57 protein-coding genes (1 of these 57 running past the window's edge) are annotated in these 57671 nt (G+C 56.6%); 35 read left to right on the top strand and 22 right to left on the bottom strand.

Going from position 1 to position 57671, the window contains the following annotated elements; genetic code table 11:
• The coding region (locus BUB60_RS16770; protein WP_143162394.1) for an integrase core domain-containing protein at positions 1-300 on the top strand (300 nt) is incomplete at its 5' end.
• Positions 301-1333: 1033 nt separating this feature from the next.
• Here the strand turns inward: BUB60_RS16770 and BUB60_RS16775 are convergent.
• From BUB60_RS16775 to BUB60_RS16795, 5 genes are all read right to left on the bottom strand, one after another.
• Positions 1334-2374, bottom strand: a complete 1041-nt coding sequence (locus BUB60_RS16775; RefSeq protein ID WP_073081640.1) for a stalk domain-containing protein — start codon at positions 2372-2374, stop codon at positions 1334-1336.
• A gap of 165 nt (positions 2375-2539) precedes the next feature.
• Positions 2540-4279, bottom strand: coding sequence for a S41 family peptidase (locus BUB60_RS16780; RefSeq protein WP_073081643.1), 1740 nt, complete (start codon positions 4277-4279; stop codon positions 2540-2542).
• Positions 4280-4523: 244 nt separating this feature from the next.
• The gene (locus BUB60_RS16785) at positions 4524-5069 is read right to left on the bottom strand and encodes an NADH peroxidase (RefSeq protein ID WP_073081646.1); all 546 of its coding nucleotides are present in this window, start codon (positions 5067-5069) and stop codon (positions 4524-4526) included.
• 43 nt (positions 5070-5112) lie between these two features.
• Positions 5113-5523 (bottom strand): Fur family transcriptional regulator, encoded by a 411-nt coding sequence (locus BUB60_RS16790; RefSeq protein ID WP_073081649.1) that lies wholly within the window; start codon positions 5521-5523, stop codon positions 5113-5115.
• Positions 5524-5790: 267 nt separating this feature from the next.
• Positions 5791-6054: a phage holin family protein gene (locus BUB60_RS16795; protein ID WP_073081653.1), complete on the bottom strand. Its 264-nt coding sequence runs from the start codon at positions 6052-6054 to the stop codon at positions 5791-5793.
• A 261-nt stretch (positions 6055-6315) separates the two neighbouring features.
• Here BUB60_RS16795 and BUB60_RS16800 point away from each other — a divergent pair, with 261 nt between their 5' ends.
• Together BUB60_RS16800 and BUB60_RS16805 are read left to right on the top strand one after the other, a co-directional pair.
• Positions 6316-8361, top strand: coding sequence for a diguanylate cyclase (locus BUB60_RS16800; protein ID WP_084726574.1), 2046 nt, complete (start codon positions 6316-6318; stop codon positions 8359-8361).
• A gap of 85 nt (positions 8362-8446) precedes the next feature.
• Entirely contained in the window at positions 8447-9721 is a 1275-nt protein-coding gene (locus BUB60_RS16805) for an MFS transporter (protein ID WP_159435450.1), read from the top strand.
• 61 nt (positions 9722-9782) lie between these two features.
• Here BUB60_RS16805 and BUB60_RS16810 read toward each other — a convergent pair whose 3' ends face one another.
• Complete coding sequence (locus tag BUB60_RS16810; protein ID WP_073081678.1) at positions 9783-11351, bottom strand: WG repeat-containing protein; 1569 nt, start codon at positions 11349-11351, stop codon at positions 9783-9785.
• 11 nt (positions 11352-11362) lie between these two features.
• Positions 11363-12319 carry a PstS family phosphate ABC transporter substrate-binding protein gene (locus BUB60_RS16815; RefSeq protein ID WP_073081681.1) on the bottom strand — a complete coding sequence of 319 codons (957 nt, stop codon included), beginning with the start codon at positions 12317-12319 and terminating at the stop codon, positions 11363-11365.
• A gap of 127 nt (positions 12320-12446) precedes the next feature.
• Here BUB60_RS16815 and BUB60_RS16820 point away from each other — a divergent pair, with 127 nt between their 5' ends.
• A complete protein-coding gene (locus tag BUB60_RS16820) occupies positions 12447-13271 on the top strand; it encodes a VanW family protein (RefSeq protein WP_073081684.1) in 825 nt (274 codons plus the stop codon).
• Between the two features lie 50 nt (positions 13272-13321).
• On the opposite strand, the gene BUB60_RS16825 is transcribed toward BUB60_RS16820, so the two are convergent.
• Complete coding sequence (locus tag BUB60_RS16825; RefSeq protein WP_073081687.1) at positions 13322-14887, bottom strand: WG repeat-containing protein; 1566 nt, start codon at positions 14885-14887, stop codon at positions 13322-13324.
• A 218-nt stretch (positions 14888-15105) separates the two neighbouring features.
• Positions 15106-16713, bottom strand: a complete 1608-nt coding sequence (locus BUB60_RS16830; protein ID WP_073081690.1) for an MDR family MFS transporter — start codon at positions 16711-16713, stop codon at positions 15106-15108.
• Between the two features lie 214 nt (positions 16714-16927).
• Here BUB60_RS16830 and BUB60_RS16835 point away from each other — a divergent pair, with 214 nt between their 5' ends.
• The 14 genes from BUB60_RS16835 (at position 16928) to BUB60_RS16900 (ending at position 27989) form a co-directional block, all read left to right on the top strand.
• Positions 16928-17497: a TetR/AcrR family transcriptional regulator gene (locus BUB60_RS16835; RefSeq protein ID WP_073081693.1), complete on the top strand. Its 570-nt coding sequence runs from the start codon at positions 16928-16930 to the stop codon at positions 17495-17497.
• 13 nt (positions 17498-17510) lie between these two features.
• Complete coding sequence (locus BUB60_RS16840; RefSeq protein WP_073081696.1) at positions 17511-17708, top strand: hypothetical protein; 198 nt, start codon at positions 17511-17513, stop codon at positions 17706-17708.
• A gap of 26 nt (positions 17709-17734) precedes the next feature.
• Complete coding sequence (locus BUB60_RS16845) at positions 17735-18535, top strand: 2-oxo acid dehydrogenase subunit E2 (protein WP_073081700.1); 801 nt, start codon at positions 17735-17737, stop codon at positions 18533-18535.
• Positions 18536-18623: 88 nt separating this feature from the next.
• Positions 18624-19358, top strand: coding sequence for an MBL fold metallo-hydrolase (locus tag BUB60_RS16850; RefSeq protein WP_073081703.1), 735 nt, complete (start codon positions 18624-18626; stop codon positions 19356-19358).
• A gap of 169 nt (positions 19359-19527) precedes the next feature.
• The gene (locus tag BUB60_RS16855) at positions 19528-20889 is read left to right on the top strand and encodes a B12-binding domain-containing radical SAM protein (RefSeq protein ID WP_073081706.1); all 1362 of its coding nucleotides are present in this window, start codon (positions 19528-19530) and stop codon (positions 20887-20889) included.
• A gap of 107 nt (positions 20890-20996) precedes the next feature.
• Entirely contained in the window at positions 20997-21569 is a 573-nt protein-coding gene (locus tag BUB60_RS16860) for a TetR/AcrR family transcriptional regulator (RefSeq protein WP_073081709.1), read from the top strand.
• A gap of 64 nt (positions 21570-21633) precedes the next feature.
• On the top strand, positions 21634-22848 hold the full coding sequence (locus BUB60_RS16865; RefSeq protein WP_073081712.1) for an aldo/keto reductase: 1215 nt from the start codon (positions 21634-21636) through the stop codon (positions 22846-22848).
• Between the two features lie 157 nt (positions 22849-23005).
• Complete coding sequence (locus tag BUB60_RS16870; RefSeq protein WP_073081715.1) at positions 23006-23737, top strand: MBL fold metallo-hydrolase; 732 nt, start codon at positions 23006-23008, stop codon at positions 23735-23737.
• Between the two features lie 10 nt (positions 23738-23747).
• Positions 23748-24965 (top strand): aldo/keto reductase, encoded by a 1218-nt coding sequence (locus tag BUB60_RS16875; RefSeq protein WP_073081718.1) that lies wholly within the window; start codon positions 23748-23750, stop codon positions 24963-24965.
• Positions 24966-25034: 69 nt separating this feature from the next.
• Positions 25035-25943 carry a DMT family transporter gene (locus BUB60_RS16880; RefSeq protein WP_073081721.1) on the top strand — a complete coding sequence of 303 codons (909 nt, stop codon included), beginning with the start codon at positions 25035-25037 and terminating at the stop codon, positions 25941-25943.
• A gap of 128 nt (positions 25944-26071) precedes the next feature.
• A complete protein-coding gene (locus BUB60_RS16885) occupies positions 26072-26902 on the top strand; it encodes a sulfite exporter TauE/SafE family protein (protein ID WP_242941233.1) in 831 nt (276 codons plus the stop codon).
• Positions 26902-27258 carry a DUF1634 domain-containing protein gene (locus BUB60_RS16890; RefSeq protein ID WP_073081727.1) on the top strand — a complete coding sequence of 119 codons (357 nt, stop codon included), beginning with the start codon at positions 26902-26904 and terminating at the stop codon, positions 27256-27258. The genes BUB60_RS16885 and BUB60_RS16890 overlap by 1 nt, the downstream gene beginning before the upstream one ends.
• An 88-nt stretch (positions 27259-27346) precedes the next feature.
• Positions 27347-27712, top strand: coding sequence for a type II toxin-antitoxin system RelE/ParE family toxin (locus BUB60_RS16895; protein WP_073081731.1), 366 nt, complete (start codon positions 27347-27349; stop codon positions 27710-27712).
• Positions 27705-27989 carry a helix-turn-helix domain-containing protein gene (locus BUB60_RS16900; protein WP_073081734.1) on the top strand — a complete coding sequence of 95 codons (285 nt, stop codon included), beginning with the start codon at positions 27705-27707 and terminating at the stop codon, positions 27987-27989. The genes BUB60_RS16895 and BUB60_RS16900 overlap by 8 nt, the downstream gene beginning before the upstream one ends.
• Positions 27990-28099: 110 nt before the next feature.
• Here BUB60_RS16900 and BUB60_RS16905 read toward each other — a convergent pair whose 3' ends face one another.
• The 4 genes from BUB60_RS16905 to BUB60_RS16920 all read right to left on the bottom strand — a co-directional run bounded on the left by BUB60_RS16905 (position 28100) and on the right by BUB60_RS16920 (position 30831).
• The gene (locus BUB60_RS16905) at positions 28100-29233 is read right to left on the bottom strand and encodes a sensor histidine kinase (RefSeq protein WP_073081737.1); all 1134 of its coding nucleotides are present in this window, start codon (positions 29231-29233) and stop codon (positions 28100-28102) included.
• Positions 29230-29910, bottom strand: coding sequence for a response regulator transcription factor (locus tag BUB60_RS16910; RefSeq protein ID WP_073081740.1), 681 nt, complete (start codon positions 29908-29910; stop codon positions 29230-29232). Before BUB60_RS16910 ends, BUB60_RS16905 begins: the two co-directional genes overlap by 4 nt.
• A gap of 55 nt (positions 29911-29965) precedes the next feature.
• A complete protein-coding gene (locus tag BUB60_RS16915) occupies positions 29966-30337 on the bottom strand; it encodes a hypothetical protein (RefSeq protein WP_073081743.1) in 372 nt (123 codons plus the stop codon).
• Positions 30338-30570: 233 nt separating this feature from the next.
• On the bottom strand, positions 30571-30831 hold the full coding sequence (locus BUB60_RS16920) for a hypothetical protein (RefSeq protein WP_073081746.1): 261 nt from the start codon (positions 30829-30831) through the stop codon (positions 30571-30573).
• A gap of 160 nt (positions 30832-30991) precedes the next feature.
• On the opposite strand from BUB60_RS16920, the gene BUB60_RS16925 reads away from it, so the two are divergent.
• The 5 genes from BUB60_RS16925 to BUB60_RS20680 all read left to right on the top strand — a co-directional run bounded on the left by BUB60_RS16925 (position 30992) and on the right by BUB60_RS20680 (position 34742).
• Complete coding sequence (locus tag BUB60_RS16925; protein ID WP_073081754.1) at positions 30992-31687, top strand: DUF554 domain-containing protein; 696 nt, start codon at positions 30992-30994, stop codon at positions 31685-31687.
• A gap of 94 nt (positions 31688-31781) precedes the next feature.
• A complete protein-coding gene (locus BUB60_RS16930) occupies positions 31782-32591 on the top strand; it encodes an alpha/beta fold hydrolase (RefSeq protein ID WP_073081757.1) in 810 nt (269 codons plus the stop codon).
• 117 nt (positions 32592-32708) lie between these two features.
• Positions 32709-33215, top strand: a complete 507-nt coding sequence (locus tag BUB60_RS16935) for a nitroreductase family protein (RefSeq protein ID WP_073081760.1) — start codon at positions 32709-32711, stop codon at positions 33213-33215.
• A 218-nt stretch (positions 33216-33433) separates the two neighbouring features.
• A complete protein-coding gene (locus tag BUB60_RS16940; RefSeq protein ID WP_073081763.1) occupies positions 33434-34069 on the top strand; it encodes a TetR/AcrR family transcriptional regulator in 636 nt (211 codons plus the stop codon).
• A 1-nt stretch (position 34070) separates the two neighbouring features.
• The gene (locus tag BUB60_RS20680) at positions 34071-34742 is read left to right on the top strand and encodes an FMN-binding protein (protein WP_242941234.1); all 672 of its coding nucleotides are present in this window, start codon (positions 34071-34073) and stop codon (positions 34740-34742) included.
• Positions 34743-34816: 74 nt separating this feature from the next.
• Here BUB60_RS20680 and BUB60_RS16950 read toward each other — a convergent pair whose 3' ends face one another.
• On the bottom strand, positions 34817-35374 hold the full coding sequence (locus tag BUB60_RS16950) for a flavodoxin family protein (protein WP_073081766.1): 558 nt from the start codon (positions 35372-35374) through the stop codon (positions 34817-34819).
• A gap of 173 nt (positions 35375-35547) precedes the next feature.
• Here BUB60_RS16950 and BUB60_RS16955 point away from each other — a divergent pair, with 173 nt between their 5' ends.
• The 4 genes from BUB60_RS16955 to BUB60_RS16970 all read left to right on the top strand — a co-directional run bounded on the left by BUB60_RS16955 (position 35548) and on the right by BUB60_RS16970 (position 38941).
• Positions 35548-36621 carry an NAD(P)-dependent alcohol dehydrogenase gene (locus tag BUB60_RS16955; RefSeq protein WP_073081769.1) on the top strand — a complete coding sequence of 358 codons (1074 nt, stop codon included), beginning with the start codon at positions 35548-35550 and terminating at the stop codon, positions 36619-36621.
• Between the two features lie 34 nt (positions 36622-36655).
• Positions 36656-37852 (top strand): EAL and HDOD domain-containing protein, encoded by a 1197-nt coding sequence (locus BUB60_RS16960; protein ID WP_073081772.1) that lies wholly within the window; start codon positions 36656-36658, stop codon positions 37850-37852.
• 111 nt (positions 37853-37963) lie between these two features.
• On the top strand, positions 37964-38431 hold the full coding sequence (locus BUB60_RS16965; protein WP_073081775.1) for a GtrA family protein: 468 nt from the start codon (positions 37964-37966) through the stop codon (positions 38429-38431).
• 27 nt (positions 38432-38458) lie between these two features.
• Positions 38459-38941, top strand: coding sequence for a GNAT family N-acetyltransferase (locus BUB60_RS16970; RefSeq protein WP_073081778.1), 483 nt, complete (start codon positions 38459-38461; stop codon positions 38939-38941).
• 341 nt (positions 38942-39282) lie between these two features.
• Here BUB60_RS16970 and BUB60_RS16975 read toward each other — a convergent pair whose 3' ends face one another.
• From BUB60_RS16975 to BUB60_RS17005, 7 genes are all read right to left on the bottom strand, one after another.
• A complete protein-coding gene (locus BUB60_RS16975; protein WP_073081781.1) occupies positions 39283-39873 on the bottom strand; it encodes an ATP-dependent Clp protease proteolytic subunit in 591 nt (196 codons plus the stop codon).
• A gap of 13 nt (positions 39874-39886) precedes the next feature.
• Positions 39887-40276 carry a helix-turn-helix domain-containing protein gene (locus tag BUB60_RS16980; protein WP_073081785.1) on the bottom strand — a complete coding sequence of 130 codons (390 nt, stop codon included), beginning with the start codon at positions 40274-40276 and terminating at the stop codon, positions 39887-39889.
• A 95-nt stretch (positions 40277-40371) separates the two neighbouring features.
• Positions 40372-41166, bottom strand: coding sequence for an amidohydrolase family protein (locus BUB60_RS16985; RefSeq protein WP_073081788.1), 795 nt, complete (start codon positions 41164-41166; stop codon positions 40372-40374).
• On the bottom strand, positions 41156-42376 hold the full coding sequence (locus tag BUB60_RS16990) for an alginate O-acetyltransferase AlgX-related protein (RefSeq protein WP_084726578.1): 1221 nt from the start codon (positions 42374-42376) through the stop codon (positions 41156-41158). The genes BUB60_RS16985 and BUB60_RS16990 overlap by 11 nt, the downstream gene beginning before the upstream one ends.
• Before the next feature lie 15 nt (positions 42377-42391).
• Complete coding sequence (locus tag BUB60_RS16995; protein ID WP_073081791.1) at positions 42392-43813, bottom strand: MBOAT family O-acyltransferase; 1422 nt, start codon at positions 43811-43813, stop codon at positions 42392-42394.
• A gap of 155 nt (positions 43814-43968) precedes the next feature.
• On the bottom strand, positions 43969-45615 hold the full coding sequence (locus BUB60_RS17000; protein WP_073081794.1) for a hypothetical protein: 1647 nt from the start codon (positions 45613-45615) through the stop codon (positions 43969-43971).
• Between the two features lie 145 nt (positions 45616-45760).
• Positions 45761-46342 (bottom strand): TetR/AcrR family transcriptional regulator, encoded by a 582-nt coding sequence (locus tag BUB60_RS17005; RefSeq protein ID WP_073081797.1) that lies wholly within the window; start codon positions 46340-46342, stop codon positions 45761-45763.
• A gap of 223 nt (positions 46343-46565) precedes the next feature.
• Here BUB60_RS17005 and BUB60_RS17010 point away from each other — a divergent pair, with 223 nt between their 5' ends.
• Together BUB60_RS17010 and BUB60_RS17015 are read left to right on the top strand one after the other, a co-directional pair.
• Positions 46566-47054 carry a chemotaxis protein CheW gene (locus BUB60_RS17010; protein ID WP_479725502.1) on the top strand — a complete coding sequence of 163 codons (489 nt, stop codon included), beginning with the start codon at positions 46566-46568 and terminating at the stop codon, positions 47052-47054.
• A gap of 28 nt (positions 47055-47082) precedes the next feature.
• Positions 47083-48882 carry a methyl-accepting chemotaxis protein gene (locus BUB60_RS17015; RefSeq protein ID WP_073081800.1) on the top strand — a complete coding sequence of 600 codons (1800 nt, stop codon included), beginning with the start codon at positions 47083-47085 and terminating at the stop codon, positions 48880-48882.
• Between the two features lie 528 nt (positions 48883-49410).
• On the opposite strand, the gene BUB60_RS17020 is transcribed toward BUB60_RS17015, so the two are convergent.
• Positions 49411-49602 carry a hypothetical protein gene (locus tag BUB60_RS17020; RefSeq protein WP_073081803.1) on the bottom strand — a complete coding sequence of 64 codons (192 nt, stop codon included), beginning with the start codon at positions 49600-49602 and terminating at the stop codon, positions 49411-49413.
• A 176-nt stretch (positions 49603-49778) separates the two neighbouring features.
• On the opposite strand from BUB60_RS17020, the gene BUB60_RS17025 reads away from it, so the two are divergent.
• The 6 genes from BUB60_RS17025 to BUB60_RS17050 form a co-directional block, all read left to right on the top strand.
• Positions 49779-51233, top strand: a complete 1455-nt coding sequence (locus BUB60_RS17025; protein WP_073081807.1) for a phytoene desaturase family protein — start codon at positions 49779-49781, stop codon at positions 51231-51233.
• A gap of 247 nt (positions 51234-51480) precedes the next feature.
• Complete coding sequence (locus tag BUB60_RS17030) at positions 51481-52128, top strand: polysaccharide deacetylase family protein (protein WP_073081810.1); 648 nt, start codon at positions 51481-51483, stop codon at positions 52126-52128.
• Between the two features lie 157 nt (positions 52129-52285).
• The gene (locus BUB60_RS17035) at positions 52286-53452 is read left to right on the top strand and encodes a transglutaminase-like domain-containing protein (protein ID WP_073081813.1); all 1167 of its coding nucleotides are present in this window, start codon (positions 52286-52288) and stop codon (positions 53450-53452) included.
• Between the two features lie 294 nt (positions 53453-53746).
• Positions 53747-55135, top strand: a complete 1389-nt coding sequence (locus tag BUB60_RS17040) for a PhoH family protein (RefSeq protein ID WP_073081816.1) — start codon at positions 53747-53749, stop codon at positions 55133-55135.
• Between the two features lie 195 nt (positions 55136-55330).
• Positions 55331-56950 (top strand): PucR family transcriptional regulator, encoded by a 1620-nt coding sequence (locus BUB60_RS17045; RefSeq protein ID WP_073081819.1) that lies wholly within the window; start codon positions 55331-55333, stop codon positions 56948-56950.
• Between the two features lie 378 nt (positions 56951-57328).
• Positions 57329-57671: the 5' portion of a substrate-binding domain-containing protein gene (locus tag BUB60_RS17050; RefSeq protein WP_073081822.1), read on the top strand. It continues 833 nt past the right edge of the window; the window shows 343 of its 1176 coding nt (coding positions 1-343); the start codon lies at positions 57329-57331; the stop codon falls past the right edge of the window.

The raw sequence follows: 57671 nt of genomic DNA on the forward strand, positions 1-57671 counted from the left end.
CGTGGCTGTCAGTATACGAGCAAGGATTACAAACGGCTGCTGAGTAGCAATAGCATCTTAGGAAGCATGAGCCGCAAAGGCAATCCATACGATAATGCTCCGATGGAATCCTTTTTTCAGACACTGAAGACAGAATACCTTTACAAAATTGCCTTCAGTACGATCGAGCAGGCCGAACGGTGTCTAAAGCAATGGATCGATGTCTATTACAATTGCCGAAGGCTTCATTCAGCTTTGGGTTACAAATCGCCGCTATTCTACGAAATCTCAAGATATCACCCGTTTAACTTGTCCGCATGAGCCAGTACGGCGCAAATCGCCCCTACAGGGGCTGATGCACAGAGGCGCGGCACAGGAGACAATCCTCAGTCGGCCGACAGCGCCTTTGCCAAAGGAGCCTTACGGGGACGGCGGGCGATTGATAATCGCCCCTACATAAGCCATAAGGATATGCCGTGGGGACGGCCATTGGCCGTCCGGGGTTGTTGGCGCGGCGGCGGCCTGTGGGGAAGGACCGACGGGGCGATGTGGGCATCGCCCCCTACGAGAGATTCGACGGGAAAACAGGCTTGTATTTGATGAAAAAGGGCTTCTATTGGATGGTTTGGGGCTGATTTTGAACGAAAATGCCTTGTAAAGCTTTGATAAGGGGCTGGAGTGACGCGGTATTTTCCTTGATATGTTACGAGAGTATTAAGCGTTTGGGGCTTGAAAAGTGGTCAAAGCGTTGCGGTTGCTGGATAATTGATTTTTGAGAATCTCGATTTGTGCTATATTTATATTTTTAAAAACGCCGAATGGAGGCGTTTGTCGTTTTATGTCGAATGAGTATGCGGGTGGGTAGACGGCTTTCTTATAACGAAAAAAGCACGCTCAGTATGTTATACTGAGCGTGTCGGCGAGGATCACAGCGCCGCCGAGAAGACGGGCCAGTTATGAAAAAGTCGCCGGGGCGCGGCACAGGAATCCCTCATCCGGCGCTGCGCGCCACCTTCCCCAAGGGGAAGGCTTGGCTTCCCGCCTTCGCGGGAATGACACCGTGGGTCCGAATCCGTCTTCCCCGGCTCCCTCAGACGAGGGAGCTGTCGCCCGCAGGCGACTGAAGGAGGGAACGCCTCCCGGCGCGGCACGGTACAAGAGGGCAGGCATAGAACCCTGCCTTTACAGAATACCCTCATGTTCTATGTCGGGGAGATTCACGAATCGTCCCGCCGCGATCAACGCATGCCGCGGGGGCGAACGCAGCTCGGCCTCCATGGCGCGAAAAACAAAACACCGGCGCGATGCTTAAAACATCGCGCCGGAATTTTAATACATGTGGTGGAGAACTGCGTTATTCCGTATAACCGACTGTCGTATCGATGCCGACCGTGCCGGTCGCGCCGTCCCAGGTCACGCCGATATTAAAGGCCTTGGCCAGGTCGCGCAGCTTGAAATAGTTGTTTTCGCCTATCGTATAGGCCGTTAAAGCTATTTCCGTACCATCCTGGATGATTTTCGATGCGTTCGGAACGGCATCCTTGACCTTGCCGTCTCCGGCGGCCAGTTCACCGCCGACCAGCGTATAAGCGGTTCTGGACGTTAAGCGGATGGCGTTATTCTCGCCGTCCCAGGTGACCTCAAACTGCTTTTCCGAGCCGTTGACGGCCTTGGCGAAATCGCGCAGCTTGATGTAATTGTTCTCATTGATGACGTAAGCGTCAAACGAGACCTGTGTGCCGTCGACTATAATTTTGGAAGCGGCGGGCGTTGCCGTCACGGCCTTGGGCGTCGTCGGATTTTCATTGGCGTTGCCGCCGACGTTGATAAAGACCTGGGCTGCGCCCAACAGGTTGTCATACTGGAATTCCACGTAATAAGTACCGGGCTCGGTCAGAGTGACGGTGCAGCCCGCCAGGTAGCTGTAAACGTAGTCGTCGGGGGTCACGCTGCCGGCGTCAATGGTCTTATCATTGCCGTTGATATCCTCGATCTCCACCTGGCCGGAGGTATATTTAATGGACTCGTCGAAATCAAAGGCAAAGATATTCCCGTCCTGATGCAGCTTGTAAACGTCAAAGAAAGCTGCGTCGTCCAGCGTTTTGATTGTCACCGGCGCGGCGGCGTTATAAGCGGCGTCGATGGTCTCGGCCGTCGTCCATAACTCGTCCCCGTCGTCGCCCTTCACCGTTACCTTTGTGCCCTTATCGAGCTCAAGCGTGGAGGTGACATTATTAATTTCCAGCTGCGGTTTGGCCGGCGACAGTTCCTCGATAGGATAGCCGTTGACCTGCACGGTTTTCGTGTCCGCGGCAAAGGCCTGTGCACATAACAGCGACATGGTCATGACGATGGAAAGAGTCAGTGCTGTGAAGATTTTCAGTTTTTTTCTCATTAATTCTTCTCCCTTTTTTTATTTATATTTATAAATAGCACCATAGTTTATATCGGCCCTTTGCCGGAAAAATTTATGGTGATATAAAAAATAAATCGGAATTAAAAATGAGGAACATTGCCATTATAGCCCTCTTGGTTTTTTACCGCAAGCTTAAATGCGGATTTACTTTGCCTGATGCAGCGCTTCCGCCATGGCTTCCCCCTGCGCGCGTGTGGGCGGAACGGTGAAGTCCGCGTTCAGCGGCAGAAGACCCCATTTCCATGCGCTTCTTATAGCCTCCTCATCCCAGGCGCCGGCCAAAAGCGCTTCCGGCGGCGTGCTGCCCGTCATATCCTCCGGCGCCGGATTAATGGCTTGAACGGTCCTCACGAGAAATACTGCCGCCTCCTGCCAGGTCATGATACGCGCGCCGCTAAACGCATCGCTGCCGGTGCCAGCGGCGACAGCGCTGTCTTTGGCCCAGCTGAGAGCGGGCAAATACCACTCAATGCCGAACAGATCGGAAAAAGGCAGCTGCTCCGGCGTTTGCTTCGGGCTTCCGGCGGCGTCGTAGAGCATTGCGATAAAGCGGCTCCGGGTCAGGGGGGCGGACGCCCGGTTTTCGGGTTTTATACCGGCCGGGTCGGCCAGCAGCTTTTCGACGCAGGTATCCCGCCCGTCCATATAGTCTTTCAGCGTTTGCGGAATGACCACGTCCGGTATCAGGGGCTCCACGCCTTTGCCCGCGGCCGCGTCAAATATGCCGCTCAGCGCAATGTATTTTGAGGACACCTGGGCTTTGAGCCCGGAGTTCGGCAGCTGGAAGACATTCACGGCGCCGAAGTGATCGACGCTGCCGCTTGTGGCCTCGCCCGCCAGGACGCAGCCCATCTCCTGCAGTTCCACCGCGTTGATGATCCCGGAGGAAAACGTGCCCTCTCCGACCAGTGCCGTCACCTGCAGGCCCGTTGTGTCCAGCTCCTCCCGCAGCAGCATCAAAAGGGGGACGATCACGCCGTCGGAGCCGCCGCCGTTGTTCCGCAGGTCGACCAGAACACGCTGGTAACGGCCGGCGTCCAGCGCCGCTTGTATCCGGGCGCAAAAGGTCTCCATCGGCAGCTCCGGGTCCTCGGCGCACTTGTTGTACTGAATATAATAGGCATTGCCGTCCAATGCCATGGCGGAGTAATATGTGCTGTTTTGCGCCGTTTTCGGCGTGCTTTTGCGCGCGTCGGACAGCTTGGCCACGGACAGCTGATTCAGGCCGGCACTGTCCGTCGCGTTCAGTGCCAGGTCCTTTTCCTGCCCCGCGCTGTCGCGCAGCGTCAGGATCAGCGGCGCGTCGCCGCTGACGACGCCTGTGTAGCGGTAGAGCTCCTCCGCGTTGCAGGACTGCCGGAAATCCCGCCGCAGCTTGACCTGATTGTCGGCGCTGGAGATAATTGAAAAACGCTGTAAAACCTGCGCCATCGGCAGGCCGTTTATGGCTGTCACCTGTGCTCCAATGAGGTCCTGCCGGGCGGTTTCCGCGGCGCTCAGAATCCACTGCCCGTCGAACCAGTTGAGCGCGAAGGGATAAAAACGGCTTTCCTCCGCGATGCTGCTGATCGAGAGCTGTGTGTGTGAATCCTCTATGAGGGCGACAAGGCTCTGCAGATCAAGAATATACGCCGCGTTGCTATCGGTATCCAGGCGCGACTCGATCTCCGCCTTCCGGGTCAGAAAGGCGCTTTCCGGCGTATTGGCGTAAATATCGGGGTGGCGTTCTTTAAGATTTGTGTAAAGATAGTCCAGGTCCGCCTGCCGGGCTTCGGTTCGGGCGCCGGTCTCGCTCCCGGCGAATTCCGCCCCGGCGCTCAGCGCCAGAGCCGACGCCAGGAAAAAGACGCCTGTGAGGTACAAAAGCTTTTTGAATTTGCCCATAAAAGCATTCCTTCAATGTATTATTGTATTAGATTAATAATACAATAATACAATCGCGGAGGAAATTCAAGTATTTATATGAACTAAAGGAAGTCCGTGCCAGCGCCTCCGGCGAGATTTCAAAAAGTAAAATCGAGGAACGTCAAGCTGCGGCGTTCCTCGATTTTACAATATATATTAACTTTGTACAAAGCGTTCAACACAGAGGTTTCCCGATATCAGACAACGGGATTGTTTGCCCTGATTACTCGCCGAAATATCTCTTGAGGAGTCCCGCGAACGCCCGGCCGTGCCGCGCCTCATCGCGCGCCATTTCGTGGACGGTATCGTGGATGGCGTCCAGGTTGAGTTCCTTGGCGCGCTTGGCAAGATCAGTTTTGCCGCCGGTGGCGCCGTTTTCCGCTTCCAGACGCATCTGGAGGTTCTTTTTTGTGCTGTCCGTGACGACCTCGCCCAGAAGCTCGGCGAATTTCGCCGCGTGCTCGGCCTCGTCATAGGCGGCCTTTTCCCAGAAGGCGCCGATCTCGGGATAGCCCTCGCGGATGGCGACCCGCGCCATGGCCAGGTACATGCCGACCTCGGAGCACTCGCCGTTAAAGTTCATGCGCAGATCATTGATGATATCCTCGGGCGCGCCCTTGGCAACGCCGACGACATGCTCGGCTGCCCAGGTCATGTCTTCGGACTGCTCTACAAATTTCGAGGCGGGCGCCTTGCAGACAGGGCACTGCTCCGGAGGGGCGTCGCCGACATGGACATAACCACACACGCTGCAAACATACTTTTTCATAATTTTATACCTCCATTAAATTAAACTGAATTGATTAAGCGTTTTATTTTGAAAAAGCCTTTTGAGACTTGTTGCTGCAGTTCAGGCATCTGCCGTAAAACGTCAGCTGGCGGAACAGAACGTCCACATTGTTTTCCGCCTCGACCTTTTCCGTGAACGACGGATCGAGCGCGGCGTCGACATCGAGAACGTCGCCGCAGTCCAGACAGATAAAATGCGTATGCTCTTCGACATTGCCGTCAAACCGCTCCTGCCCGTTGACCACACCGACCGATATGATCAGTCCCTCGTCTTTAAAAACAGAAATATTTCTATAAACAGTGCCAAGACTGAGATCGGGGATCTCTTTTCTCAGCTCCTCATAAACCCATACGGCTGACGGATGCGTCGTCGTACTGCAGATTTTTTCGAGGATGGCTTCTCTTTTCCGGCTGTGTTTTTTAATTGAATTCATTGATCGACCTCCCTAAAACAATAATGATAATTATTATTGATGTTAATATAGCACACATTATTTTGTTTGTAAAGAGGTTCTCAAAATTTTTTTTGGCGGGGCCTTCGGAGGTAATTTTAACACCGCGCCGGCATTTTATCCGCCGGCAGGTAAAGACCGGGGCGGGATAAAATATAAAGCCGGGCGCGCCCCTGCTGCTGCGGCGGGAGCGCGCCCGGCTTAACTGGAGAGGGCCGGCGCTTGGACTTATGGCGTTTATACGGGCGCTCAGCGGGGCGTCTTGAGCTGCTTTGCCACCTGGTTGATACCCGTTGCCGCAAGGCCGCTGACGATGCCGATGGCAATGGCGTTCAGATAATCGGAGGCGGGGTAGGAGGGCATGATCATCATGGCGAGTACGCCGATACCCCCGCCGAGCACGCCGCTGATGATCGGCAGCCATTTTCTGTTGATCGGCGTGGTTTTTAATATTTCCATAACAAGGTAGCATATGACGGTAATGGCGGCGACGGACGTAAAGCCGAAATCCATAGTTATTCCCCTTCCACATAATACTTGTACTATGTCTATATGACGGCCGCCGACGCGTCAGAACCGATTGAAAGGAAAAACAATACAAGCTCCGGACCGCCGTCGTATTTTCATCGAACGGCCGGAAATCTCGCAATTATCTGTTGAAAAAAAGAGACCATTGTAATAGTATTACTATATTGTGACAGGATGACTATAAAAAGGTAAAAAATTGAAATATTATAAATGTATGGATAAATTTCGGGCATTGGGGGGCGGATAATGAATTGTTCTGCAATGAAAAAACTGCTGACGAATGATTTTCGCTTTAAGCCTGATCATCCCGAATACAGGCGGGTTTATCTCGTTAATGTCATATTGCTCCTGTATATCGCGTTGTCCGGCATTTTCGCCGTGCTGAACGCCATAAGGGGGACGTATTTCGTGGCCGCCACCGAGGCCGCCGCCGCCGTTTTATGCCTTGTGACCCGGTATGCTTTTCATAAGACAAACCGCGTGGATGTCTGCGCCTGGGCGCTGATCGCCATCATGGCCGGCATGGCGGCCGCCGTCTTTGCCGGCGCGGGCGACGTGTATTACATATTCACCTGGATCTGCGTTTTCCCGCCGGTGGCGTTTTTTTTGCTTGGCAGCAAAAAGGGACTGGCGGTTTCTCTTATCATTCTTGCGGCAATGGCGGCTTTTCTGGCGTTCAGCTATAAAAGCTGGGGTGCCTCTGAATTCGGCGCCGTCTCCATTGTAAATCTCTCTGTCACGTTTGTCTCGCTGGTTCTGCTGATCGCCTATTTTGAAGTGAGCAGGCAGGAGGCGGCGGCTGTCGTGCAGCAAAAAAACAGCGAGCTGGAGGCCGCGAACCGCGCGCTCACCGAGAGCAGGGAGCAGCTCCGCCTGATTCTGGACTCGGCCGCCGAGGCCGTCTTCGGCGTGGACATGAACATCCGCTGCACCTTTTGCAATACGAGCTGTCTGGAAATGCTCGGCCTGAAGAGCCCGGAGGACCTGCTCGGCAAGGATGTCTATGCGCTGATCCACTCCCGGCGCAAGGACGGCGAGCCCCTGCCGCGGACGGAGTGCAACATCATCAGGACGTGCATGGAGGGCATCGCCATCCACGCCGACGACGAGGTGTTCTGGCGCCCCTCCGGGACGAGCCTGGACGTGGAATACAATTCATATCCGCAGTACAAGGACGGCGAGCTCATCGGCGCGGTCGTGACGTTTATGGACAACACGCTCAAGAAGGTGCACGAGCAGCAGATCGAATATTACAGCTCCCACGATTCCCTGACGGGGCTCCTAAACAGGAGCTGCTTCGAGACGATGCTGCGGAAAATCGACGGCAGGCAGAATCTGCCGATTTCCGTTATCATGGGAGACCTCAACGGGCTGAAGCTGACAAACGACGTTTTCGGCCACGCCGCCGGGGACGATCTGCTTGTAAAAACGGCCGACATTCTCAGAAAGATCTGCCGGTCGGAGGACCGGATCGCCCGGTTGGGCGGCGACGAGTTTGTTATCCTGCTGCCGAAGACGCAGCTCCAGGACGCGCAGGTCATCATGTCCAGAATCCGGGAGGTGCTCGCCAGGGAGCAAGTCAACGAGATCCGGTGCAGCATGTCGCTGGGCTGCGACACGAAGTCGGACGGCAGACAAAAGCTCGCCCAGACAATGAAAAACGCCGAGAACGAAATGTATAAGGAAAAAGCGCGCAGCCGCAATAAGGTCAATGCCGATATGCTCAACGCCGTCATCATGGCGCTGTACGGCAAAAGCCCGCGGGAAGAGCGGCATTCGGCCAATGTGAGCGAGCTGTGCAAAGCCATCGGCGAGGCTCTCGGCCTGCCGGACACGGAGGTCGCGCAGCTCAGAAGCGCCGGGTTTATGCACGACATCGGCAAAATCGGCATCGACACGGACGCCGCCGGCAAACACGCCGGGGATGACCTTGAGGAAGAGGCGTCGGAATACAGGCAGCACCCCGTCATCGGCTACAGGATACTGAATTTGTTCGACAATACGCTGAGCCTGGCCGAAAGTGTCTACAGCCATCATGAGCGCTGGGACGGCACGGGGTTCCCCCGGGAGCTCAAGGGCAGCGAAATTCCGCTGGCCGCGCGCATCATCGCCGTGGCGGGGCGGTATGACACGCTGCTCAACGACCGCGGCGGGGAAGTCCCCGACCACGAGGCGGCGCTGCTGGAGCTCCAAAAGGAGGCCGGTACCCGGCTCGACCCCCATATCGTCGATGTTTTTGTCCGGATGATGGGCGGAAAAGGGCAAGAACTCGAAAATGCCGCCGGCATATAGGCCCGGCGCCGATTTTGTGAAAAGGAGAACCTGGATTCGCCTGTTCTGCGGATAAAGCGATATGTGCGGCCGCCAGGAAAAGAAGATGGAAAACCCGATCAGCGTACAAAAGCCCGAGCGGCTCTGGACGAAAGACTATATTATCGTCATGCTGGCGTCCTTCGGCACTGCGTTCTGCAACTACATATTCTTTACGGCGCTGCCGCTGTATGCCCAAAAGGTGAGCGGCTCGGAATTTTACAGCGGCCTGATGCTGACTGTCTATTCCTTTGCCGCGCTCCTGGCAAGGCCGTTTTCGGGCATCTTTTCGGATAAATTCGGCAGGGTCAGGCTGCTGATCATCGGAGCTTTCATCTGCGCTGTTGCCTGTGCCCTCTACGGCATCACGACGGCCATCATCCTGCTGCTGGCCATACGCGTTATCAACGGCTTCGGCTTCGGCATGCATTCCACGTGCGCCGGCGCCGTGGCCGCCGACGTCATCCCGAAATCGCGCATGTCGGAGGGCATCGGGTATTTCGGCCTGTATGCCACGTTTGCCGCGGCCTTTGCGCCGTTCATTGCCCTGACGGTCGTGGGCAAGGGCGAAATCAGGGACTTTCAGCAGCTGTTCTTTATCGCCGCCGCGCTCTGCCTCGCCAGTATGATTTTCGATTGCTGCATCACCTACGAGCGCAAACGGAAGAAGGCCCTGCGCGAGACTGCGCTTCAAGGCGGACAGAGCAAAACCGCCGCCGGGCCGGCGGCGGAAGAAGCGGCGGCAAAGCCGGCGGCGCCTCTGCCGAAAACGTTTCTCGGCTTTGAGTACGCGGTGTTCCAGCCCATGGCTGTCCTGATCCTCCTGTTTTTCGCCCAGAGCAGCATCAACACGTTTCTGACGCTGTTTGCCGAGGCGCGCGCGCTGGGCAATATCGGGCTTTACTTTACCATCAACGCCGTGGGCCTGTTTGCCTCGCGCGTCCTGTTCGGCAGGCTGACGGACAGGCTCGGCCCGGACATCGTCGTCATTCCCGGCATCATCGGCATCGTGGTGTGCCTGGCGGCGATCCCGTTTGTCCATACGCCGCTTCTGCTCTATATCATCGCCGCGCCGATGGGGCTGGCCAGCGGGGCCGTCTATCCGGCCATCAATTCCATGATATTTCTCCGGTGCTCGCCCCAGAGAAGAGGCACGGCGTCGGCGGCGTATTTCGCGGCCATCGATATCGGCTTTATGATCGGCGGCCTTGTATTCGGCGCCGTCGCCGACACGCTGGGCTACAGCGTCGTTTACTGGGCGGCCGCCGTGCTGACGGCACTGGCGCTGGGGCTGTACCTGAAGGCCGTGGCGGTGAAGAAGCCCGCGAGGGCGAACATTTAAAATGATAACAGGTATTCCCGTTTTGCCGGCTGCTGTAACTATACACAGGGCGCTTTCCTTATCAGTCCGGCAGGTACCGCAGCAGCGAGATTTTGAAGAGGCAATTTCCGTTCAGGTCCATGTAGCCGAAGCTCTGCTCGTCTCTGACCTCCAGCAGGTCGCACTGCTCGCTGCAGTAGGCGGCGCCCTTGCCGAAGAATATCGTTTGGCCGTCCTTCGTCATAACGGCGTACGTCTGATTGGAGCCGTCGGGGGCGTAGCTGGTGAGGATAATATAGACGTCGCCTGTTTTTTTGCTGGTGACGATGGTGGGGCTGACGTTTTGGGTGAGGGGGACAACCTCCTTGCCCTCCAGCGTCATGATCCCCTCCGACCAGACGTCTTTGCCGCTGTCATAGCAGCCGACCAGCCCGCCCGACACGAAGTTGATGTTTTTTACGCCGCCGAGCAGATGCTTTTCGCTGCCGTTCAAAAGCACGGCGCCGATGTCCGTTGTGTAATAAAACCAGCCGTCGTACAGCGGTGTGAGGGTATGGCCGTCCGCTGCCAGCTCTTTGAAATCGTCGCCGTAGTACCGGGAATTGCTGCTGCTGTCGTACACGCCGTAGGTTTTGGCGTCGTACTGGGTGATCATGTTCTTGTTTTGAAACAGAATTTTCCCGGCGTCATCGATGACGGCGTAGCTGTCGTCCTGCAGCTGAACGATGTTCCGCCCGTTGACAAAGGCGGCGGCATAGGTATATTGCGGCTTTATCACAAGCTGAAAGCTCCTGTCGATAAAGCCGATAAGGCCGTCCTGCGTGACGCGCGCGCGGCCGCCGATAAAGGCCCCGCCGTCGGCGTAGTCCGTATAAGTCTCTTTGCCGGTCAGCGCGTCGATATATACCGTTCTGCCGTCGGACAGCGGGAGCCCGATGAGCCCTTCGCCATAACCGTCGCTGAACATGTAAGAGGTTTTCGACGAGAGATATTTATAGCAGCCCAGCGACTTTGTATTGTACAAAAGCTTCCCGCTGTAATCTAAGATATCAAAGTCGTTCGTTTCGGCATCGCGCATGCCCATGAACACCTTGTCGGTGAAGTAAATACGGATGTAATCGAAGGGCGTCACCCAGCTGCCGTCAAGGGCGCAGGCGGCGTGGCGCTCGCTGTTCCAGGGATTCTCCCTGTCGATATCGTCGGCCACTTTTTCGAGATCGTAAGCCGGGGCAAAAGCACCCGCATATTTGCCAATATCGAAATACTGGCCCGTATAGACGTTTGTGTAAACAGGGTCGGTGACGATCTCGGCGTTTTCGGTGACAAGGCCGTACATATTGATGGCTCTGTAAGCGCCGCCGTCCCTGTACATCGTTTCGCCGAGATACGGCAAAAGCTGTCCGTAGTTTCCGGAGGGCTGCAGCCCGGGGAGCGGGCCGTCGGAGAGGCGCGTATATTTCTCTTCCGGCGGCTTGTACGGCGTCAGTCCCGAATAGTCGGTTTTAACGCCGGAGTGCCAGTCGGTGACGGCGGGGGAGGGCGGGCTCTGGGTATTCCGGCCGTCGGACGCCGGCAGCTGGGCACACGCGGCGAGCGTCAGCGCCGGGAGCAGGACAAGGGCGGCGATGCGCTGCCGGATACATTGTTTCATCAAAGCGGCTCCTATCCCTGGACCGGCACGTAGCCTTCGGTTTTAATCAGGTTCTGTCCCTCGGGGGACAGCAGCCAGTTATACATGACGCGGGCCGGGCTGTTCTCCGGCTCTTTGGCGGAGATAACCGCGTAATACGGGTTTAAAAACGGATACGATTTGTCGGCGATCGTCCCATCGTCGGGCTTCACGCGGTCGATCGAGAGAATCTTGAGCCCGTCGGCCATCTTCATGTCGTCGGCGTAATAATATACCGTGTAGCCGATGGCGGCCGACGAGCCGTCAAAGCTCCTGACGGCGGAAATGAGCCCCTCCATCTCGGCGATCGTATAGCCCTGCGGCGCCTCCGCCATCTTGAGGTCCTTCATGACGAGCTTTTCCATCAGAGACTGGCTGCCGGATTCGGCGTTTCTCTGAAAGGCCTCGATTGGCAGATCCGCGCCGCCCACCTGCTTCCAGTTGGTGATCTCGCCGGTGTAGATCTTTTGGACCTGCTCCGTCGTCAGGCTGTCGACGGGATTGGAGGCGTTGACGACGAACACCAGCGCGTCGGTGGCGATCGGCGCCATGTCATAGGTGAAGCCCGCCTGTTTCATCTCTTCAAACACGGAGGTGTTCGGCTCGGCGGCGATGAGAATGTCGGAGCCGCCGTCCATGAGGTTCCGAAACGACTGCGTCGTTTTGCTGAACTGCGCCAGCTCCGCAACATTATCCCGCGACTCGCCCAGCAGGACGCTGGCGACCGCCTGCCCCAGCGGTATCGTCGAGGTGGAGCCGTCCATCCGGGGGAAGTTTTCCCGCGTGAAGACAAATTCCTCCTCGGACGGGGAAGGCGATATGGATGGCGACGGGCTACCCCCGGCGGATGTATCCGCCGGACTCGGGCCGGCCCCGCCCGGCACCGTGCCGCAGGCGGAGACGGCGAGCAGAAGTGCCGCAAGAACTGCCGGGATGATAATCTTTTTCATTTTGTACCTCCGAAACGCAAAATTTGTCTGGATTGAGTGCTTGAGTCCTCCTGCCGGGGATAGGAGCCCCGTGCTGGACTTCTTTTTGAGAAATGGTATGATAAGGGAAAAAACAATGGAGGCTCCTATGGTGACGAAACCGGTATCAGAGCCGATACGGCGGTCATCGCTGAGATATAAAGCCGCCGTCATTTATCACAGTGCCCGCAGGTACGCCGTGTGGCTGGCGCGCCGGCGGCAGTTTGCGGGGGAAATTGAGAAAAGCCTGCTGCCCTGCGTCTGTTTTCACCACGAGACGCTTCTGCTCCGGCAGCTTAAGGACGTGGATATGCGCCTGCAGCGCAATAAAATCACAAATCTCCGGCTGGCCGCGGCGAAGCTCGACGGCGTCGTCGTGCACCCGGGTGAAACCTTCAGCTATTGGAAGCTCATCGGTAAGCCGACGTATAAAAAAGGCTATCTGGACGGCGTCATACTCAATTATGGCAGGGTGATGCCCGGCTGCGGCGGCGGGCTCTGCCAGCTGTCCAATCTCATCTATTGGATGACGCTGCACACGCCGCTGGTTGTAACGGAGCGCCACCGCCATGGGTATGACGTCTTTCCGGATTCCGGCCGCACGCAGCCCTTCGGCAGCGGCGCGACCTGCTTTTATCCCTACGGCGATTTGATGGTGCGCAATGAAACGCCGTACGATTTTCAGCTTTCCGTCCATGTGGGGCCCGAAAACCTCGTCGGGGAGTGGCGGTCCGAGCAGCCGCCTGAATATCAATATGAAGTTGTCGAAAAAAACCACTCTTTCAGCAGCGAATACTGGGGCGGCTTCAGCCGGCATAACCAGCTGTACCGCCGGACGTACGATCTTGCGGGCCATTTTATCCGGGAGGATTTTATCACCGAAAACCACGCCCTCATGATGTACCCGCCGTTTATCGACGCCCCGACGGGATGACAAGGTCCGCCTGCTCCCGGTGAAACGGGATAGAGGCGCGGCCCCTGATTTCAGTCCGGCAGGCTGTTTAAAAGGGATAGACGAAAGACAATGTTGCCGTCAAAGTCCGCGTAGGCGAAAAACCGGTTGTCGTAAACGCAGAGGAGGCCCGACAGCGCGTTATATTCGGCGTTGCCGCCGCCGGAAAAGAGCTTTGTGCCGTCCGCGGCGTAAACGCCGTAGGAGGGGCGCTCATAGTCGGAGCTCGCGAGTATAACAGCCGTTTTGCCGGAGGGACCGGTAACGACATCTTTGATGATATCGTCATAGCCTGTTTCGGCGAGCGTTTTGCCGTCCAGCGTCATGAGACAGGCTTTTTCGTCCGCCGGGAACTGGCAGACGATGAAATTCCCCCGGGCCGACGTGACAAGGCAATCCCCCGGCAGCTCGTACGTTTTGTCTTTGAAATACAGCGTCGTTTTGCCGTCCGCCCGGACGCAGACACCGCCGCCGGGGATGTAGCTCAAAGCCGTCTCATCCGCCGCGCCGAGCTCCTTGAGATTGTTGTCCAGCACGTGAATTTTCCCGGCACTGTCCGCGTAGGCGATACGGCCCGATTCGTCCGTATCGTAGAAGCCTATAGACCAGGCGGTCAGGAGCGTGTGCCCCTTTTTGTCGATCAGCTTGCCCTGGCCCCCGGACAAGTCCACATACGCTCTGCCGTTGTGAAAGGCACCCGCGTATTGAGCGGCCATCGGCGCGATGACAAATTTGAAGCTCTTGTCGATATACCCCCACCGGCCGTCTTTTTTGACGGCGGCCAGGCCGTCGGAAAAGAGCTTGGCATACTCAAAGCCGGTGTCGTGATACGCGCCGGTCAGCTCGTTGAGGTAACCGCCTCTGACCGCGCAATAGCCCTCGCCGTAGAACGTCTCGTCAACACGATAATAAAACAGCGGGTCGAGCTTATCGGCGCAGGGGAGGTCCTTCAGGTTATAGAGGATGTGCCCGCCGTAATCCATCACGTCGACATCGTTTGTTTTCCAGTCGCGCACGAGCATCATAACCTTGTCAAGGCAATACACGTTTGTATAGTCAAAGGGCGTGACCCAGCTGCCGTCCGGCGCGCAGACGGCGTGCATTGCCCAGGCGCCGCCGAACCACTGGCCTTTGTCCGGGGGGACGTAGGGGTATTTCGCCAGGACGTAAAGCGGCTTTGAATATGTCTCATCCCAGGATGCGCCGTAATACGTGGCCTGGTACGCCTCGGAATAGACGTCGTCCGTCACCATTGTGCCGTCTGCCGTCACGAGCCCCTTATAGGACAAGTCAAACCCGGTAAATGTGGCGTCGTAAAATACCTCCCCCACATACGGCAGCAGCAGGCCGTAATCCTTAGAAGGGACGAGCTCGGGCATCAGGCCCTCCTTCAGGCGTGTATAAACGTCCTTGTCCGGGGCGTAGGGCGCGAGCGCGGACCAGTCCGTTTTGACCTTCAGGCCGGAGCCGGGAGAGAGAACCGGCGCCGGAGAAGCGGAAGGCCCGCCAGAACCCGGGGGAGGAGAGGCATGGACGCCGCAGGAGGATAAAAGCGGCAGAAGCGCCGCCAGAAGCACGGCAATGGCGCGTTTTCTCATATCGAAGCCTCCCATTATCCATATGACGCTCAGAAAAAGAAAAAGTTTCCAACCAGATCGTACCTAAAAATACCAGCACTGTAAACCACAAACGCGGAACAAATATTAAACATTTGATGACAACATCGCATAAAACGCCGAAAAAGTAACAAAGCCATGCTATCGAAAAAGCCCTTTGAGCTTTCTCGGCAGCATGGCTTTGCCGATGTATAAGCTTTTCAGTTTTCCGGTGCTCCGGGGGCTGGCCCGGGGGACGCATCCCCGGAGGGACGGCCGGCGTGTATGATCTTCATCGGGGCGGACTTGAAGAAGACGGAGAGCACGATACCGGCAACGGCGACGATGGTGCAGAAGAGGAAGACGTCGTGGATGCCGCCCAGCAGGACGTTTTTGGCCCCGTCGACGGCGGCGCCCACGGCGCCGGCCTGCTCGGGCGGCGTCTGGCTCACAAGCTGGCCCAGCGCCTCCTTGTTGGTGATCATCTGCGGGTCCTTCAGCGCGGACTGGATGCCGGCCGGCACGCCGGTCAGGTCCAGCGACATAAAGCCCCTGGCGATGGACGACGTCATGATCGTGCCGAAGATCGCCGAGCCGATGGTGGAGCCGATCGTCCGGAAGAACTGCGTGGCGCCGGTGGCGGCGGCCAGCTGCTCGATGGGCGCCGCGTTCTGGACGTTGATATTGGCGATCGGCATGGTCAGGCCGATGCCGCCGCCCAGAATGACCATATTGATGATGACGGTCATATACGTCGTCGCCACGGTCATCCGGGACAGGAGCAGCAGGCCGGCGGCGGAGGCCGCGAAGGCCAGGACGGTGAAAAACCGGAAAAGATTGCTCTTGTTCGTCGCCAGGATGCCGATGAAATTGCTCGTCACCATGAGCGCGATGGTCATCGGCACCGTCACGGCGCCGGACGTGGTGGCGGACGTGCCGAGGATGCCCTGGACAAAATAGGGGATATACATGATGGCCGCGTACATGACGGCGTTGGAAAGAAAGGCCACCAGGAGCGTTACCCAGATGGCGCGGTCTTTAAAAAACGTCATGGGGATGATGGGGTTTTCCGACCGGGACTCCACCACCACGAACAGCACGAGCATGACGGCGGATAAGGCGAACATGCCGATGATCTGGACGGAGCCCCACGCGTACGTCGTCCCGGCAAAGCTGAAAGCCAAAAGCATGGGGACAAGCGTCAGCACGATGAACAGCGCGCCGGGATAGTCGACCTTGCTGCTCTCATTCTGGGCCTTGAAATTCGGCATGAACAGGACGATCAGGACAAGGGCGGCGACGCCGATGGGGATGTTGATGTAAAATATCCAGCGCCAGCTCATGTAGTCCGTGATGAGCCCGCCGATCAGCGGCCCGATGATGCTGGAAAGGCCGAAGACGGAGGTGACGATGCCCATGTACTTGCCGCGCTGCTGCGGCGGGAAAAGATCGGCCACGACGGTGAAAACGCTCGTTGTGAGGATGCCGCCGCCCAGGCCCTGGACGCCCCGGAACAAAATCAGCCAGAGCATGCTCTGGGACAGCCCGCAGAACACCGAGCCGACAAGGAAGGTGAAGATGCCGATCAGGAAAATCGGCTTGCGCCCGAAGATATCCGCAAGCCCGCCGGAGATGGGGATGACGACGGTGGAGCACAGCATGTAGATCGTAAACGGCCAGGCATAGTGCTCCATGCCGTGCAGCTCGTTGATGATCGTCTTCATCGCCGTGCCGACGATGGTGGAATCCAGCGCCGCCAGCAGCAGGCTCGCCATCAGGGAGACGATGATGAGCACAAGGCGCGTTCCATGGATGTTTTCTGTTTTCAAACCTTCTTCTCCTTAAAACGATTGTTATTTATTGATGAGATTATATCATTGGCCGTACAAGACGGACATTCGGTAAAATTGCCTATCTTGCACCGAAAATTCCGTGCGTTATTATCGACATTTGCCAATTGACGTTGTCGGTGCAGTTAATTATAATTTAATCATGATTAAATCAAAGGTAAACCGAGATTAAATTGTAAAGCGAGGCGCTGCAATGGATGAAAACACACCGGATGCCAAAGAGCGCATCATGAATACGGTCGTCGGGCTCATGCTGGAGGGAAAGGACCTCACCAGGATCACAAACAGGGAGATCGCATCCCTGGCGGGCGTGAACAGCGCGCTGATCAATTACTATTATCAGTCGAAGGAAAATCTTTTGAACCTGGCTGTCGGGGCCTGCATGTCGCAGATGGCGGATCAGCTTTTGGAAGACACGCCGGGCGGCGCGGCGCCGCGGCAGCGGCTGAGGAATATGATGCGCGGCATCTCCCGCTTCGCGGTGGAGCACCGCTTCCTGTCGGAGATATCCATCAGTGCCGAGTTGAAGGGCGGCAACGAAAACACTGTCCGGACCATCCTGCCGATCCTGAAGGAGATATTTAAAGAAAAATCCGAGAATGAGCTGAGGCTTCTGGCGCTGCAGCTCATCGTCCCGCTGCAGGTGATCCTTTTACACCCGACGGCGTATAAGAAAAGCCTCAATGGGGATGTGTCGGACCTGGACGTCGGATTCCGGCTCCTGGATATTTTTATTGATAATATCATCGGGCAAGCCCGGTAAAGGAGGACTCACAATGAAAGCATTCAGAATCATCATGCGCGTCATTTCCATCACGCTGCTGGCGTCTGCAATGATCTGCGGGCTGTACCTGCGCGGGCAGGGCACGCCGGTCGACCCCGGCTCCCTGCAGTTTCATATGACGATCGGTATCGCGGCGGTCATTTTCACCGTCGTAACGCTCTTTCTGCCAGGGAAAAAGACAAAGCAGTAATTTCAGGTTCTCAAGGAGGGGGAGAAATGGGTTTTTCAGAAGGGCTCCGGGAAAGCGCGTTCCCGGCCAGCCGGCTTTCCACAATAGATATCTGCGCGCTGGGGCTGAAAAAGCACCATATCGCCGCCCTTTTGGAGGTCGACGTGACACAGGCCCGGGCACTGTTTCGCCGGTACAGGGCGCAAAACGGCGAGAGCCTGTCCTTTACGGCCTGGGTCGCCCATTGTGCCGCGGCGGCGGCGGGGGAATTCCCGCAGATCGCCGCGTACCGCAGCGGCCGCCGGAAAATAGCGGTCTCCGGCACCATCGACGTGGCGGTCGCCGCCGAAAAGCGGGCCGGCGGGCATGACGTGCCGCTGCCGTTTGTCATACGGAACTGCGGCGGCAAAAGCGTCGGTGAAATCCACCGGGAGGTCCGGCAGGCGCAGGAGGAGCGGGCGGACGAGAAAACAGTCGTCCTGGGCAGCGGCGGGCTGCGGCGCGCCGCTGCGCTGTTTTATAAAATGCCGGCCTTTTTGCGGCGCTTCATCTGGAAGACGTTCCTGCTCCGGCCAGGGACGGCCGTCAGGACGATGGGGTCCGTGATGGTGACGTCCCTGGGGATGTGCGGGGACTGCGACGGATGGTTTATCCCCATCGGCATCCATCCGCTGGTCCTCGCCATTGGCAGCATCACCAAAAAGCCGGGTGTCGTCGACGACCGGATCGCGGTCCGGGAATATCTGAAGCTGACGGCCCTTGTGGACCACGACGTCATCGACGGCGCCCCCGCCGCCCGGTACATGACCCGTTTTGCCGCGCTGCTGCAGTCCGGCGACGGGCTGTAGACCGCCGGAGGCGTCTTCCAAATAACCGCTTGTCTCCGGCAGCGCGGCGGAATATAATGGAGGAAACCTCAACGAAAGGAAAGACGTCATGAACTATACGACCATGCTGCCCCTGGAGACTCAGTTCGGCGACTTCAAGGCTTATTTCAACGCGGCGGCCGTCCGCGGCGACGGCGGACTCGTGCTTGTCGACACCGGCCTGCCCGGTTTCCTGCAGAAAATTGAGGAGACGATGGCGAAAGAGGGGCTGCAGCTCTCCGAAGTTACAAAGATCATCATCACCCACCACGACGGCGACCATATCGGGTCTTTAAAAGCGGTGCTCGATAAATATCCGGGCATCGAGGTCCTGTCGACGGCGGAGCAGGCGCCCTATATCGAGGGGAAGCAAAGGCCGCTCCGGTTGCAGCTGGCCGAGAAAAAATACGCCTCCTGCACCTCGGAGGAGGAGAAAAGGGCCCTGGCCGAGGAGATACAGCGCCTGTCTGTCCTGGAGACGATCGGCAAGGTGACTGTCGTGGCGGACGGGCAGGTCCTGCCGGAGCGCGGCATCAAGATCATCGAGGTCAGCGGCCATATGCCCGGCCACCTCTGCGTATACGTGCCGGCGGACAAGGCGCTCATCACCGGCGACGCGCTCACCGCCCGGGAGGGCAGGCTCAACCCGCCGGACCCGAAATTCACCCTCGATATGCCCACGGCGATGAAGTCTCTGGAAAAGCTCCTTGACTACGATATCGAAAACGTCGTCTGCTACCACGGCGGCCTCGTGACCGGCAATATCGGGGAAAGGCTCCGGGAGATCATCAAAACGGGGAAATAAGATACAGCAGAAATATTGAAACAGGCGGGCGTTATCCGGCGGGATGCGCCCGTCTTCTTATTATTATTCGCAAATTAATTATCGTAAAACAATAAAAAATTATTGCTTTACAACATTGACGGCGGTATAATCGATCCGTGGAGCTCAGAAAAAAGCGCCGAGGTGGATCATGAAAAAGAAAATCCTGCTGATACAGCCCGAAAACGCGGAGATCAACCGCTTCAGAAGGAAGCAGTTCAATAATTTCGTCCAGATCACCATGCCGTATCTGGCGGCGTTTATCGACGAGGCGCTTTACGAGATTACGCTGGTGGACGAATACAACGAGAAGATTCCCTTCGACCGGTTTTTCGATCTTGTGGCGATCACCGTCAACACGCCCAACGCTTACCATTGCTACAAAATCAGCCGCATCTTCCGGGAGCGGGGCGCGCGCGTGGCGCTGGGCGGGCCGCACGTGACGCTGATGCCCGACGAGGCGCGGGCATATTGCGACCATATCCTTGTGGGCGAGGGCGAGGAGACGTGGCCCCGCTTCCTGCGGGATTTTTATAATGGCCGCGCGGGGGGCGTTTACGCGCCGGTGTCCCCGCCCGCTTTGAAGGACCTGCCGCCGCCGCGCTGGGAGCTGCTCCGCCGCCGCTTTTCCGTTATGAAAAGCGCGGTCTTCTCAACGCGCGGCTGCCCGTATCATTGCCGCTACTGCAATCTGAAGCAGATCTACGGCGACGGTTTTCGCACGCGCCCGGACGACGAGGTCCTCCGCGAGATCGGAGGACTGAAAGCAAAGCATTTCGTGTTCTGGGACGACAATTTTTTCGCCGATAAGCGGCATGCCCTGGCGCTGATGTCGGGCCTTAAAAAGCTCAAAAAACGCTGGGCCGCGCAGGTGACGCTGGCCGACTGCGACGACGACGGCCTGCTGGAGGCCGCGCGGGACGCCGGCTGCCTGTATCTGTTTGTGGGGCTGGAGTCCTTTTCCGACGCGTCGCTTAACGACGCGGGCAAGGGGGTGAACCGTGTCGGCGACTACGGGCGCATCATCGGTATGATCCATCGCCACCGCATCCTGGTCCAGGCGGGCGTTGTCTTCGGCTTTGACAGCGACGGCCCGGACGTTTTCGAGAAAACGCTCCGGGCGTGTGAGACGCTCGGCATCGACGGGGCCACCGTCAGCATCCTGACGCCGCTGCCGAAAACGCCGGTCTACGCCCAGCTGAAGGCCGAGGGCCGCCTGCTGACAGGGGACTGGAGCATGTACAACGGGAAGACACACGTGGCCTTTCAGCCCAAAAACATGACGGCCCGGCAGCTGTACGAGGGGTATACGGACTTCCGGCGGCGTTTTTATTCCCTGCCGTCCTTTTTAAAGCGATACCGCGTGTCAAAAACCCGGCTGCCGTACAGCTTCTTGATGAATCTCGGGTACCGACTGGCCATCCGCGGGAGCGCCTATGAAGAAGCGCCGGCCGGAAAGTCAACCGTGCCGGAACCCCGCTGTCAGCAGCGCACACAAAAAGCGGAGCGCTAGAACATGGCGCTCCGCTTTAGCCTTTGGGCAAAAGTTGTGCTTGACAGTTGGCGAGAAAAGCGGTAATGTTTCACCAGAATGAACATTCACTCTGAGGAGGGGGCGCCATGACGGAAAAGGCAAACGACAAGATCGCGGCGATTTTTGAAGCTACACTGGCGCTCATCTCCGAGCAGGGACTTCACGCCACGCCCATGTCGCAGATTGCCGCCCGGGCAAAAATCGGGATGGGCACGATTTATCATTATTTTCCCAGCAAGGAGGAGCTGATCAACGCGCTCTTTCTTGAATACAAGGTACGGCTGCTCCGCTTTATCACGGCCAATTACGCGCCCGGCGCGCCGGTGCGGGAATCCTTTAAAACGCTCCTGAGGAACATGCTTGCCTATTACGCCGAAAACCCGGCGGAGCTCAATTTCCTGGAGCAGTGCGAGAACTCGCCGATCATCACCGAGGACACGAAACGGGAGGGGATGCGTTCCGCTGGTGTCCTCTCTGAGCTGTTCTGCCGTGCTAAATCGGAGAACCTCATTAAGGACATTTCGTTTGATATTCTCGGCGCGTTGCTCTCCGGCGCCATCATCGCGCTGGCAAAGCTGTGCCTTTCCGGCGCGGTGGGCCTGGACTCCCCGGAGCTCGACTTGTCGCTGGAGGCAATGTGGGATATGCTGAAACGCTGAAATATTTTATTTTTGAGTTAAATAGAATGAACATTCACTCTAATAATGAAAGCAGGGGTCATCAATGCTATATCGCGAAATGGGCAAAACGGGGGACAGGGTCTCGATTCTCGGGTACGGCTGCATGCGCTTTCCGAAGGACGGCAATAAGATCGACGAGGCCAGAGCGGGAAAGCAAGTCATTTCCGCCATCGAGCGCGGTGTAAACTACTTCGACACGGCCTATCTCTACCGGGGGAGTGAGGCGACCCTGGGCAATATCCTGTCGGGGGGCTACAGGGACAAGGTCATGATCGCCACGAAAATGCCGCCCATGAACATCAATTCCCGCAGGGACATGGACAAAGTGCTCGAAATGCAGCTGGAGCGGCTGAAGACGGACCGTATCGATTATTATCTCGTTCATATGCTGGGGACCATGGAGGGCTGGCAGCGGCTCAAGCAGCTGGGCATTGAGGATTTTTTCGATAAGGCCCGGCAGTCGGGGAAAATCCGCAGGGTCGCATTTTCATTTCACGGCGGGCGGGAGCAGTTTATCAAAATCGTGGACGATTACCCCTGGGACATGGCGCAGATCCAGTATAACTATGTGGACGAGCACAATCAGGCCGGTAGGGAAGGGCTGGAGCATGCCGCCGCCAAGGGCATCGGCATCTCCGTCATGGAGCCGCTCCGGGGCGGTTTCCTCGTCAATAAGCTGCCCAGACAGGTGCAGGCCGTGTGGGACGGCGCTGAGGCCAAACGCACGCCGGCGGAATGGGCGCTCCGCTGGGTCTGGAACCACCCCGGCGTCTCGCTGCTGCTGTCCGGCATGAATGAGGAGGCTCAGCTCGACGAAAACATCCGTCTGGCCGGGGAAGTCCTGCCGAATTCCCTGACCGGGGACGATATGAAGGTCTACGAGACGGTGCGGGATATTCTGACGAAAACCGTCAAGGTCGGATGCACCGGCTGCAGCTACTGCATGCCGTGTCCCGCAGGGGTCAACATCCCGTACTGCTTTTCCGCCTATAACGACAGGTATATCTACGATGACAGAAAACAGAGGATGTTCTACATGGGCGTCACGGCAGGGGTCGACGGGGGCGGCAGGGCGTACGCTTCGCTGTGCAAAAATTGCGGTGCCTGCGAAAAGAAGTGCCCCCAGAGCCTCCCGATCCGCAGCCTGCTAAAGGACGTATCGAAGGAGATGGAGCCCTTTTATTTCAGGCCACTGTCCGGCCTGATCCAGGGCTACCTGAAGGCGCGGGGCGGTCCGGGCAAAAAAGCAAACGGATAAAAATTCAGGCTTGGAGACAAGGACATCCGGCGGCTTCAGTCAGCTGAAGGCGCCGGATTCTTGCACCATGGGACGCGCATATACGGAGTTTTAACTTGAAATGACGGAAAATCGGGCTATAATTGAAGCATCACAGCATAATGGGGTGGTATCCGGGATGGTGCGCCTGGGAGATCGGATCACCGGCTGGCTCAGTAAAGCCATCGACAGAAAATATACGCTGCATGCGCTGGAAACAGGGAGGATCACCGATAAGATCTATGTTTTCAAGACAGACACGGCGAACTTCTACGTTTTCCGCAGCGGGGAAAATTTCATCTGCTTCGATACGGGCTACAGGCCGTTTTTGAGCCGGGAAGAGCTCAAGAGCCTGAATATCGACCCGGAAAGGGTCACGCATGTCTTTTTGACCCATGCCGATATCGACCACGTCTGGGGTCTCCGCCTGTTCAAGAGGGCCGCGGTGTATCTGTCCGAGGACGAGGAACCGCTGATTCGGGGCATACGCCCGCTGAAAAGCGCCATCCGCAGCCCGAGGCTCCGCCGGCCGTACCTGCTCCTCCGGGACAACGACGTCGTCACCGTGGGGCCGACCAGCGTCCGGGCCATCGCGACGCCGGGCCACACGCCGGGCTCCATGGCGTATCTCGTGGACGGGACGTATCTCTTCCTGGGCGACACCTGTAAGCTGAAGGACGGCCAGGCCTACGCCGGCAAGCACTATACCATGGATTACGAAACGCAGAAGGAATCCATCCGTAAGCTGGCAGGGCTTAAAAACGTGGACTACGTTTTCACCGCCCACAGCGGCTATACCCAGGATTTCAACGCGGCTTTCGACTATTGGAAAGAGGCCGGAAAAACGGGCGGGGCGCCCGGCTTATTTTAAGGAGATCGTGATGTTATACCGCGAAATGGGCAAAACCGGGGACAAGGTTTCCATATTGGGCTACGGCTGTATGCGTTTTCCCAAAACCGGGTCCAGGGTCGACGAGGGGCGGGCGGAGCGGCAGCTCCTGTCGGCCATCGACCGGGGCGTCAACTACGTGGACACGGCGTACCTCTATTTCGGCAACGAGGCATTGGTGGGGAAAATTCTGTCCAACGGCTACAGGGACAAGGTCTTTATCGCCACAAAGCTGCCGCCGGTGCAGGTCAATTCCCAAAGAGACATGGAAAAGCTGCTGGACACGCAGCTGACGCGGCTCAAAACCGATCATATCGACTATTACCTGATGCACAACCTCATGTCGTTTCAGGCCTGGGAGCGGCTCAAGCAGCTGGGCGCCCTGGATTTTCTGGAAAAAGCGAAGGCGGCGGGCAAAATCCGGCGCGCAGCCTTTTCCTCCCACGGCCCGAAGGAGCAGTTTATAAAGCTCGTGGACGATTACTCCTGGGACATGGCGCAAATCCAGTTCAACTATCTCGACGAGAATAACCAGGCGGGCAGGGAAGGCTTGGAGTACGCCGCGTCGAAGGGCCTTGGCGTTACCATCATGGAACCGCTCCGGGGCGGCTATCTTGTAAATAAGCTGCCGGCCGAGGTGACGGACATCTTTGACCGGGCGCCGGTAAAGCGCTCCCCGGCCGAATGGGGCCTCCGCTGGGTCTGGAACCATCCGGAGGTGTCGCTGCTGCTGTCGGGGATGAACGACGAGGCGCAGATCACGGAAAATCTCCGCATCGCCGGAAAGATAACGCCGGAATCCCTGACGGAGGCGGAGCTGCGGATGTTCGTGGACGTCAAGGAGACCATCGCCAAAAAGGCCAAGGTGCCGTGCACCGGCTGCGCCTACTGCATGCCGTGCCCCGCCGGAGTGGATATCCCGGGCTGCTTTTCGATCTATAACGACAAGCTCCTCCACAAGGGCCTCAACAGGGAGACCTCCTACATTATCCGCACGTCGGGCTTTGACGGCGGCGCGAAATCCTACGCGTCTCTCTGCAAGGGATGCGGTGCCTGTGAGAAAAAGTGCCCCCAGAGCCTGCCGATCCGCCAGTATCTGAGCGACGTGACCCGGGAATTCGAAAGGTTTTATTTCAAGCCCGCCGTGGGCGCGATCCAGGGCTACATGAAGCTGAGGGGCGGGAGAAAAAATCAGCGGCCCGAAAATTAAGCATCCGCCTAAAATATTACTGCCCCTGAGGCACTATTTGCCCGCCGGGGAATAAGCACTGAGGTATCCATGAAGTTTAAAAACAGCTTTCACCCTTACGCCATTATCACCATCGTGTTCTGGTCCTGCGCCTATGTGCTCTCACGCCTGGCGCTGGCGCACTTTTCAGCTTACGCGCTGGGCCTTTTGCGGTATATCATCGCGACTGTTGTCATGCTCGCCGTGATCCTCTTCAATAAAATGAAACGGCCCGCGCCGAGGGACCTCTTATGGTTCCTGGCGGCGGGCGCGTGCGGTTTTACCCTTTATATGATCGCGTTCAACACCGGCTGCGAGACGGTGAACTCCTCCACCTCCAGCGTCATCATCGCCATCGTGCCCGTGGTGACGTCGGTCATGGCGCGCGTTATCTATCGCGAGCGGCTGACGGTTGTCCAGTGGCTGTCGACCGGCGTCTCTTTCGCCGGGGTCGTCGTGCTGACGGCGCTGAGCGGGGGACTGGCGGTGAATGCGGGCATCCTGTGGCTGCTGGCCGCCGTGGTGTTTCTGAGCCTTTTCAATATTCTGCAGCGGAAGCTCACAAAAACGTATTCCCCGCTGCAGACGTCGGCCTTCAGCATCTTCGCGGGGACACTCCTTTTGGGCGTGTTCCTGCCGTCCTCCATCGCGCAGGCGGCCACGGCCCCGGCCATCCAATGGGTGTATCTCATTATTCTCGGCGTGGGGTCCAGCGCGATTGCCTATCTGGCGTGGGCAATGGCGCTGGCCCGGGCGGAAAAGACGTCTTCCGTGACGAATTATATGTTCGTCACGCCCTTTCTCGCCTCCGTCATGGGCGTCGTGATCGGCGGGGAGGAGGTGCGCCTGCCGACGGTTATCGGCGGCCTGGTCATCATTGCCGGCCTCGTGCTCTTCAACCTGGGCGGGCGGTGGCAGAAGCGCCGGAGCGCCGCGCCCGCCGCTGAACACGCCGAATAAGCCCGCCGGCTCAGCGAAGGGCGATGATATACATAATATCCCTCCCTCGAAATATCATTACAGGATAGCATATCGTCGAAGAATAATAGAGCCGGGACAATAATTTTTTCTTGTTAAGGAGCGAGGTTTTGGAAACTGCACTGATCATCTTACTCATCGCCATAGTGGCCGGTTTTCTCGGCTCACTGCTGGGGCTGGGAGGCGGCATCATCGTCACGCCGGCGCTGACGCTGCTTTTCGGCATCGACATCAGGTACGCCATCGGCGCGAGCATCATCTCCGTCATCGCCACCTCCAGCGGCGCCGCCATCGCGTACCTGAAGGACAACCTGACCAACATCCGCATCGGGATGTTTCTGGAGATCGGGACGACGCTGGGCGCGATCACCGGCGCGTTTTTGGGCGGCATTCTGAATCCGAAATACCTATACGTGATTTTCGGGCTCCTGATGCTGTATTCCGGCGTCATGATGCTGCTAAAGCTCCGGAGCGGCCAGAAAAAGGACGTCGTCACACACCCGTGGGCCGAAAGGCTGCGGCTCAACAGCTCTTATTTCGATAAGAACACCAACGAGACGGTGCCCTATCAGGTCACCGGCGTTTTCGGCGGGCTGGGCATGATGTACGTGGCCGGGACGGTGTCGGGCCTGCTGGGCATCGGCAGCGGCGCTTTAAAGGTTATGGGCATGGACCTGTTCATGAAGCTGCCGTTAAAGGTCTCCAGCGCCACCAGCAACTTTATGATCGGCGTGACGGCGGCGGCCAGCGCCGGCGTCTACTTCTTCCGGGGCGATATCGACCCGAGGATTGCCGCGCCCGTCGCGCTCGGCGTGCTTTTGGGCGCCACCGTCGGGACGCGGGTGATGCAGCGGGCCAGCAGCCGCCTCCTGCGGCTCATTTTCGTGCCGGTCCTGGCGTTTGTGTCGATCCAGATGATCGTTAAGGGGGTAATGCTCTGATGAAAAAAGACATTGAGCGCACCGAGCTGACGATTGCCAAGCTTTTAAAGGCCGGCGTCCTTTTGAGCGCCGCCATTATCCTCATCGGCCTCGTCCTGTACCTGGCCACCGGTACCGGGGGTTACGGGGGCGACGCGTTCCCCACAGACCCGCTGGTTATCCTGCAGGGCCTCGCCGCCTTTAAGCCCTACGCCATCATCCTGCTGGGCCTCTTTATTCTCATCCTGACGCCGATCCTCCGCGTCGGCGTCTCGGTCATCGTCTTCATCCGGGAAAAGGACAGCCTGTACGTGGCGATCACCACGTTTGTGTTCCTGGTCCTGATCGTGAGCCTGCTCCTCGGAAAGGTGGAATAAACCGAGGCTATCGGACTTATTGACAAATGTTATCGTATGTGATAACATATTGTTATAACAGACATATAATATTTAGGGAGGCGGTGGGGTGGATTGGGAAATAGAATTCTACCAAAAGGAAAACGGCGAAATCCCTGTTGAAGATTTTTTATTGTCACTGACTCCAAAGCTTCGCGCAAAAGCATACAGCGATATATTGCTGCTTAAGAAGCTTGGCATCAATATCCGTGAACCCTTTTCGTCCGCAATCAAGGGTGAACGCTATAAAGGATTATTTGAACTACGGGTGAAGTTCTCATCTGATATTACGAGGATATTTTACTTTCTATATGAAAAAGATACCTTTATACTGCTGCATGGCTTTGTAAAGAAAACAAATAAAACGCCTGAACAAGAGCTTGAAAAAGCATTGAGCTATAAAATAGATTATGAAAGAAGGTGTCAAGATGAGTAAAGCAGGAGTAAAATTTGAAGATATTAAAGCAAGATTGATGAAAGACGAGGAATTTAAGACAGAATATGAAAAATTAAAACCGCGGTATGAGTTGATCGCCCAAATCATTGATGCTCGGAATCAGTTAAATATTACTCAGGAAGAGCTTGCATTACGCGTCGGGACACAAAAATCCAATATATCCCGTTTTGAAAGCGGCGCTTACAACCCTTCACTGGATTTTGTCACTAAAATAGTCCGCAGCCTTGGTAAGGAAATCCATATTACGATTAACTGAACGCAACACAAAAGCAGTATCTATCGTGATACTGCTTTTGTGTTGCGTAGGTTAGGGCGGAATCCATATCCGCCCCTTTTTTGTATCGTGCCGCGCGGACGGCGGTGCTGTCATTTTGCGGGGCAGGTAATGGTGAAGGCTGCGCCCTGTCCCGGGGCGCTGTCCGCCCTGATGTCCCAGCCGTGCTTTTCGATGATGGTTTTGACGATCGACAGCCCAAGGCCGGCGCCGCCCGTTTTGCGGGACCGGGATTTGTTCACGCGGTAAAAGGGCTCGAAGATGTTTTGGAGCTCGTCTTCCGGGATACCGCTGCCCGTGTCGGCGATGACGATCTGACGCGCCCCGCCGGCTGCCCGGGCGGTTATTGTGATTTTCCCGCCGTCGGCGTTGTATTTCGCCGCGTTTTCAACGAGGTTGAAGCAGGCCCTGTATAAAAGCTCGGGATTGCCGCGCACCGAGATGCCGTTACAGGAAATATCGGTTTCGATGCGCTTTGCGTCCAGCACTGAGGCCAGCTCGGCGCGGACGGCCTCGAACATCTCGCTGAGAGCAATGTCCGACAGGTAAAAATCCTCGTCCTCGTAGCACAGCGCCATCAGATCGTCGACGACACCTATCAGCCTGGCGACATTCCGCTCCGTTGTCGCCAGGATTTTTTCATAGTCGGCGACCGACGGGGCCTCGTCCAGCCGGAGCACCTGGATGCCCGCGTTAATGGTCGCCAGCGGCGTTTTCAGTTCGTGGGCCACATTGGCGGAAAAGCGCTTCTGCATTAAGAAGGATTTTTCAAGCCTGTCCAGCATGATGTTGAAGGAGCGGCCCAGCGTGCCCACCTCGTCGTGCCCTTTATCGTCGGGGATGCGCCGCTTTAAATTGTCGCCGGTGATGGCGTTAACCGTTTCGCTCAGGCGGTGAATCGGCCGCAGCGACCGGCCGGCCACCCAATAGACAAGCAGCGTGCCCAACACGGAGACGGCGGCGAGAAAATAAATGCTCGTCGTATTGAAGTCTTTTTTTGCCGCCGTCAGCATTGCCGCCGGTAAGGGTTTCGCATCCATATTCAAATAGATATCTTCACCCTGGACAACGCTTGCCGACGCAAGCGTTGCTGTCGAGAATTGATCGAACTGATGATTGGCGTTGTAGGCGGCGGTGATTGTCAGTATGGCTGAGCAAAGAATCAAAATGGTACCGGCAAGCAGCGTGATGCGCATCCTTAACGAGAGCTTTTTATGGGTGTTCATGTGTCAGCCTCCCCAATTTTATAACCCATCCCGCGAACATTGGCGATGAGCGGCTTTTTACAGCCGGCTTCCGTCAGCTTCTTTTTGATCGAATGGATATGGTATTTCAGCGTGTCCGGGTACAGGTCCTCATCGCTCCCCCAGGCGTGGTCGACGAGCTGCTCGGTGCGCATTACCTGGCCGGGGTTCAGCATCATGTATTCCAGGATGGCGAATTCTTTTTTTGTCAGTGTCATTTTGACGTCTCCAAAGGCCACCAGCCGCGAGGCCATGTTCAGGCGCAGCTCGCCGCAGGTGAGCACGTTGCCCTGCTGGATATACGCAATGCGCGTCAGGGTGCGGATGCGCGCCTCCAGTTCGAGAAAGTCGAACGGCTTTGTGAGATAATCGTTGGCGCCCAGGTCGAGGCCGAGCACCCTGTCGGCCACATCGCTGCGGGCGGAGAGGATGAGTATTTTCGTCCTTTTGTCCTTCAGCCGGATGGCCCGCAAAACATCCAGGCCGTCCACCTTCGGCAGGTTCAGGTCGAGCACGATCACGTCGTAGGGGACGACCCGGTAGTAGTCCAGCGCTTCCTCACCGTCGTACGCCCTGTCTATGGCGTAGCCGCATTTTGTGAGCCCGCGGGCCACGATATCGGATAATTCCTCTTCATCCTCAACAAGCAGTATTTTCATGATGCTCCTTTAAAAAAGTGGCCGGCAAAACGCCGGCCGCTCTTTTTTTGTGTGATTATTTTGCCGGGGCGGTAGTGGCGTTCTCCGCGCCGGCGATGGGATTATCCCCTTCGGCGACTGTCAGCGCGCTGGACGGCAAAATAACGGCGTCGGCCAGGGCCTTGCTCAGGTCCGTGCCGGGGACGGCGGTCAGTGAGACGCCCGGGGCCGTCGCGGCGTTTTCCAGGCCGGAGATTTCCGCTTTTCCCACGGCTGTCGCCGTGCCCGGCCGGGCGGTGGCGGCAATGGCGCTCACATCGACGCCGGGGACGGCGGCGAGGGAAGGGGAGACGCCTCCCGCCGCAAACGCCGTGGTGCCGCCCAGAATGCCCAAGGCCAGCGTCCCGGCCATGACGGCGCCGATGATCTTTTTCTTGCTGATTAACATTATAAAAGCTCCTTTCGATATTTCAAATTTTAAATTTTGGTTGCAACCGGCAGACTTACTATAACAAGCCGACGGTTGAAATATCGTTAGGATTCGACTGGAAGAGCGCACGACAAAAAAAGATTCTTCGCCGACCGGCCCGCAGCCGTTTGGCCCGGAATGGCAATGGGGGTGCCATTCCAGGGGGCCTTGCGCCCCGAAGAATCTTTCTGCTTATTGACTTAAAGCGGATGCTACGACTCCTTGTTGGCCGGCTTGTCGGCGCTGTACGCGTTCATCAGCTTGTTGTACAGCTCCTCGCCGACGCACATCTTGGCGTATTTGCACCACTTGACGCAGGACTGAATATCGTTATAAACGACATAGCCGCACTTGTCGCAGGCCATCTCTGTGTCGGTGGAGAAGATCTCGATTTCATTGCCGCACTGCGGGCAAATCTTGATCTCCAGCGTCGGGGTTTTCAGTTTATCCGTTCCATGGCAGCCACCCAGCATAACGCTCGCCTCCTTATCGTTGGCTTTATTATAATGCCGCCGACGGGAAAAGTCTGTTGCTTTTACAACAAACCATCATTTTTTGCGGCACTATTTGACAGAAAGATACCGGTACTTTAAAATGACACTGCATTAAATTTTTGTACAAAGGAGCAGTGGCATGATCGGTGTCCTCGTCAATACGGCGACCGTTATTATCGGCAGCCTGATCGGTTTGATTTTTAAAAGGGGTATTCCCAAAAAGCTGACGGACGCCGTGATGATCGGCATCGGGCTCTGTACCGTCTATATCGGCATTTCCGGCGCCCTCAAGGGGGAAAACACGCTTATTTTGATCGGCTCGATCGTTCTCGGCGCCGTCCTCGGGACGGCGCTGGACCTGGACCGTCGTCTCAATGGGCTGGGGGAGCTCATCGGCAGGCGGTTTAAAAAATCCGCGTACGGCTCGGTGTCGGTTGCCGAAGGGTTCGTAACGGCGTCGCTGCTTTTTTGCATCGGGGCGATGACCATCGTCGGGTCGCTGGACGCCGGGCTGACCGGGGACAACAAGATGCTCTTTACGAAATCGGTCCTCGATTTCGTCTCGTCGGCCATCCTCTCCGTCAGTCTGGGCATCGGCGTTATCTGCGCGGCCGCCTTCGTCTTTGTGTTCCAGGGGGCGATCGTGCTGCTGGCGCAATACCTGCGGCCGGTGCTGACGGCGTCCGCCATCAATGAGATGACGTGCGCCGGGTCGCTTATCATCGTCGCCCTGGGCCTCAACATTCTCGGCGTCACGAAGATCAAGGTGGCCAACTACCTGCCGGCCATCGTCTTCGCGCCGGTCCTCTGCTGGCTCGTCACGCTGTTTCATTAAGAAAAATTGTCCGTCCCTGCGCCGTAAAATTACTGCCCGATAAAAATAATGAATATACTGATATGAATATCTGATTTTTATTGGGGGTAACGATATGGAAATGATGGTCCGGGGCAGCCAGGATACGGATATTTACGTCCATGAAATCAACCCGACAGGCCGGCAGACGATATTGTTCCTGCACGGCTGGCCGCTCAACCACAAGGCGTTCGAGTATCAGTACGTCGAGCTGCCGTACCGCGGCTACAGATGCATCGGCATGGACACCCGCGGGTTCGGCAGGTCCGGGAAACCGTTTACCGGGTATACATATGATATCCTTGCCGACGACCTGAGGGCTGTCGTGGACGCGCTGAGGCTCGACAACTTTGTGCTGGCCGGCCATTCGATGGGCGGCGCCACGGCGATCCGCTATATGGCCCGCCACAACGGGCACGGGGTGAACAAGCTGGCGCTCTTCGGCGCGGCGGCGCCGAGCGTCACCACGCGTCCGGATTTTCCTTACGGCCTGCCGAAGGAAAACGTTACCGACATCATACAGAACTCGCTGAACGACAGGCCGTCGATGCTCACAGACCTCAGCAAACAGTTTTTCTATCAGCACCTGCCGCAGCCCTTTTTAGACTGGTTCGTCGACCTCGGCCTGGAGGCCTCCGGCTGGGCCACCGCCCAGTGCGCCCTGACCTTCCGGGACGCGTGGCTGATGGATGATCTGAAGCAGATCGGCGTCCCGACGCTCATTCTCCACGGGATACACGATCAGGTCTGCCTGTATCAGCTGGCCGAGGTCATGCACCAGACCATCCCGAACGCCAAGCTCGTCCCCTTTGAAAACAGCGGCCACGGCCTCTTTTACGAGGAGCGCGACAAGCTCAACGACGAGCTCACGGCGTTTATCGGATAAACGTCAAGGCGGCAATTCGTGGTGGAAAAATACAGGAATCCGTGATACGATGCGGATATAAGGCGTCCGGCGCGCGACGCCGGGCAAACAAACCCTGACTGCAACGGAGGAATAACCATGGATGTCATGGAAGCGATCCAAACGCGGCGCAGTGTCCGCAAATACAGCAGCAGACCCATCGAGGAGGAGAAGCTGAACCTTGTGCTGGAGGCGGCGCGGCGCTCTCCGTCGGCGACCAACGCCCAGAACTGGAGGTTTATCGTCGTGCGTGACAAGGAGAAGCTGCAAAAGCTGATGGAGGCGGCCGACGGACAGCCCTCCGTCGGCGAGGCGCCCTGTGCCATCGTCGCCTGCGGCACAAAGAAGCGGATAATGGACTGCGGCCAGCCTACCGACACGGTCGACTGCGCCATCGCCATGTCGTACATGATCCTGGAGGCGCACGAACTTGGCCTCGGCACCTGCTGGCTTGGGCATTTCTATGCCGACAAGGTCAAAAAGACGCTCCGCATTCCGGAGGACGTCAGCGTCATCGCCTTCACGCCCCTCGGCTATCCGGCGGAGGAGCCGGAGCCCCGTCCCCGAAAGGAACTGAAAGAGATCGTCAGCTACGAAAAATATTGAGGCAAAAAATCGCCGCGGTAAGCCGCGGCGATTTTTATAGCAAGTATGAAAGGACCGCAGGCGAACTGTGTTCGCCCCTACGCCATTAATGTAAAATACCCCGTGGGGGCGATCTGTGATCGCCTGAACGTAACTGCCTTTTCAGGAAATTCGCTTGACAAGAAATCGAACTAATAGTACGATAATTATAATAAAGGTTTGATAAGGAGTGATATACGATGGCGGGCGGCAAACGGGAGATGCTGACGGAATTCAACCGCGGCAATATTATGAACGCGGCCAAAATCCTTTTTGAAACGCGCGGGGTTGCCGGGACCACGATGGACGATATTGCGAAAAAAGCCGATTACAGCAAATCGACCATTTATATTTATTTCAAGAGCAAGGATGAAATTTATCACCGCATTTTGCTGGAGAGCATGGTCCTGCTGCGGGACAGGCTTATGGCGGCGGTCAGGGCGGGGGCGGGCTTTGAGGAAAACTATTTTTCGATATGCCGCGAACTGACCGGCTTTCAGCGGGAGTATCCGCTTTATTTCAACAGCATCTCGGACGAAATCAGCGTGGACGAGGAGGATTTCGAGAGATACCCCGTATTGCGGGACATCTATAACGTCGGCGAGGAAATCAACGGCGTATTGTCGGCCCTGCTCATCAAGGGGATGGAGGGCGGTGGCCTGCGCGCCGGGCTGAAGCCTGTGCCCACGATATTGACGATGTGGGCGAGCCTCTGCGGCGTTATCAAAATGGCCGGGCAAAAGGAAAAATATTTGAAAAAGCTTCAGATAAATAAGCGGGAATATCTGGACGACAGCTTTCGGATGCTGCTGAACTCCTTGAAAGCGGGCGACTGAAATGGTTTTAGGTTATATTACCGCCGCCCTGTTTCTGCTGACGGCTGCAAAATTCATCACGAAGCGGCTCCCGTACAAAAGATTGGACGCCTCCGCCCTGAAAATCCACAAAGCAGCCGGTCTGGCGCTGCTGGCCGTCTCCTCCGTCCACGCGATTCTTGTCTGGAAGCTGATGCACCAGCGCCCTCCCGGCATGTATATTGCCGGATTTGTACTCCTTGCCTGTATCCTGGCCGCCGTGCTGAGCCGTGTGTTCATGAAAAAGCTGGGCAGGAAATGGCTGAAAATCCACAGAGCGGCCGCGGCGGTGATTTGCCTTTGCCTGACCCTGCATATCGTGCTGGGCGTCACGAGCTTTGCCGCCTATCAAAAGGCCGTGGCCTCCATCACGTTTTCCGATATTGACGTCGGCCGGGTCGCGGACGGCGTCTATGAGGGTGATTGCGACGTGGGCTATATTTACGCGAAGGTCAGCGTCACGGTGAAAAACGGAAAAATCCTGTCCGTGGATATTCTGGAGCACAGGAACGAAAGGGGAACGCCCGCTGAAAAAATAACAGGCGAGATCGTATCGGCGCAGTCGCTCGACGTGGACGCCGTCAGCGGCGCCACGAATTCAAGCAAGGTGATCAGGAAGGCGGCCGAAAACGCGCTGGCGCAGGGGATAGGGTGAATGGCGTCAATGACAATTCATACCGGGATAGACAAAAACCGCTGCGAAAGCAGCGGTTTATCGTTTGTAGGTGCTTATTCGCTCAGCCATTTGCCCAGGCGTTCGGCGTCCTCCAGCACGTCCTTCTGGCTGTAGACGTGTTCGGCCACGTGGGTGCCGCCGGCCACGAGGATATCGTAATCGCCGAAGCCCATGAACTGCATGTTTTTGCCCACGTGCTCGAAATAATGGCGGAACATGTTCGTGTCGTTCTGCCCCTGGGTGAAGAGGAGCAGGACCTTTTTGCCGGGAGTCAGCGCGCTTTGGTGCTCGGGGCGCAGAAACGCGAAAAGCCGGTCCACGGCCGCTTTCAGCTGGGCGCTCATCGACCACATATAGACGGGAGAAGCCAGGACAATGCCGTCCGCTGCGGCGATGTCGTCGTAAATGGGCTGCATATCGTCCTCCGTGGCGCACCGGCCCGTCTGCTGACATCGGAAGCAGCCCTGGCAGCCTTTGATGTTCATGGTGTTGAGATGATAGGTCTTGACCTCCGCGGCCCGCTGCTCCGCGGCCTTGACGACTTTCTCCGCCAGTGCCGCCGTGCAGCCGTGGGCATGAGGGCTGCCGTTCAGAACAACGATTTTTTTCATATCAGACCTCCGTTAAGTATCATATTTTTTTCGCAAAAAAATATATGAAAAAGCTGGACAAGACGTTATAATGAATTCGTTCTTACACGACTGCTTTGGGGCTTGTGTTTCGTTTCCATTATAGCACCGATGCGGTTTGTAAACGATCATAATTTTACGGGAGTGGTGCCGTTATGGTGATCAAAGCGGCGATCCCGTCGTTATACGGCGGGTCGTTTGAGATCGCGCCGCTGGAGCTCAGAAGGCCCGGGCCGGAGGAGGTCCTGGTGAGAATCGTTTCCTGCGGCGTCTGCCACACGGATATGGCGATGATGAACGGCAGCGGCCTGATGGTGCTGGGCCACGAGGGCAGCGGCGTCGTGGAGGCCGTCGGCCCGGACGCGGGGGACCTGCGCCTCGGCGACCATGTGGTTTTATCCTACCCGTCCTGCGGCGCCTGCGAGGCCTGCAGGGACTCAAGGCCCTACGACTGCGTCTATTTCAGCGATCTGTTCATGGGGGACAGGCTGCGCGGGACGATCCCGCTGCGGTATAACGGGCGTATCGTCACGCCGTTTTTCGGCCAGGGCAGCTTTGCCACGTTTTCCGTCGTGCATAAAAGCAGCGCCGTCAAGGTCCCGAAGGACGCGGACCTGAAGCTGCTGGGGCCGTTGGGCTGCGGCGTCCAGACAGGCGCCGGCGCCGTGCTGAATTACTTGAAGCCGCGCCCCGGCAAGGCCATCGCGATTTTCGGCACGGGCAGCGTCGGCCTTTCGGCAGTAATTGCCGCGCGCATTGCCGGCTGCGCGCCGATCATCGCCGTGGACAGGCTGGAGCCCCGCCTCGCCCTGGCCGGGAAATTCGGCGCGACGCACACGGTGAACAGCGCCGCTGTCCGCGACGTCAGAAAAGAGATCCTGCAGATCAGCGGCGGCATCCGGTATGCCCTTGATACGACCGGCAGCATGGCGCTTATGAATGTCGCCATGTCATGCCTCCTGCCGGGCGGCAGGGGCTGCGGCGTGGCCGCGGCCGGCCGGCCGCGGGTGGACCGGGAAGCTTCCGCCGAAAGCAAGCACTGGGATGAGATCATCCAGGGTTGCGCCGTCCCGCAGGTTTTTATCCCGAGGATGATCGATTACTGGAAAAAGGGGCGATTCCCGTTTGAGGAAATGCTCACCTTCTTCAAATTCGAGGATATTAACGAGGCCTTCAGGAAAGCGGAGGCATTTGAGGTCGTCAAGCCTGTTTTGGTGATGCAGGCATAAAGCGCCGCGCCGCGTATTTGAAGGAGTCGTTGGAATGAAATTTTATATCGCGAGGCATCCGGTTTTCAACCGCCAGAGAGGCGTTGCCGGATATAAGCTGGAGCTCTGCCGGAGCCTCAGGGATAGATTCTACGGACAGTACCGCGAGCCGGACGACGCCGAGGCGCTGTACCGTCAGCTGTGTTTTCCGGGTTTTGAAGAGACGCCGGCCAGGCCGCTGGCGATCCTTGATTTTCCGGAGGAGCTGTTTGAAAGCCTGATTCCGCTGCTGCCGAGAAAATACGTCGTGATCGACTACGACGGCGCCGAGAACAGCGAGGCAGACGCCCTCCGGGATATTAAAAAAATCAAAGCCCAGGGCTACAGGGTCCTCAGCGACGCCACGGAGAACCCGAGCCCCCGCGTCATGCAGCTGGCCGACCTGGCCGGGCTGGACTTTTCAGCCTTGAGTGCGGACACGCCGCCGGACCGCGCCGCTTCCGGTAAGGACCTGCCGCGGTATTACGCCCGGGGCGTGGACACCTGGGAGAATTATAAAAAGGCTTTTGCCGCCGGCTGCGAGTATTTTCAGGGCGATTTTTTTATGGAGCCGCTGTCCGGCCGGCAAAGCGTCCTGTACTCCTTCAGCCCGCCGGTTTTGCGCGTGATCTCCGAGCTTGGGGCACCGGAGCCGAGCTTCAAGGAGATCACAAGGCTCATCGAGCACGACCTGAACCTCGCCTACAATCTCCTGCGGCGCGTCAATTCCGCGTACGTCGCGCCGAAATTCAAGGTCAAAACGATCTCCCAGGCCATCACGATCCTGGGCCTCAAGGAGCTCAATGAATTGATGTCTACCTTTATCATCAGGCAGCTGCAGAGCGCCGACAACAGCGAGCTTTTACGCCGCGCGCTCATCCGGGGAAAATTCATGGATCTGCTGGCGGGCTTCAACAGAATGCCGCAGAAGGGCTCGGAGGCTTTTTTCACCGGGATATTTTCGCTGCTTGATGTCATACTGAACAACAGCATGGCGGCAATACTGGAGGAGCTGCCGCTGACCGACGCCGTTAAAAAGGCGCTCCTTGGGGAGGGCGGCAGCCTGAATCTGCTCCTGGACATGGTCCGGCTTTACGAACAGGGGCGCTGGGAGGAATTTGACCGGGCGTACAATCCGGACTACCCGGAGCAGGAGCGGATGATGAATTTTTATCTTTCGGCGCTGAAATGGGCAGAATCCTTTGACATTTAGCCAAAAGAGGGAAGACGACGAACAGATTTTCTGTTCTGACAACTTGCTATCCGGCACGGGCAGGCTCTATAATATACTCCGGGTCCGGACAACGATGAAAAGCGGGATAATATGGCTGAAAAACCGACACAAGCACTGACGGCGAAGCAATACGCCGTCCAGTTTATAAAATTTACCTTATTCTCCATCAGCGCGGGCGTCATCCAGATTTTGAGCTTTACGGCGCTCGGTCAACTGACGGCACTCAATTATTGGCCGAAATATCTTGTCGCGCTCGTCCTGTCCGTCCTGTATAATTTTACGCTGAACAGGCGCTTCACCTTCAGGTCGGTGACGAATTTCCCGCTGGCCATGATAAAGGTCGCCGGCTACTATGCGGTCTTCACGCCGCTGTCGACCTGGTGGGGAGATAAGCTGACAGGCCGCGGCTGGAATGAATTCCTTGTGCTTTTCGGCACGATGGTTATCAATTTCATTACGGAATTTCTGTTCGACCGTTTCGTCGTGTTCAGAAATTCGATCAACACCAACGAACAGGCGCAGAGGCAGACCGGAACAGGCGCTTCAAACACCGATTAAACAAGATATAGGGAGTACGAGACAGAAATGAGCGAAATGCACGTCAGGCCGGCCGTCGAGGCGGATATCCCGCTGATCCTCCGTTTTATCAGGGAACTGGCGGAATACGAAAAGCTTTCAGACCAGGTGACGGCGACGGAAGAAATATTGACTGAATGGATATTCAAAAGGCAGCGCGCTGAGGCGCTGATCGGCGAAGAGGACGGCGCGCCCGTCGGCTACGCGCTGCTGTTTCACAATTTCTCCACGTTTCTGGGCCGGGCGGGCATCTACATAGAAGATATCTATGTGCGCCCGGAGCATCGCAAAAAGGGCTATGGCAAAGCGTTTTTCAAGCACATCGCCGGTCTCTGCCGCGACCGGGGCTGCGGCCGCCTGGAATGGTCCTGCCTGGATTGGAACAGGCCCAGCATCGATTTTTACCTCTCCCTGGGCGCCCGGCCCATGGAGGATTGGACAATTTATAGATTGAATACAGATTCAATCAATAAATTGGCGGAAGATTTATAAAGATTTCCGCTGCCTTTGAAAGGAACGGCAGGCGATCACAGATCGCCCATCGTCAGCAATTTTTTATGTTCCGTTATAAAACAGGACGCTCCCTCACGGAGAGCGTCCTTAGCTTGTCGAAAAACTCATATGCAGCAAAAAAGCTTCGCAGAATTGCCGCCGCGCACGGCGGCAATAAGGTGAAATCCGTCATTTCCGGCGGCGTGTACGTCGGAAATGACACTTCTCATGCGGGGAGCGGCTGAGCGAGCTGCATGCGGCTTTTTGTCGGGTAAAGCCCGAAAGGCTTTACCGACAGTCTGAGGACGCTCCCGCATGGAGAGCGCCCTGCTTTTGCTGTCTTAAACTCTTTTCTCCAAAATCCCGTCGATCAGGCCGTAGGCTTTGGCGTCGTCGGCCGACATGAAGAAGTCGCGTTCCATATCGGCGGCGATCCGCTCCGCGGGCTGGCCGGTGAGGTCGGCGTAGATGGCGTTCAGCTTCTGCTTCGTTTTTTCCATCCATCGGCTGTGGATCATGATATCGGTGGCCTGGCCCTGGATGCCGGAGGCGGAGGGCTGGTGGATCATGATCTCCGAGTTCGGCAGGGCAAACCGCTTGCCCTTCGTCCCGGACGCCAGAAGGAGAGAGGCGGCGCTGGCCGCCAGGCCGACGCAGATGGTCGATACCTCGCATTTCAGGTAGCGCATCGTGTCAAAGATGGCAAAGGCCGAGGTGACCGAGCCGCCGGGGCTGTTGATATAAAACTGAATCTCCTTATCGGGGTCCGAGGATTCCAGAAACAGCAGCTGCGCCACGATAAGGCTTGCCGTCTGGTCGCTGACCGGATCGTTCAGCATGATGATTCTGTCATTGAGAAGCCTCGAAAAGATGTCGTAGGAGCGCTCCCCGCGGGAGGTCTGCTCAATGACGACGGGTACAAGATTGCTCATAAAACCTCCGAAATTACGCCGCCCTGGCGCACATCGTCGTGCCGCCGGCGCCGTGATGATGCCCGATATGCCGCGCGGCCGTATGCTGCCGGCGGTACTCCTCGGGCGTCAGGCTGTAGATGCGCTTGAAAGCTCTTGTAAAGGCCTCGTGGGAGCCGTACTGGTACCGGAGCGCGATATCGAGAATCCTGTCCCCGGTCGTGGCGAGCTCAGCCGCCGCGCGGGCCATGCGCCGCCTCCGGATATAGCTCGTGACGGACTCGCCCGTTTCCTGGCGGAAGAGCCTGTGGAAATGGTATTTGGACAAAAACGCGATCCCGGCCAGCTCCTCGAGCTCCAGCTTCCGGCTCAGATGGCGCTCGATATAGTCGAGCAGACGGCGGATGTCTTCCTTATGTTCCATCGAATCTACACCTCACTGTCTCCGATTATACGGCGTGCCGCGGCGCGCCGTTTGATTATTTTTGCTGTTTTTACCGTCTCCGCGAAATAAGCCTGTCAGATGCCGAGCAGGCGCCGCGCGTTTTCACCGAGGATCAAAGCCTTTTCCCTGTCGCCCAGCGGGAGTGCCCGGAGGTGCTCCAGCTCGGTTTTCGCGTTGCTCCACGGGGAATCGGAGGCGAAGAGGACCTTGTCGGCCCCATGATTTTTAACGATCCGCAGAAATTGGTCCTGCGGGTAATACTCAAAGCCCATAGACGTGTCCAGATAGATATCCTTTCCCACAAGGTACCGTTCCACGTCGTCCCACTCGCCGTGGCCGCCGAAGTGGGCCGCGATAATGACGCCGCCCTTCATGGCGTCGACGATGTTGGCAAAGCGCTTGGGGCTCGATTTGAGCGGCCCCTTGTAGCCCGGATCGAACCCGGCGTGGTGCAGGAGAATGAGCCCGCGGCTCAGGGCGTAATCGTAAATCCGGAGCATCTCCGGCGTGTCGATGATGAAGTCCTGATATTCGCAGTGGAATTTAAGCCCCTTGAGCCCCAGGCTGACCACAAAGTCAATGTCCCGCTTATAGTCGTCGGTATGCGGGTAGATGCCGCCGAAGGGGACGATTTTGTCCGAGCGGATGCTCGCGGCCCAGGTGTTCAGCGCGTAAAGCTGCTTTTGCTTTGTGATGACCGGCTGGACGACCGAGACGTCCACGCCGCTTGTGGCCATGTGCGCCAGAAGACCGGAAACCGTGGCGTCCGTGACGGGCCTGAACGCCCCGTCGATATTTTCAACCAGAGCGCCGAGAGCGCGCTGGGCCAGCGCATCGGGAAAGACGTGGGTATGAAAATCAATGAGCATTATATTCTCCTCCGGGTATCGTTAGAACATTGCCGTTCCCGTCGGAGGACAGGAGCACGGAATAATCGCGCAAAAGAATGACGACGTCCGGCTTGTAGTCCCGCACGTAGTCCGCCAGGGACCCGGCGGTATAAGACCGCAGGTCGAGGGAGCGCATTTCGTTGAAGCCGGTGTATAAAAGGGTTTCCACGGCGTTGGTGTAGCTGTCGCCGCAGATGAGGACATTGGGGAGGTCCGGGCGGTCTGTTTTGATGACGGTCTCGCCCACGTCGCCGCCCATGTAGACGGTGTAGCTCACGGTGTCCCAGGTGTTCTGCGGCAGCGCGTAGACCTGGGGCGCCCCGTCCTTGCCGTCGTCGGTCCGCGTGAACGGGATGTCCTTTTTGAGAACGGCGATTTTGAGCTTTTCATCCGTGGGGAGCATATTGAAAATTTCGCGCCCCCGGGAGCCGATAAACGGGTTCTCCACGGTTTTGACGGTGATATCGTCAGGGGAGAGGATGGGCAGCGCCAGCCGGTCGTCCGTGTTGAGGCGCTCCATGATCGTCCTGTAGGTGGCGAACGCGCCGTCAAAGGTGTAGTGATGGTCGGTGGAGGAGAACATACCCGCCGGGCGGCCCATCGCGTCGAAGACGTCGCCCATGTCGATGAGCTTTAACCCGCGCGAGGACATGTCCGCCTTGAAGCTGGCGAGCGCCGCGGCCGTAAACGCCGCCTGGCTGTTCAGGTAGGCGGGATAATCGCCGCTGAAATACGCCGTCTGGCCCGGTACGGCCACATAGTAAAAGACGCCGCCGTTTTCCGCGACGATCTGATTGAACGTCTCCAGGCTGTCGGTCATTTTTTGCGAATCCTCGGCGATTTCTTCGAGGTCGACCGGCTTGTAGGCGTTGTAGCTGAGCAGCAGCCTGTCCGTGACGACGATGTTGTTGACGACGGGGCGCTTTATGACAAACAGGTCGAGATACGTGGCGGTTTTCAGCAGCGTCTCGCGGCCCGCCGCGTGGTCCTTGAGGTACGATTCCCAGCCGGAAAACCAGCTGCCGTTCCAAAGCGACTGGCGGCTTAAATCAGGGACGGCGGCCAGCGTCCTGTTTTCAAAATACGAGGCGTTGTCCTTCGGCTTGACGACGGTGACGGCCATGCCGATGAACAGAAAACCAAGAAAGCACAGCATAAAAAGGATATTCACGGTTTTTTGCAGCTTCATACAGCAGTCCCTCCCTTAGAATCTGAAGTAAATAAACGGGTTAAACGAGCCGACGACAAGCTTCAGATAGGAAAAGGCCAGCAGCACGAGCCCGAGGAGCCTGGGCCCCCATAAAAGCAGCTGCCGCGAGACCGGCGCCCGATGCTTTTCCAGAAAGCTCCGCAGGGTGTTTTTGACGGGCGTTACCGCGATGACAGAGACGATGAGCTCGGGCCAGTATTCCTTTAAAAGATACAGCGTCTGCCCATCCGCGGCGCCCGTCACGCCGAGGCCGAACATGGCGCCCAGGTACGACACCACCTGCGGGAGGCTCTCGGCCCGGAACAATACCCAGCTCAAAACAACGATCAGCATCGTATAGATATGGCGGAGGGCGGCGGGGGCCTTTGCCAAACGCTTTCCCCAGACGAATTTCTCGCCCAGCAGCAGGACGCAGAACCACAGGCCCCAGAAAATGAAGTTCCACGCCGCCCCATGCCAGAAGCCCGTCAAAAACCAGACGATGACGATGTTGCGGATATTTTTGAGCCTTGAGCACCTGTTGCCGCCCAGCGGGATATAGACGTAATCCCGAAACCAGGACGTCAGCGAAATGTGCCAGCGCTGCCAGAACTCCGTGACCGATTTGGCGATATACGGATAATTGAAGTTTTCCAGAAAGTGAAAGCCGAACATCCGCCCAAGGCCCAGCGCCATGTCGGAATAGGCTGAAAAATCAAAATAAATCTGCCCGGTGTACGCCAGCGCGCCCAGCCAGGAAAAGCTCGTGGACAGGGCCCCGGCCTCCGTGCCGAACGCCTTGTCGGCGATGATCCCCAGCGTGTTTGCCAGCAGCATCTTTTTGGCCAGGCCGAAGACAAAGCGCATGGCGCCCTCGGAGAAGTCCGTCAGATTCTCGTGCCGCTGGCCCAGCTTGTCCGAAACTGTGGCGTAGCGGACGATCGGGCCGGCCACCAGCTGCGGAAACAGGGAGATATACAGCGCGATGCGCAGCGGGTTTTTCATCGGCTTGGCGGTGCCCCGGTACACGTCGATAATATAGCTCAGCCCGTGGAACGTGAAAAACGAGATACCGATGGGCAGCGTGACGTCGGGGACGGGCAGGCCGGTGCCGAGCGCGTTGAGCGATTCGGCGAAAAACCTGGAGTACTTGAACCAGCCCAGAAGGCCCAGGCCGAGGACGACGGCCGCCACGAGAAAAAACCGCCGTGTTTTATCGCTGTGCCCCTCGGCGACAAAAAGCCCGCAGACATAGTTGATGGCAATGGACACGAGCATCAGTATCAGGAACCTCGGCCCGCCGTAGGCGTAAAAGAAAAGGCTGAAGCCAAGGAGCACGAAGTTCCGGACCTCGCGATACCGGCGCGGCACGATATAGTAGACGATCAGGAGGGCGGGCAGAAAGAAAAACAGAAAGCCGATACTCGAAAAAACCATATTTTTCTCCAATGAAGTAGTTAAAAGGCATGTCCGCTAATCCTTGAGTATAAGCGCTCCCTCAAAATATGTCAATCCGCGTCGAACCGTTCGCTCTCAATAAAAAATCATAACGAACGATAGATAAGTTTAATGTATAACTACAAAAAATCCACTTACGGCAAGGGTTCTCCGAGCTCCAGATAGCCGTACCCGCCCTCCTCCCAGGTATAGCCGAGATATGTGCCGTCCGGCTCGTACAGCGCGTACGTCTCCGCAGCGGCCGGCACGGCCAGGACCTGGGTCATCGTCTCATCGCCGTCGTAGAGGTAGAGCACGTCGAAATTCGACAGGCGTCTGGACGCGCAGTTCCAGGGGAAGTACATCGGGTTTTCCGGCAGCGGCGCCACGTCCGGGATATTCGGGCCGGCCAGCCACTCCAGCGCGCCGTGGAGCGCCCAGTCGCTCTCCGTTACCCCGTGGATATGCTCGTGGTAATAGTAGTTCTGATCGTCCAGATAGCTCGGCTCCAGGTGCAGGATGCCGACGTTCAGGTCCCTGTGCAGGTTTCCGTCCTTTTTCAGCGTGCCTGTCAGGACGGCGGCGACCTCCTGATCCTTCTGCGTCGTCGCCTTATAATCGTGCACCTCGCTGACGGCGGCCACGGAGAAAATGACCGCCAGGGCCGCCGCCACGCCCGCCACAGCCGTCCCCGCACTTTTGAGCCGCGAGAAAATAAGCCTGCACGCGATATCCGCCATGAGCGCGATGCCGCAATAGGAGGCCACCGTACCGCGCAGGGACAGCCAGCTGTTTGAGATAAAAAAGAATATGGCGAGCGGCGCGGCGGCCAGGAGAAGGCCGGCAATAAGTCCCTTGCCGGGCGCTTTCAGCGGTCCTTCGCCGTGCCTCGTGCTGAAAAACAGGAGCGCTGCCAGAACGGCAATGTCGATAATGTAGAAGATATTCCTGCCCCCAGCGAGTATTTGCGCACCGCGATAAAAGCCCTTGACAGTCGTATAGAAGCCGCCGGCCGCAAAAGCGTCCGCCACCTGCCTGAGGACGCCGGGCAGATAGGTTTTCCAATAATACACGCTCGTCGGCGGGACCAGCGATATCCGCGCGGCGTAGACCTCGCTGGCCGGCAGCAGGCCCATGAGCAGCGCGTAGACCCCGGCGCTCACAAAGGAAAAGAGCCCCCAGAGCGGGCGGTGCCCCGGCGCATGGCGGTGCAGAAAAGCCACGATCAGCACCGACGCGACAGAAAATATCAGTATCTGCTCATAGAAGCCGCATGCCACCAGCTGCAGGAGCATGTACAGGACAAGCGTGTATTTCTTCCCGCCGGCGCACCATTTTTCAAACCACAGCAGCGCGGCGGCGGCAAAAAACAGGCCGACGACGATCCGCGTGGCGGCGGACATCCAGTAGACGCCCTCCAAGCCCAGCGGTAAAAGCGCATATACCACGAGAAAAACATTCCCAACGCCAAAATGCCGCGCCCAGACCCACCGGAGCATCAGCGCGGAGGCGGCATACAGCGCCGACATCAGCAGAACGCCCAAAAGCATGTTGTCAAAAAACAGGGACCAAAAGTATACGTCCAGGATGCCGGCCACAGGCCTGTCGGCCAGCATACCGGCGCGCAGCAGGTCGGAGAGTGAATCGAGCCCGCCGACGGTCAGGTTGTGGAACTGAATATAATCGTCCAGCTGATAAAAATAGCGAAAACCGTCACAGCAGTACCTGATAAAAATGAGGGCGAAGACAACGCAGAAAAGCGCCAGATAGCTTTCGGCATATCTGGCCCTGATTCTTTCCATAAGCAAAACTCACACCCGTTCGTCCGGCGGCAGCTTTAAGCCGCCTGGCCGCCAACACTGTCGATCGAGACGATCACGTATGAGATTCTGCCCTGATTGTACGAGGCGTAAAAGCAAACGGGACAACATTTCCGCACAGCCGCCGTCAAGTAAAGTGTGATTTCGCGCCGCTCCAGAACGATTCCCAGATGCTTTCGGCCGTGTTGACGTCATAGCCGGAGACCAGCATCCAGTCGAGATAGCCCTGAATGAATATGGTATACGACAGGAAGAAAGCGTCAAGCCTCTCCTCGTTTAAGAATTTCGGATAGCGCGCGCGCAGAATCCGGCCGAGCTCCGTCATCAGCACTCTGTCGAATTTCCATCCGCTGTTTTCAAGTATATCTTTGAATTCGTCGTTTATGTCCAGGAGATACGTCCTTTTCCACAGCAGCAGCCTGTCGCGGCGGGAAAGAAAAACCATAAGCCGCATAAAAACAAATTTCAGCAGCATATCGGTCGGCTTTTCCCGGTATTCGGTCAGGATCAGGCTGATTTCATTGTTGAGCTGTGCGGCCTGGTCCTTGAGCACATTGAGGACGATTTCATTTTTGCTTTTAAAGTGTGAATAGAGGGATTGCTTTTTCAGGCCGAGGGCATCGGCGATGTTCTCCATTGACGTCTCGTGAAATCCCTTACTGGCAAATAAACGAAAAGCGATATTCAAAATATCCCTCTTTGTTACCATTTTGCCTCCTTTTCGCGGAAAAGCATCATTTGGCAAAGCGCTTGGCTAAAATGTGCAATAAACTATTTTATTATAAATAATCTTCATATTCAATGCCATAATTTGATCTGTTTTATTATAAATTTGCAAAATACCCAAAAAAATATTAATTAATCGGAAAAATATCGCGAAATAGAAAGTGAGTACGAACGGTCGTCAGTATTTTATAAAGGAGTGTGAGATATTGGATATCACGGAAAATCAGAGCGAAATGGCAGAAGAAGTACAAGGAGGGAGGCTGCTGACTTTTTTTATCGGCGACGTTACATACGGCATCGACATGCATCATATTACCGAGATCGTCGGCCTGCAGGCGGTGACGGAGGTACCGGACATGCCCGTTTTTATGAAGGGCATTATCAACCTGCGCGGCAAGATCATTCCGGTCATGGACATCCGGCTCAGGTTCGGCATTGAAGAGCGGGCATACAATGACAGGACGTGCTTTATTGTTATCGATATCTCGGGTACACCGGTCGGCCTCATTGTGGACAGCGTCTCTGAGGTTATGGCTGTTCCGCCTGGGGAGATCGCCGCTGTCCCGCCGGCAGGCGCGGGAAAAAGCAACAGATATGTAAAAAGCATCGGAAAAACAGGCAGCGGCGTCGTGCTCATTCTGGACTGCGAAAGGCTGTTCGCGGAAGACGAACTGCTGCGGCTGGCAAATTTGTAGTGCAATGAAATATAGTGGGGTATGAGTTATGAGTTGGTTCAAAAATTTAAAAATATCAAAAAAGCTGATTACTGGTTTTTTGGTCGTAGCAATTATTGCGGCCATCGTTGGCAGCATCGGCATTATCAACATACTGTCAATAAAAAATGAAGACAGCGCGATGTATTCGGAAGAAGCCTTGGGGCTACAATATTCCGGCGCTACCGCCGTTAATTTCATGCAGCTGAGATACTTCATACTAAAGGCGTCGACTATTGGCAATTCCAGCAGCGATGAACAGGATGTCATTACGAATATTCAGGCGTACGAAAAAGAGACCGGCGACAGTTTTAATAAATTTAAAACCGATATTTCTTTTGGCAATAATGATGTAAATGCCTTATTGCAGGAAATCAGTACAAACTGGGACGGCTATCAAAAGAATATTGAGCAAGTTATTCAGTACATCAATGCCGACCAGAATCAAAAAGCAACTGAATTAATAAATTCCGCGATGGCACCGATCGGCACGGCCTTAAGGGACGACTATCTGAAGCTGATGCAGCTCGTCGCGGATGAGGCATCCGCAAAAGCGGACAACAATGCGCTGCTGGCACAGAACTCGATTATCATTATGATTATCGTCGTTGTCGCGGCCGTCGCAATTGCCGTTCTACTGGGTATATATATTGCAAATATAATTGGTAAGCCGGTACAAAAGATGGCGGCGCTGGGGAACCTGCTGTCCAAGGGAGATATTGAAATCGACACTGTTCTCGAGAGCAAAGACTATCTGCTGAAACAACGGAAGGATGAAGTTGGCGCGCTGGCCCTGGCGTTTCACGAGCTGATCGCCGCGACGAGACAGCAGGTCGACGCGATACAGAAGCTTTCCGACGGCGACCTGACGATCCAGTTCACGCTGGCGTCCGACAAGGATGTGCTCGGAAAAGGGCTCATTGCGCTGACGGAAAACCTGAACGGCCTCATTGGCTCGATCATGACGGCGTCCGACCAGGTGACATCCGGGGCCGGGATGGTGTCGCACTCCAGCATGTCCCTGTCTCAGGGCGCCACGGAACAGGCCAGCTCCGTCGAGGAGCTGACGGCGTCTCTGGACGAAATTGCCACGCAGACGGGTATGAACGCGCAGAACGCCACCAAGGCCAGCGGCCTGGCCCGTGAGGCCCACGAAAACGCCTCGGCCGGCAACGCGGAGATGGGGGAGATGCTCAAGGCGATGGGGGAGATCAGCGCGTCCTCCGCCAGCATCAATAAAATCATCAAGGTCATCGACGATATCGCGTTCCAGACGAATATTCTGGCCCTGAACGCCGCCGTCGAGGCCGCCCGCGCCGGCCAGCACGGCAAGGGCTTTGCCGTCGTGGCCGAGGAGGTCAGGACCCTCGCGGCACGGTCCGCCGACGCCGCAAGAGAGACGACGGACCTCATCGAGGACTCCATCAAAAAGGTAGAGGCGGGCACGAAGATCGCCAACGAGACAGCCGGCGCTCTCAAGCAGATCGTGGAGCAGGTGGACAAGGCGGCGGATCTCGTCCATTCCATTGCCACAGCCTCCACCGAGCAGGCTGCGGGCGTCGAGCAGATCAATCAGGGCATCGCGCAGGTTTCGCAGGTGGTGCAGACGAACGCCGCCACGGCGGAGGAAAGCGCGGCCGCCAGCGAGGAGCTCTCCGCGCAGGCGGAGCGGCTGAGGGAAACTATCAGCATTTTCAAAATAAAAGACGCCGCCGACAGCATCCGCGCGGCGGCGCCTCAAAACCTGGCAAGGCCGGCCCTTGGCCGGCCCCAGATTGCCCTGACCGGCAGCGGCATGGGCAAATACTGAGCACGGTAACCGGCGCCATACATACCCTTCGGGGCGGCAGAAAGCCGCCCCGAAGCTTTATCTTGCCCTCCCGGCAGTGCAAAAAAATATTCCTGAAGTCACTGCAATTATGTAAAAAAATGCCGATAAATCAATAATAGAAAAGTAATAGGAAAGGACTGGTCCGGTGTGTTCGCCGGATGCTGGCCGCGTATGCCGTAAATGCAAACGGAAAATATTTATGTTAACAAAAACTGAAGGGAAAGGTGTGGAGGTGGCTTGAGGATCATCGGGAGTGCATCGCAGAAAAGCGGTATCCGCCAGTCGGATATCCCGGTAAAATCGATTTTAACAAACGTTTAAGAAGCCGACTAACGAACGTTTAAATTTATAAATTGGGATAATGTGACATTTATTTTATAAAGCGTTAGAGGGCTCGCGCCGGCGGTAATACGCCGCGAGCCCCCTAACGCTATTTTTATGAGTATTTGCAACAGTTTGCCGGAAAGCAGAATACAGCACGAAAACAAGCGCCGTTTCCCTGTTCCGTCATGGCTTGATAAGATAAACAAGGAAAGCAGCGATCAGCCAGGCGACAAGGCCGAAGGTCAGCGCTAAAATAAAGCTGAACCGCCCGAGACAGAAATAGAATACCAGAAGAAACGCCAGCGTGGCCGGAAGGGAGATCACACTGGACAGCACGGCGTCTTTTGAAATCTTTATGTCGACAGAGCTGGCCATGAACGAGTAAACCTGGCCGCATTTTATTCACCGCAAATCTTACGCACATTATATGCCCTGCGGGCTTGTCGCACAAGCGCCGTTAAAGCAAAGTTTAAACATAGGTGAAAGCAGTCAGAATTAAAACAGGATCATGCGGTTCAAAACCGCGCAGAGGAATTGTGCAGGTGATTTGATTGGGCAAAAAGGTCATTATTATCGGCGCGGGGCTTGCCGGGCTCAGCGCCGGTATTTATCTGGCGCGGGAGGGCATTGAGACGGAAATTGTCGAGCGGGCGCCCTGGGCCGGCGGAATGTGCGCCGCCTGGACCAGAAGGGACTATCGCTTTGACGGCTGCCTCAGCTGGATGGCAGGGACGAAAAAAGGAGACCCCTTTTTTACGCTTTATAAAGAGGTGGGCGCGCTGACGGACGATACGGAGATTTTTAACCCCGCCGCCATAGGCCTGGAGCTTGACGGGGTTTTGTACGACGTGCCGCTGGAAATCGGGCAATTCAAAAACTTTCTCCTGGGGCTTTCCGGCCGGGACGCGGAGAGGATCGAGGCGCTGTGCAGGGATATCGGCGTTATGATGCGCTCGAAGGCGGCGGCCGTGGCGATACTGGGGAGCGCCGGCTTTCGCGATATGATGAGCGCCGGGCGCGGCGTTCGGCTGCTCCGGCGCAAATACCTGCGCCGGACGCTTCAGGACTTTGCCGCGGACTTCACCAGTCCGCGCCTCGGGAAGCTCCTGACCCGAATGATGCCGGAGGAATATTCGGCGCTGGCGTTTGTTGCCATGCTGGGCGCGCGGATGGCGGGCAACGGTGGCTATCCGATGGGCGGCGCCGCCGGCATCGTCGGCAGAATGGCGGAAAAATACGCGTCGCTGGGCGGAAAGCTCCGGCTGGACGCCGCCGCCGAGGAAATCACCGTCTCCGGCGGCGCGGCGCAGGGTATCCGGTCCGGCGGTGTTTTCCTTCCGGCCGACGGGGTCGTTGCCGCCTGCGACGCGCGGGATACGCTGGAAAACATGCTCCTGGCCAGGTACGGGCATCCGGCGCTGGGCGGCCTTTTGAAAAGCGCGCCGCTTTTTGAGCCGTTGGCCATCGTGTCGTTTGGCCTCGATAAGCCGTTCGGCATCCCGTATGCGCTGACCTGCGAGTGCCCGGAGGGCTTCAACGTGGCGCCGGGCGTCAAAAGATACGGCTATGCCCTCCGTTCCTTCGACTTCGACCCCTCGGCGGCACCGCCCGGCGGCAGCAGTGTAACGGCGCTTTTCGAGGCGCCGCTGGGGTACTGGAAGAAGCTCCGGCAGGACAATCCGGAGTCCTATAAAATCCAAAAGGAGCTGCTGGCCGACCTGATCGCCACAAAAATCGACAAGCGCTATCCCGGCTTTCGGGACGCCGTCTGCATCGTCGACGTGGCGACCCCCGCCACGTTTACCCGGCTGACTAACGTTTACCGCGGCTCCTTTCAGGGCATCGCCCCGACGCCCGCGGCGCTCCGGACAAGAATAAAAAAGACGCTCCCCGGCCTCAAACGCTTTTGCCTCTGCGGCCAGTGGACAACACCGGGCGGCGGCATCGGCGCCGCCGTCGCCGACGGCCGGACGGCTGCGAGGATCATGAAGAGCGAGCTCAGATAAGCATGCGCCACGTCATGGTGTCAATAGCATAAAGCCATAGACTTCTGGAAAAAATCTAATTTAATTAACAGGTATTACGAGGGTGGCAACGAAAAATATGAAAAAACGCATCGTTCCCATACTGATATTGATACTTTCCGGGGCATTTTGCTCCTGCCGGGCCGCGTCGCCCGGCCCGGCAGCTTCAGAACAAGCGACCGCCGCGGCAGCTCCGCCCGCGGCTTCGGCATTTACGTTTGAGGATAAAATGTATACCGAAGGCGCTATTACAATTAAATACCCGCAGGTTGTGGGTCTGACAAACGCCGTGCTTCAGGAGGCAATCAACAAGCGCATTTCCGATGCGGCGCTCAGAGACTTACCCATCCTCAGAGACGATACAACGCTGGCCGAGTACGATATTACCGGCAAAATTGCCTACAACAGCCCGGACCTGATCAGCGTCTATTTTGAAGGCTACAGCAATTATCGGCAGGCAGCACATCCAAATACGTTTTTATACACGGTGACGATTGACGTCAAAAATCAGAAAACCGTGAGCCTTCCGGAGCTTGTAAAAATCAGCGGCGATTTTGTAAACGCCTTGATCGCCGGCACCTACAGTTCTATGAATTATGATATGACAAGCGATATTTCGTCGTCAATCAGGGAATATCTCAGAGGAATGGGGACCGATTACTGGCTTTCCGAGCTGAAAAATGCCGATACCGCGGGCTATGCGGCGGCCTCGTACCTGACGAAGGACGCGCTGGCCGTCTCCGTATCCGTCCCGCACGCGCTGGGCGACCACATTGAGATACTGCTCCCGTACAGAGAGCTCGCGGCATTTAAAACAGACAGCCCGATCTGGGATTACCTGCTGCCGGAAACGCTGCCCCCAGGGCGCGATCAATAAAATAACAGCATAGAGGGCAGCGTGACTGCCGCCGCCCGGCAGATCGCCGGGCGGCGGCGTTTTTTTGTGGCGATGTTGGTTTGGCGCTGCCAAAAGCAGGCATAATAAAAACAGCGATTGGGTTTTTATTCCATAATGTCGGGAGCTTTTGGGACGTATGCCGCTGCTGGATCATATCAATTTCATTACTGTGTTCCTTATCGGTGTGTTTTTGCTTCCGATTGCCGCCGGCCTTTTGCGCCCGCTGACGGGAAACAGGATTTATTCGTCCTTCAATACGACGATCAGCGCCGTTTTGGTCATCGTGTCCGCCGTCCTGTCCGTCTGCGTCACGGAGCTGCTGTTTTCCGACGGCGGCGACAATCCGCTGGGAAATCTGTTTAAGGGCATTCCCGTCGTCTGGTATTCCATCATCAGTCAGGATGTGCTTGTTTACGTCCTGCTCATCCTTATTCTGCTCGTGGCTTTCAACGGCTTGTTTCAGCTTTTGCTGATTCCCCTGAATAAAAAGGTCATTTACCCCGTATCCGACCGGCTCGGCAAGGCTCTGGATTCCATGAACAAGGTCGCCGCCCGGATCATCGGGGGCCTGTGGCAGCTGCCGAAATCCGCCTGGCTCGTCCTGGTTTTTGCGCTGCTCTTCAATTTTTATTCGATGCTGTCGAGCAACGCGTCTCTCGACAGCTATATTAACAACTCCGCCGCTTACAGGCTGATCGACAATACGGCCGTACAGCCGATCATTTCATCGGAGGCCGCGCGGCAGATTCCCGCATTTATCGACAAAACGGTGGACAAGGCCGTCGAATGCCTGTCGCCCGAGGGCAGAAAGCTGCTCATCAAGGTCTATATCAACGGCGTCACCGTGGACGATGCGATCGCGTCGAGCCCGGATATCGACAACGTGGCCATCGAGCTCGTGGGCGCTGAAAACGACCGCTATCTCATGGCGGAGAAGCTGTACGACTGGGTGGTCGAGAACATCAGCTACGACAACCAGAAGGCGGACGCGCTCCTGACGGACGCCTTTGCCTCGCCCTCGGGCGCCGTTGTGGCGTTCAGTGAAAAAACGGGCGTCTGCTTCGATAAGGCCAGCCTGTATGTGGCTATGTGCCGCGCCGTGGGCGTTCAGGTCCGGCTGATCACGGGGTGCGCCTTCAACGGCGCCGACTGGCTGGACCACTCCTGGAACGAGATATATTACGACAAGCAGGACCGGTGGGTCAATGTGGATACGACCTTCGGCAGCAAGGACAGAAGCTACTTTGACAATAGCGGCTTCTGGGACGACCACAAGGACAGGGAAGTCCAGGGCGAATGGTAGGGATATACCTTATATAGTTTGACGGGGCGCGAAATAACACTACATTATGTGTTATTTCGCGTTCTTTCTTTGTACAAGATGCTTATTTTGCAGGCCCGGATATAAAGAAGGACGGGAAAAAATCGAAAATTAAGATATAAAAGCAATAAGCGATGCGGGGATGATGATTCAAGATGGTTTTATAACGCCGCTCCGCCGGGAACATAAAATTGAATTTAACATCGGGATAACAAACACTACATAAAATGGTTGTATGATCAAAGCGTACATATATGTAGTAATGGGGGCAAATGTGTGAAAAAAACGTACATCCTCGATACGAACGTCCTGCTGCAGACACCCAACGCGATCTATGCCTTCGGAGACAACGACGTGGTCATCCCGGAGGTCGTCCTGGAAGAGCTCGATAAATTTAAAAAGGAAGCAAATGAAATTGGCGCCAACGCGAGACAAACGGCACGCATGCTGGACGCTCTCCGGAATTCCGGGGACCTGACACGCGGCGTACCGCTGCCCGGGGGCGGCAATTTGCGTTTAGAGCTCAATTTCCGGGATATCGTCCTCCCGGAGGGCTGGCACTCGGACAAGGCGGACAACCGTATTCTCAAGGTCTGCAAGGGGCTCTCGGAGCGCCACGAAACAGCCATCCTCGTTTCAAAAGACATTTTCCAGCGCATCAAATGCGATCTCATCGGCGTTCAGGCGCAGGACTTCAGGAACGAACAGGTCACCGCTCCGGACGACGGCTACACGGGACGCGTCTCTCTTTATGCTCCGGCGAAAAAAATCAACGAGTTTTATAAAAAGGGTTATCTGGATCTAAAATATATCTCCGCCGTGGATGGGGAGACAGGCGAGGAAAAGCCGCCGGAGCTCACCGTCAACGAGTTTGTGATGCTGACAAACATCGAAAGCGCCAAAAATACGGCGCTGGGCCGCTACGACGGGGAAAAGGTCGTCGCGCTCAAATATATGGAGGAGCGGCCCTTCGGCGTCAAGGCCCGCAACGTCGGGCAGAAATTCATGCAGGAGGCGCTCATGATGAGCTGCGACGATATCCCGCTTGTCATCGTCAAGGGCGCCGCCGGAACGGCCAAGACCTTTTTCGCCTTGGCCGTGGGGCTCCACAAGGTGATGGTCCAGAAGGATAAGCAGTACCGCAAGATTCTCGTCTGCCGGCCCAACGTCAAATTCGACGAGGACATCGGCTTTCTGCCCGGCAGCGAAACGGAAAAGCTCGCCCCCTTCATGCGTTCCGTCATCGACAACCTGGAGATTCTCCTGGACAGCGACGAGTTCGAGCGCTACAAAAACGAGAGCGAGCTCCGGGACAAGGTAGACGAGCTGTTCCACCGGAACATCATCACCACGGAGGCCATCGCCTACATCCGCGGTCGGTCGATCCAGAAAAACTGGGTCATCATCGACGAGGCGCAAAACCTCACGCCCAAGCAGGTCAAGGGCATTATCACCCGCGCCGGCCGGGGGACCAAGATCGTCCTCATCGGGGACCCGGACCAGATCGACCACCCGTATCTGGACAGCCGCACCAACGGCCTCTGCTACGCCGCCGAGCGCATGAAGGGCAGCCGCTACTGCTGCCAGATCGCCATGAATGACGACGAGTGCGAAAGAAGCCCCTTGGCCTTCGACAGCGCCGTGCGGATGAATACGATCCCCTGAAAGCCGCCCCGCCGATACGAAAAAGCGCCTGCATAGGCGCTTTTTTTATGCCAAATAGCAGGTTTGCTCATATTGTGTGGTATCTTGCGGTAAAAACATGTTCAACATTGACAAAAAAATTATTTTAAAGTAGTATCAGAGCAGATGCGCCGCCGCCCGGTTCGGGGCGGTATCAACAAGAGCGGGGAATTGTCTATGGATATCTCACTGAATATCATTTTGGACCGCATCAGCCATTACCGGTATGAAGCGTATGTAAACCTGCCGTCGGACACTGTCTTCCGCCGTGTCTCGATCCTGTCGCGGGAGCCGAAGGATACCCAGTCCGACTGCCTGTACGTCTGCCGCCTGTCCGACGCGCTCAGGGTGTCCGGGCAGGGCCTTTATATCTGTGTCCGCGACCGGCTGCAGGACGCGCTGGAGACCCGGGACAAGCTCGACGGCATGATCATCATCAACGAAAACCTGGAGCCGGAGCAGCTTTTTTCCGAAATCCAGGATACCTTTGTGCTTATCAACGAATGGTATCAGAACATGCAGGACGCTGTCATCCGGCAAAAGAGCATTCAGGACATCATCACTATGAGCGAGAGCGTCATCGGGAACTTCATTTCCGTATCCGATTCCGCGCTGACGCTTGTGGCCTACACGAAGAATATACCGACCGACGATCCCACCTCGCTTTTCCTGATAGAAAACGGCTATCACTCGGACGAGGCGATCAGAAAATTCAAAGTCAATAAGCGCTTTGACGCGTGGATGAGCGCCAATGGGCTGATCGTCAGCACGGACGGCAAGATATCCAAATACGTCGTCATCAGCAAGGTGTTCGCGTTTGACGAGACGTACTTCACACATGTGGTCATGACCTGCAACCACCGCGAAATGACGCCCGGGCTTATCGACCTCTTCAGCCACATGATCCGTATCCTCAGCCATTACATCCGGCGCAACTGGGAGGAAAGGAAGGATTACGACCATGTCTACGGTTCGTTTGTCGTCGACCTGATGCAGGGCAAGATCGCCGGCAGGGAGGCCGTCGCCGAGCGGGCCGGAATCGTCGGCATCCGGCCGGAGGACGAATATATCGTCCTGCTCCTCACCGGCGGGGGCGGCGACAGCGCCGCTTTTCCGGGACTGCTGGCGCACGATATCGCGCGGCGGTTTCCGCTGTTCCGCTCGGTATACTATAACTGCCGGCTCATTTTATTTCTGCATCACGCGGAGCTGGCGCGTTACATGGCGGAGCAGGATATGGGAAACAGCCTCAACGCCTATTTTCAGGAGAACAACGTCTTCTGCGGCATGAGCGATGTGTTCAGGGACCTTTTGGAGTTCCCCTCGGCTTACGGGCAGGCGGAGCTGGCCCTGGAAGAGAGCGGCTCTGTCGACCGGGACGGCGATATCGCCTGGGAGCCTGCGCCTCAGTACAGCAACATCGCGCGGTTCGACACGTATTTCGCCACGGCGCTTTTGAACAAAAGCGAAAAATATGAAAAGCTCTGGAAGAGCGGCAGATACGGCAAGATGCTCATCGAGCTGGCCCGCGGCGACGCCGAAAAAAATACGAACAATCTGGAGGTGCTCTACGCGTACCTGACGAATGAGCGGCGCGCCACAGACACGGCCACCGCCCTGCACATGCACCGCAACAACGTGGTCTACCGGATCAGCCGGATTGAAGAGCTGCTTCACATCAGCCTCGACGACACGAAAACGCGGCTGAACCTGACCGTCTCCTTCCTGATGCTCAGGAGCTCTGGCCTTCTCCGGGAGTACAAAAAATACGGCGTGCTCTTCGGCAGCGGAGAATAACGGCGCGCGGTAAAACAATGCTTTAGGCGGGAAAAAGCAGGATTTGCTTTTCCCGCCATTTTGCCGCCAATCCGCCGTTCGGCAAAGAGAACAAAAAAATGGAGGCAGAATTGACGTTGTTGGTATTTGTGACAATGAAGCGGTGCCGACACTATAGAAATTCAAAAAAAAGTGGAATAATAGTGGTTAAATAACGTCCCGGCCCCGCCGTCCGGCACGAAATTGTAAAATATATCAGAGAAACGGCGCGAAAAAATTGAATTTTACCAAAGACAAAGGCGCCCGCCCAGAGTAGAATCTGATTCTGGATACGCCGGCCTGCGCGGCAGCCCGGCCGGTTACCGATATCCGCAGGAAAAATCAAAGGGAGGAACAGCAATGAAAAAAGCGATCTCAGTTATGCTCGCAGTTCTCATGGTTATTACACTTTTCGCATGTTCCGGCAAAGGCCCGGCAACGGCATCCCCCTCGGCGGAGGGCAGCGCGACGCCCAGCGCGACGCCCAGCGACTCGGCATCGCCGAGCACTGACGCCGACATATCGGCCAGCGAAAATGCCGTCGGTTTCTTTAAGGACGGCGTTGATCCGGCTTCCAGAAAGACCTACAATGTCGTCTGGGCTTACCCGCGGCCGATGGCGCTGATGCAGAATATCACGGATGTTCTGAAAGAACTTTCAACAAAATTAAACTATTCTGTGACGGATTACTGTGCCAACAACG

Origin of the sequence: Sporobacter termitidis DSM 10068 (assembly GCF_900130065.1) — a bacterium.
GTDB lineage: Bacteria > Bacillota > Clostridia > Oscillospirales > Oscillospiraceae > Sporobacter > Sporobacter termitidis.

Coding starts and splice junctions, on each gene's coding strand:
- BUB60_RS16775 (WP_073081640.1), bottom strand. CDS start 2,374: ATGAGAAAAAAACTGAAAATCTTCACAGCACTGACTCTTTCCATCGTC.
- BUB60_RS16780 (WP_073081643.1), bottom strand. CDS start 4,279: ATGGGCAAATTCAAAAAGCTTTTGTACCTCACAGGCGTCTTTTTCCTG.
- BUB60_RS16785 (WP_073081646.1), bottom strand. CDS start 5,069: ATGAAAAAGTATGTTTGCAGCGTGTGTGGTTATGTCCATGTCGGCGAC.
- BUB60_RS16790 (WP_073081649.1), bottom strand. CDS start 5,523: ATGAATTCAATTAAAAAACACAGCCGGAAAAGAGAAGCCATCCTCGAA.
- BUB60_RS16795 (WP_073081653.1), bottom strand. CDS start 6,054: ATGGATTTCGGCTTTACGTCCGTCGCCGCCATTACCGTCATATGCTAC.
- BUB60_RS16800 (WP_084726574.1), top strand. CDS start 6,316: ATGAATTGTTCTGCAATGAAAAAACTGCTGACGAATGATTTTCGCTTT.
- BUB60_RS16805 (WP_159435450.1), top strand. CDS start 8,447: ATGGAAAACCCGATCAGCGTACAAAAGCCCGAGCGGCTCTGGACGAAA.
- BUB60_RS16810 (WP_073081678.1), bottom strand. CDS start 11,351: ATGAAACAATGTATCCGGCAGCGCATCGCCGCCCTTGTCCTGCTCCCG.
- BUB60_RS16815 (WP_073081681.1), bottom strand. CDS start 12,319: ATGAAAAAGATTATCATCCCGGCAGTTCTTGCGGCACTTCTGCTCGCC.
- BUB60_RS16820 (WP_073081684.1), top strand. CDS start 12,447: ATGGTGACGAAACCGGTATCAGAGCCGATACGGCGGTCATCGCTGAGA.
- BUB60_RS16825 (WP_073081687.1), bottom strand. CDS start 14,887: ATGAGAAAACGCGCCATTGCCGTGCTTCTGGCGGCGCTTCTGCCGCTT.
- BUB60_RS16835 (WP_073081693.1), top strand. CDS start 16,928: ATGGATGAAAACACACCGGATGCCAAAGAGCGCATCATGAATACGGTC.
- BUB60_RS16840 (WP_073081696.1), top strand. CDS start 17,511: ATGAAAGCATTCAGAATCATCATGCGCGTCATTTCCATCACGCTGCTG.
- BUB60_RS16845 (WP_073081700.1), top strand. CDS start 17,735: ATGGGTTTTTCAGAAGGGCTCCGGGAAAGCGCGTTCCCGGCCAGCCGG.
- BUB60_RS16850 (WP_073081703.1), top strand. CDS start 18,624: ATGAACTATACGACCATGCTGCCCCTGGAGACTCAGTTCGGCGACTTC.
- BUB60_RS16855 (WP_073081706.1), top strand. CDS start 19,528: ATGAAAAAGAAAATCCTGCTGATACAGCCCGAAAACGCGGAGATCAAC.
- BUB60_RS16860 (WP_073081709.1), top strand. CDS start 20,997: ATGACGGAAAAGGCAAACGACAAGATCGCGGCGATTTTTGAAGCTACA.
- BUB60_RS16865 (WP_073081712.1), top strand. CDS start 21,634: ATGCTATATCGCGAAATGGGCAAAACGGGGGACAGGGTCTCGATTCTC.
- BUB60_RS16870 (WP_073081715.1), top strand. CDS start 23,006: ATGGTGCGCCTGGGAGATCGGATCACCGGCTGGCTCAGTAAAGCCATC.
- BUB60_RS16875 (WP_073081718.1), top strand. CDS start 23,748: ATGTTATACCGCGAAATGGGCAAAACCGGGGACAAGGTTTCCATATTG.
- BUB60_RS16880 (WP_073081721.1), top strand. CDS start 25,035: ATGAAGTTTAAAAACAGCTTTCACCCTTACGCCATTATCACCATCGTG.
- BUB60_RS16890 (WP_073081727.1), top strand. CDS start 26,902: ATGAAAAAAGACATTGAGCGCACCGAGCTGACGATTGCCAAGCTTTTA.
- BUB60_RS16900 (WP_073081734.1), top strand. CDS start 27,705: ATGAGTAAAGCAGGAGTAAAATTTGAAGATATTAAAGCAAGATTGATG.
- BUB60_RS16905 (WP_073081737.1), bottom strand. CDS start 29,233: ATGAACACCCATAAAAAGCTCTCGTTAAGGATGCGCATCACGCTGCTT.
- BUB60_RS16910 (WP_073081740.1), bottom strand. CDS start 29,910: ATGAAAATACTGCTTGTTGAGGATGAAGAGGAATTATCCGATATCGTG.
- BUB60_RS16915 (WP_073081743.1), bottom strand. CDS start 30,337: ATGTTAATCAGCAAGAAAAAGATCATCGGCGCCGTCATGGCCGGGACG.
- BUB60_RS16920 (WP_073081746.1), bottom strand. CDS start 30,831: ATGCTGGGTGGCTGCCATGGAACGGATAAACTGAAAACCCCGACGCTG.
- BUB60_RS16925 (WP_073081754.1), top strand. CDS start 30,992: ATGATCGGTGTCCTCGTCAATACGGCGACCGTTATTATCGGCAGCCTG.
- BUB60_RS16930 (WP_073081757.1), top strand. CDS start 31,782: ATGGAAATGATGGTCCGGGGCAGCCAGGATACGGATATTTACGTCCAT.
- BUB60_RS16935 (WP_073081760.1), top strand. CDS start 32,709: ATGGATGTCATGGAAGCGATCCAAACGCGGCGCAGTGTCCGCAAATAC.
- BUB60_RS16940 (WP_073081763.1), top strand. CDS start 33,434: ATGGCGGGCGGCAAACGGGAGATGCTGACGGAATTCAACCGCGGCAAT.
- BUB60_RS20680 (WP_242941234.1), top strand. CDS start 34,071: ATGGTTTTAGGTTATATTACCGCCGCCCTGTTTCTGCTGACGGCTGCA.
- BUB60_RS16950 (WP_073081766.1), bottom strand. CDS start 35,374: ATGAAAAAAATCGTTGTTCTGAACGGCAGCCCTCATGCCCACGGCTGC.
- BUB60_RS16955 (WP_073081769.1), top strand. CDS start 35,548: ATGGTGATCAAAGCGGCGATCCCGTCGTTATACGGCGGGTCGTTTGAG.
- BUB60_RS16960 (WP_073081772.1), top strand. CDS start 36,656: ATGAAATTTTATATCGCGAGGCATCCGGTTTTCAACCGCCAGAGAGGC.
- BUB60_RS16965 (WP_073081775.1), top strand. CDS start 37,964: ATGGCTGAAAAACCGACACAAGCACTGACGGCGAAGCAATACGCCGTC.
- BUB60_RS16970 (WP_073081778.1), top strand. CDS start 38,459: ATGAGCGAAATGCACGTCAGGCCGGCCGTCGAGGCGGATATCCCGCTG.
- BUB60_RS16975 (WP_073081781.1), bottom strand. CDS start 39,873: ATGAGCAATCTTGTACCCGTCGTCATTGAGCAGACCTCCCGCGGGGAG.
- BUB60_RS16980 (WP_073081785.1), bottom strand. CDS start 40,276: ATGGAACATAAGGAAGACATCCGCCGTCTGCTCGACTATATCGAGCGC.
- BUB60_RS16985 (WP_073081788.1), bottom strand. CDS start 41,166: ATGCTCATTGATTTTCATACCCACGTCTTTCCCGATGCGCTGGCCCAG.
- BUB60_RS16990 (WP_084726578.1), bottom strand. CDS start 42,376: ATGAAGCTGCAAAAAACCGTGAATATCCTTTTTATGCTGTGCTTTCTT.
- BUB60_RS16995 (WP_073081791.1), bottom strand. CDS start 43,813: ATGGTTTTTTCGAGTATCGGCTTTCTGTTTTTCTTTCTGCCCGCCCTC.
- BUB60_RS17000 (WP_073081794.1), bottom strand. CDS start 45,615: ATGGAAAGAATCAGGGCCAGATATGCCGAAAGCTATCTGGCGCTTTTC.
- BUB60_RS17005 (WP_073081797.1), bottom strand. CDS start 46,342: ATGGTAACAAAGAGGGATATTTTGAATATCGCTTTTCGTTTATTTGCC.
- BUB60_RS17015 (WP_073081800.1), top strand. CDS start 47,083: ATGAGTTGGTTCAAAAATTTAAAAATATCAAAAAAGCTGATTACTGGT.
- BUB60_RS17020 (WP_073081803.1), bottom strand. CDS start 49,602: ATGGCCAGCTCTGTCGACATAAAGATTTCAAAAGACGCCGTGCTGTCC.
- BUB60_RS17030 (WP_073081810.1), top strand. CDS start 51,481: ATGTATACCGAAGGCGCTATTACAATTAAATACCCGCAGGTTGTGGGT.
- BUB60_RS17035 (WP_073081813.1), top strand. CDS start 52,286: ATGCCGCTGCTGGATCATATCAATTTCATTACTGTGTTCCTTATCGGT.
- BUB60_RS17045 (WP_073081819.1), top strand. CDS start 55,331: ATGGATATCTCACTGAATATCATTTTGGACCGCATCAGCCATTACCGG.